The 57,671-nt window shown below is 57.3% G+C and carries 48 protein-coding genes (2 of these 48 cut by a window edge); 16 read left to right on the top strand and 32 right to left on the bottom strand.

What is annotated here, in order from left to right; genetic code table 11:
* Window positions 1-2,274, bottom strand: partial view of a bifunctional aconitate hydratase 2/2-methylisocitrate dehydratase gene (gene acnB / locus ACOI6Z_RS21575; protein ID WP_004204372.1) — the 5' portion only. The gene continues 324 nt to the left of window position 1, outside the view; 2,274 of the gene's 2,598 nt are visible here — the first part of the coding sequence; it begins with the start codon at window positions 2,272-2,274; its stop codon lies beyond the left edge, outside the window.
* 431 nt (window positions 2,275-2,705) lie between these two features.
* On the opposite strand from acnB, the gene ACOI6Z_RS21570 reads away from it, so the two are divergent.
* Entirely contained in the window at window positions 2,706-4,346 is a 1,641-nt protein-coding gene (locus ACOI6Z_RS21570; RefSeq protein ID WP_065813031.1) for a DUF3300 domain-containing protein, read from the top strand.
* A gap of 11 nt (window positions 4,347-4,357) precedes the next feature.
* A complete protein-coding gene (locus ACOI6Z_RS21565; protein ID WP_032453849.1) occupies window positions 4,358-5,164 on the top strand; it encodes a DUF2950 family protein in 807 nt (268 codons plus the stop codon).
* A gap of 44 nt (window positions 5,165-5,208) precedes the next feature.
* Here ACOI6Z_RS21565 and ACOI6Z_RS21560 read toward each other — a convergent pair whose 3' ends face one another.
* From ACOI6Z_RS21560 to pdhR, 5 genes are all read right to left on the bottom strand, one after another.
* On the bottom strand, window positions 5,209-5,493 hold the full coding sequence (locus ACOI6Z_RS21560; RefSeq protein WP_023291998.1) for a hypothetical protein: 285 nt from the start codon (window positions 5,491-5,493) through the stop codon (window positions 5,209-5,211).
* A 164-nt stretch (window positions 5,494-5,657) separates the two neighbouring features.
* Window positions 5,658-7,082, bottom strand: coding sequence for a dihydrolipoyl dehydrogenase (lpdA, locus tag ACOI6Z_RS21555; RefSeq protein WP_002888731.1), 1,425 nt, complete (start codon window positions 7,080-7,082; stop codon window positions 5,658-5,660).
* A gap of 206 nt (window positions 7,083-7,288) precedes the next feature.
* The gene (gene aceF, locus ACOI6Z_RS21550) at window positions 7,289-9,187 is read right to left on the bottom strand and encodes a pyruvate dehydrogenase complex dihydrolipoyllysine-residue acetyltransferase (RefSeq protein WP_023291997.1); all 1,899 of its coding nucleotides are present in this window, start codon (window positions 9,185-9,187) and stop codon (window positions 7,289-7,291) included.
* 14 nt (window positions 9,188-9,201) lie between these two features.
* Complete coding sequence (gene aceE / locus ACOI6Z_RS21545; RefSeq protein WP_023291996.1) at window positions 9,202-11,865, bottom strand: pyruvate dehydrogenase (acetyl-transferring), homodimeric type; 2,664 nt, start codon at window positions 11,863-11,865, stop codon at window positions 9,202-9,204.
* Between the two features lie 137 nt (window positions 11,866-12,002).
* The gene (pdhR, locus tag ACOI6Z_RS21540; protein WP_002888699.1) at window positions 12,003-12,782 is read right to left on the bottom strand and encodes a pyruvate dehydrogenase complex transcriptional repressor PdhR; all 780 of its coding nucleotides are present in this window, start codon (window positions 12,780-12,782) and stop codon (window positions 12,003-12,005) included.
* Between the two features lie 644 nt (window positions 12,783-13,426).
* Between pdhR and aroP the strand changes: the two genes are divergently transcribed.
* From aroP to ACOI6Z_RS21525, 3 genes are all read left to right on the top strand, one after another.
* Window positions 13,427-14,797: an aromatic amino acid transporter AroP gene (gene aroP, locus ACOI6Z_RS21535; protein WP_023291995.1), complete on the top strand. Its 1,371-nt coding sequence runs from the start codon at window positions 13,427-13,429 to the stop codon at window positions 14,795-14,797.
* Between the two features lie 183 nt (window positions 14,798-14,980).
* Complete coding sequence (locus ACOI6Z_RS21530; protein WP_017901173.1) at window positions 14,981-16,387, top strand: glycoside-pentoside-hexuronide (GPH):cation symporter; 1,407 nt, start codon at window positions 14,981-14,983, stop codon at window positions 16,385-16,387.
* Window positions 16,387-17,337 carry a family 43 glycosylhydrolase gene (locus ACOI6Z_RS21525; protein WP_048296696.1) on the top strand — a complete coding sequence of 317 codons (951 nt, stop codon included), beginning with the start codon at window positions 16,387-16,389 and terminating at the stop codon, window positions 17,335-17,337. Before ACOI6Z_RS21530 ends, ACOI6Z_RS21525 begins: the two co-directional genes overlap by 1 nt.
* Before the next feature lie 221 nt (window positions 17,338-17,558).
* Here ACOI6Z_RS21525 and ampE read toward each other — a convergent pair whose 3' ends face one another.
* Both ampE and ampD read right to left on the bottom strand, forming a co-directional pair.
* Window positions 17,559-18,413, bottom strand: a complete 855-nt coding sequence (gene ampE / locus ACOI6Z_RS21520; RefSeq protein ID WP_032453846.1) for a beta-lactamase regulator AmpE — start codon at window positions 18,411-18,413, stop codon at window positions 17,559-17,561.
* A complete protein-coding gene (ampD, locus tag ACOI6Z_RS21515; RefSeq protein WP_023291992.1) occupies window positions 18,410-18,973 on the bottom strand; it encodes a 1,6-anhydro-N-acetylmuramyl-L-alanine amidase AmpD in 564 nt (187 codons plus the stop codon). Before ampD ends, ampE begins: the two co-directional genes overlap by 4 nt.
* A gap of 133 nt (window positions 18,974-19,106) precedes the next feature.
* Between ampD and nadC the strand changes: the two genes are divergently transcribed.
* From nadC to hofC, 4 genes are all read left to right on the top strand, one after another.
* Window positions 19,107-20,000, top strand: a complete 894-nt coding sequence (nadC, locus tag ACOI6Z_RS21510; protein WP_023291991.1) for a carboxylating nicotinate-nucleotide diphosphorylase — start codon at window positions 19,107-19,109, stop codon at window positions 19,998-20,000.
* Window positions 20,001-20,181: 181 nt separating this feature from the next.
* Window positions 20,182-20,613, top strand: a complete 432-nt coding sequence (gene ppdD / locus ACOI6Z_RS21505; protein ID WP_044521029.1) for a prepilin peptidase-dependent pilin — start codon at window positions 20,182-20,184, stop codon at window positions 20,611-20,613.
* 10 nt (window positions 20,614-20,623) lie between these two features.
* Complete coding sequence (gspE, locus tag ACOI6Z_RS21500; RefSeq protein ID WP_044521028.1) at window positions 20,624-22,009, top strand: type II secretion system protein GspE; 1,386 nt, start codon at window positions 20,624-20,626, stop codon at window positions 22,007-22,009.
* Window positions 21,999-23,204, top strand: coding sequence for a protein transport protein HofC (hofC, locus tag ACOI6Z_RS21495; RefSeq protein WP_044521027.1), 1,206 nt, complete (start codon window positions 21,999-22,001; stop codon window positions 23,202-23,204). Before gspE ends, hofC begins: the two co-directional genes overlap by 11 nt.
* Window positions 23,205-23,240: 36 nt before the next feature.
* Here hofC and ACOI6Z_RS21490 read toward each other — a convergent pair whose 3' ends face one another.
* Window positions 23,241-24,284, bottom strand: coding sequence for a GMP reductase (locus ACOI6Z_RS21490; protein ID WP_023291988.1), 1,044 nt, complete (start codon window positions 24,282-24,284; stop codon window positions 23,241-23,243).
* Window positions 24,285-24,628: 344 nt separating this feature from the next.
* Between ACOI6Z_RS21490 and coaE the strand changes: the two genes are divergently transcribed.
* From coaE to yacG, 3 genes are read left to right on the top strand one after another with little or no spacing between them, the layout of a single operon-like run.
* Window positions 24,629-25,249, top strand: coding sequence for a dephospho-CoA kinase (coaE, locus tag ACOI6Z_RS21485; protein WP_032453842.1), 621 nt, complete (start codon window positions 24,629-24,631; stop codon window positions 25,247-25,249).
* Window positions 25,249-25,992 carry a cell division protein ZapD gene (gene zapD / locus ACOI6Z_RS21480; RefSeq protein WP_017901182.1) on the top strand — a complete coding sequence of 248 codons (744 nt, stop codon included), beginning with the start codon at window positions 25,249-25,251 and terminating at the stop codon, window positions 25,990-25,992. Before coaE ends, zapD begins: the two co-directional genes overlap by 1 nt.
* A 9-nt stretch (window positions 25,993-26,001) precedes the next feature.
* A complete protein-coding gene (gene yacG, locus ACOI6Z_RS21475) occupies window positions 26,002-26,196 on the top strand; it encodes a DNA gyrase inhibitor YacG (protein WP_004204348.1) in 195 nt (64 codons plus the stop codon).
* Between the two features lie 52 nt (window positions 26,197-26,248).
* Here yacG and mutT read toward each other — a convergent pair whose 3' ends face one another.
* From mutT to leuO, 23 genes are all read right to left on the bottom strand, one after another.
* Entirely contained in the window at window positions 26,249-26,641 is a 393-nt protein-coding gene (mutT, locus tag ACOI6Z_RS21470; RefSeq protein WP_004204347.1) for an 8-oxo-dGTP diphosphatase MutT, read from the bottom strand.
* A gap of 57 nt (window positions 26,642-26,698) precedes the next feature.
* Window positions 26,699-29,404: a preprotein translocase subunit SecA gene (gene secA, locus ACOI6Z_RS21465; RefSeq protein ID WP_023291985.1), complete on the bottom strand. Its 2,706-nt coding sequence runs from the start codon at window positions 29,402-29,404 to the stop codon at window positions 26,699-26,701.
* Window positions 29,405-29,466: 62 nt separating this feature from the next.
* Window positions 29,467-29,964, bottom strand: a complete 498-nt coding sequence (gene secM / locus ACOI6Z_RS21460; RefSeq protein ID WP_197970852.1) for a secA translation cis-regulator SecM — start codon at window positions 29,962-29,964, stop codon at window positions 29,467-29,469.
* 323 nt (window positions 29,965-30,287) lie between these two features.
* Entirely contained in the window at window positions 30,288-31,205 is a 918-nt protein-coding gene (gene lpxC / locus ACOI6Z_RS21455) for a UDP-3-O-acyl-N-acetylglucosamine deacetylase (RefSeq protein ID WP_002888632.1), read from the bottom strand.
* 100 nt (window positions 31,206-31,305) lie between these two features.
* Entirely contained in the window at window positions 31,306-32,457 is a 1,152-nt protein-coding gene (gene ftsZ / locus ACOI6Z_RS21450) for a cell division protein FtsZ (protein WP_002888628.1), read from the bottom strand.
* 62 nt (window positions 32,458-32,519) lie between these two features.
* On the bottom strand, window positions 32,520-33,782 hold the full coding sequence (gene ftsA, locus ACOI6Z_RS21445; protein ID WP_004204343.1) for a cell division protein FtsA: 1,263 nt from the start codon (window positions 33,780-33,782) through the stop codon (window positions 32,520-32,522).
* Window positions 33,779-34,609 (bottom strand): cell division protein FtsQ, encoded by an 831-nt coding sequence (ftsQ, locus tag ACOI6Z_RS21440; protein WP_004204342.1) that lies wholly within the window; start codon window positions 34,607-34,609, stop codon window positions 33,779-33,781. The genes ftsA and ftsQ overlap by 4 nt, the downstream gene beginning before the upstream one ends.
* 1 nt (window position 34,610) lies before the next feature.
* Window positions 34,611-35,531 carry a D-alanine--D-alanine ligase gene (locus ACOI6Z_RS21435; protein WP_023291983.1) on the bottom strand — a complete coding sequence of 307 codons (921 nt, stop codon included), beginning with the start codon at window positions 35,529-35,531 and terminating at the stop codon, window positions 34,611-34,613.
* Complete coding sequence (gene murC, locus ACOI6Z_RS21430) at window positions 35,524-36,999, bottom strand: UDP-N-acetylmuramate--L-alanine ligase (protein WP_023291982.1); 1,476 nt, start codon at window positions 36,997-36,999, stop codon at window positions 35,524-35,526. The genes ACOI6Z_RS21435 and murC overlap by 8 nt, the downstream gene beginning before the upstream one ends.
* A gap of 47 nt (window positions 37,000-37,046) precedes the next feature.
* Window positions 37,047-38,117: an undecaprenyldiphospho-muramoylpentapeptide beta-N-acetylglucosaminyltransferase gene (murG, locus tag ACOI6Z_RS21425; RefSeq protein WP_032429099.1), complete on the bottom strand. Its 1,071-nt coding sequence runs from the start codon at window positions 38,115-38,117 to the stop codon at window positions 37,047-37,049.
* Window positions 38,114-39,388, bottom strand: coding sequence for a cell division protein FtsW (ftsW, locus tag ACOI6Z_RS21420; protein WP_004204337.1), 1,275 nt, complete (start codon window positions 39,386-39,388; stop codon window positions 38,114-38,116). The genes murG and ftsW overlap by 4 nt, the downstream gene beginning before the upstream one ends.
* Entirely contained in the window at window positions 39,388-40,704 is a 1,317-nt protein-coding gene (gene murD / locus ACOI6Z_RS21415) for a UDP-N-acetylmuramoyl-L-alanine--D-glutamate ligase (protein WP_023291980.1), read from the bottom strand. The genes ftsW and murD overlap by 1 nt, the downstream gene beginning before the upstream one ends.
* A gap of 2 nt (window positions 40,705-40,706) precedes the next feature.
* On the bottom strand, window positions 40,707-41,789 hold the full coding sequence (gene mraY, locus ACOI6Z_RS21410) for a phospho-N-acetylmuramoyl-pentapeptide-transferase (protein WP_004204335.1): 1,083 nt from the start codon (window positions 41,787-41,789) through the stop codon (window positions 40,707-40,709).
* Entirely contained in the window at window positions 41,783-43,141 is a 1,359-nt protein-coding gene (murF, locus tag ACOI6Z_RS21405) for a UDP-N-acetylmuramoyl-tripeptide--D-alanyl-D-alanine ligase (protein WP_065813027.1), read from the bottom strand. The genes mraY and murF overlap by 7 nt, the downstream gene beginning before the upstream one ends.
* Window positions 43,138-44,625, bottom strand: coding sequence for a UDP-N-acetylmuramoyl-L-alanyl-D-glutamate--2,6-diaminopimelate ligase (gene murE, locus ACOI6Z_RS21400; protein WP_023291978.1), 1,488 nt, complete (start codon window positions 44,623-44,625; stop codon window positions 43,138-43,140). Before murE ends, murF begins: the two co-directional genes overlap by 4 nt.
* A complete protein-coding gene (locus ACOI6Z_RS21395; RefSeq protein WP_023291977.1) occupies window positions 44,612-46,378 on the bottom strand; it encodes a peptidoglycan glycosyltransferase FtsI in 1,767 nt (588 codons plus the stop codon). The genes murE and ACOI6Z_RS21395 overlap by 14 nt, the downstream gene beginning before the upstream one ends.
* 15 nt (window positions 46,379-46,393) lie before the next feature.
* Window positions 46,394-46,759 carry a cell division protein FtsL gene (ftsL, locus tag ACOI6Z_RS21390; RefSeq protein ID WP_002888550.1) on the bottom strand — a complete coding sequence of 122 codons (366 nt, stop codon included), beginning with the start codon at window positions 46,757-46,759 and terminating at the stop codon, window positions 46,394-46,396.
* The gene (gene rsmH / locus ACOI6Z_RS21385; protein ID WP_004204328.1) at window positions 46,756-47,697 is read right to left on the bottom strand and encodes a 16S rRNA (cytosine(1402)-N(4))-methyltransferase RsmH; all 942 of its coding nucleotides are present in this window, start codon (window positions 47,695-47,697) and stop codon (window positions 46,756-46,758) included. The genes ftsL and rsmH overlap by 4 nt, the downstream gene beginning before the upstream one ends.
* Window positions 47,698-47,699: 2 nt before the next feature.
* Window positions 47,700-48,158, bottom strand: coding sequence for a division/cell wall cluster transcriptional repressor MraZ (gene mraZ / locus ACOI6Z_RS21380; protein ID WP_004204327.1), 459 nt, complete (start codon window positions 48,156-48,158; stop codon window positions 47,700-47,702).
* Window positions 48,159-48,798: 640 nt separating this feature from the next.
* Window positions 48,799-49,803, bottom strand: coding sequence for a catabolite repressor/activator (gene cra / locus ACOI6Z_RS21375; protein ID WP_004145952.1), 1,005 nt, complete (start codon window positions 49,801-49,803; stop codon window positions 48,799-48,801).
* Window positions 49,804-49,983: 180 nt separating this feature from the next.
* Window positions 49,984-50,475 carry an acetolactate synthase small subunit gene (gene ilvN / locus ACOI6Z_RS21370; protein ID WP_002888536.1) on the bottom strand — a complete coding sequence of 164 codons (492 nt, stop codon included), beginning with the start codon at window positions 50,473-50,475 and terminating at the stop codon, window positions 49,984-49,986.
* Window positions 50,476-50,477: 2 nt separating this feature from the next.
* On the bottom strand, window positions 50,478-52,202 hold the full coding sequence (ilvI, locus tag ACOI6Z_RS21365) for an acetolactate synthase 3 large subunit (RefSeq protein WP_002888534.1): 1,725 nt from the start codon (window positions 52,200-52,202) through the stop codon (window positions 50,478-50,480).
* Between the two features lie 394 nt (window positions 52,203-52,596).
* Window positions 52,597-53,565 (bottom strand): transcriptional regulator LeuO, encoded by a 969-nt coding sequence (gene leuO, locus ACOI6Z_RS21360; RefSeq protein WP_074423664.1) that lies wholly within the window; start codon window positions 53,563-53,565, stop codon window positions 52,597-52,599.
* A 614-nt stretch (window positions 53,566-54,179) separates the two neighbouring features.
* Here leuO and leuL point away from each other — a divergent pair.
* The 4 genes from leuL to leuC all read left to right on the top strand — a co-directional run.
* Window positions 54,180-54,266, top strand: coding sequence for a leu operon leader peptide (gene leuL, locus ACOI6Z_RS21355; RefSeq protein WP_017901192.1), 87 nt, complete (start codon window positions 54,180-54,182; stop codon window positions 54,264-54,266).
* Between the two features lie 95 nt (window positions 54,267-54,361).
* Window positions 54,362-55,933, top strand: a complete 1,572-nt coding sequence (leuA, locus tag ACOI6Z_RS21350) for a 2-isopropylmalate synthase (RefSeq protein ID WP_023291975.1) — start codon at window positions 54,362-54,364, stop codon at window positions 55,931-55,933.
* Window positions 55,933-57,024: a 3-isopropylmalate dehydrogenase gene (leuB, locus tag ACOI6Z_RS21345; protein ID WP_023291974.1), complete on the top strand. Its 1,092-nt coding sequence runs from the start codon at window positions 55,933-55,935 to the stop codon at window positions 57,022-57,024. The genes leuA and leuB overlap by 1 nt, the downstream gene beginning before the upstream one ends.
* Window positions 57,025-57,026: 2 nt before the next feature.
* Window positions 57,027-57,671, top strand: the 5' end (the start) of a protein-coding gene (leuC, locus tag ACOI6Z_RS21340) for a 3-isopropylmalate dehydratase large subunit (protein WP_065813025.1). 756 nt of this gene lie beyond the right edge of the window; 645 of the gene's 1,401 nt are visible here — the first part of the coding sequence; it begins with the start codon at window positions 57,027-57,029; its stop codon lies off the right edge, out of view.

Here is a 57,671-nt window from a genome sequence, read left to right as displayed (position 1 = left end):
ACCAAATACGCTGTAGTAACCTTCTTCGGTCAGTTGCGCGGCGTCCATACGGGTTGGCGGCGCCACCCACAGGCGAGTCGGCAACTGGCCTTTGTGGCTGTCCAGCAGCTTACCGGCGGCACGGAAGTGGCCGATGTTGGTCATGCAGGAGCCGATGAACACTTCGTCGATTTTCTCGCCCTGCACGTCAGACAGCAGGCGGGCATCATCCGGATCGTTCGGCGCGCACAGAATCGGCTCTTTGATATCCGCCAGATCGATGTCGATCACTGCCGCGTATTCCGCGTCAGCATCGGCTTCCAGCAGCTGCGGATCCGCCAGCCATTTCTCCATGCCCTGGATACGACGCTCCAGGGTACGGCGGTCGCCGTAGCCTTCGGCGATCATCCACTTCAGCAGGACGATGTTGGAGTTCAGATACTCAACGATCGGCTCTTTGTTCAGCTTGATGGTGCAACCTGCAGCAGAACGTTCAGCGGAGGCATCGGTCAGCTCGAACGCCTGCTCCACTTTCAGATCCGGCAGACCTTCAATCTCAAGGATGCGGCCAGAGAAGATGTTTTTCTTACCTTTCTTCTCAACGGTCAGCAGGCCCTGCTTGATGGCGTACAGCGGGATCGCGTGGACCAGGTCACGCAGCGTAATGCCCGGCTGCATTTTACCTTTGAAACGCACCAGCACCGATTCCGGCATATCCAGCGGCATCACGCCGGTCGCGGCGGCGAAGGCCACCAGACCAGAGCCCGCCGGGAAGGAGATACCGATGGGGAAACGGGTGTGGGAGTCGCCGCCGGTGCCCACGGTATCCGGCAGCAGCATGCGGTTTAGCCAGGAGTGGATCACGCCATCGCCCGGACGCAGCGAGACGCCGCCGCGGTTCATAATGAAGTCCGGCAGAGTATGATGCGTGGTGACGTCAACCGGCTTCGGATAGGCCGCTGTGTGGCAGAAGGACTGCATCACCAGGTCAGCGGAGAAGCCCAGGCACGCCAGGTCTTTCAGTTCATCACGGGTCATTGGACCGGTGGTGTCCTGAGAACCGACGGAGGTCATTTTCGGCTCGCAGTAGGCGCCCGGGCGGATACCGGCAACGCCGCAGGCGCGGCCAACCATTTTCTGCGCCAGAGAGAAGCCGCGGGTGCTTTCCGCCACGTCTTTCGCCTGACGGAAGACATCGCTGTGCGGCAGACCCAGCGCTTCACGTGCTTTGGTGGTCAGGCCGCGACCGATGATCAGCGGGATACGGCCGCCGGCACGGACTTCGTCGATCAGCACATCGGTTTTCAGCTCGAAGCTGGCCAGCAGTTCGTTGGTCTCGTGATTACGCACTTCGCCTTTGAACGGGTAAACGTCGATGACGTCGCCCATGTTCAGGTTTGACACATCCACTTCGATAGGCAGCGCGCCCGCATCTTCCATGGTGTTGAAGAAGATTGGCGCGATTTTGCCGCCCAGGCACAGGCCGCCGCCGCGCTTGTTCGGCACGTTCGGGATATCGTCGCCCATAAACCACAGCACCGAGTTGGTGGCCGATTTACGTGAAGAGCCGGTCCCGACCACATCGCCGACGTAGGCCAGCGGGTAGCCTTTCTGCTGCAGGGCTTCGATCTGTTTGATCGGGCCAACCACGCCCGGTTGATCCGGTTCAATGCCTTCGCGGGCGTTTTTCAGCATCGCCAGGGCGTGCAGCGGGATATCCGGACGCGACCAGGCATCCGGCGCCGGAGACAGGTCATCGGTGTTCGTTTCGCCAGTGACCTTGAAAACGGTAACGGTGATTTTCTCTGCCAGCTGCGGGCGGTTCAGGAACCACTCAGCGTCGGCCCAGGATTGCATAACCTGTTTAGCGTGCTCGTTACCCGCTTTCGCTTTCTCTTCCACGTCGTAGAAGTTATCGAACATCAGCAGAGTATGGGACAGCGCTTTCGCGGCAATCGGCGCTAGTTTCGCGTCGTCCAGGGCATCGATCAGCGGGTGGATGTTGTAACCGCCCTGCATGGTGCCCAGCAGTTCAACGGCTTTTTCAGGGGTAACCAGGGGGGAGGTCGTTTCGCCTTTGGCGATCGCGGCAAGGAATCCAGCTTTAACATAGGCGGCTTCGTCGACGCCCGGCGGTACACGGTTAATCAGCAGGTCTAACAGGAATTCTTCTTCGCCCGCAGGCGGGTTTTTCAGCAGTTCTACCAGCGCGGCCATTTGGGTTGCATCTAAGGGTTTGGCAACAATCCCCATGGCGGCACGCTCAGCTACGTGCTTACGGTATTCTTCTAGCACGACGGTTCTCCTCGCTTCTCATTGTCATAATGCGGCCTACACCTCTTCAATCAATCTGCTTCGGTATTGGCAGTTTGCCGCCTTGACGCATCTTGAAGGATTTAGTGGCTGGGCGATTTTCTTCACGCTCCTGTGAGACAGCAGTTTGTAGGGTAAATGCCCGATACCGCGTCGGCAGCATAGCAGGATTTTTGAAAGGTGTTAATCTGTTTACAAAAAAGCAACATTAAAATTTAGCTGAATCGTTAAGGGCAGGATATTGCAGGCTTTCTGTTCAAATCCCGCGACAAAAATTCCTTTCCGCGTACAACACCATGGGCCGATCCCAACAATCATCAATAAAAAGCCATACCGCTTACTTATACTCAGCAAACGCGCCGTTTTCGCCGATACTTTAGCGAGATGGGTTACTTTTTGGGTCAGGAGCTTCTATGTCACTGCCGTTCAAACCCCATATTATCGCCCTGCTCTGTAGCGCTGGCTTACTCGCGGCGGCGGGAACACTCTATGTGCAAAGCCGTACTCCAGAGATGGTCACTCAGCCGACGGCGCAGCCTGCGCCAGCGCCAGCGCCAACGCCAGCCGCACCCGCCGCCGCGCAGCCGGTGGCCGCCACCTACACCCAGGCGCAGATTGACCAGTGGGTTGCCCCCATCGCGCTCTACCCGGACAGTCTGCTGTCGCAGGTGCTGATGGCTTCCACCTACCCGGACAACGTCATGCAGGCGGTGCAGTGGTCCCAGGATAACCCCACCATGAAAGGGGATCCCGCCGTTCAGGCTGTTGCCAGCCAGCCGTGGGATCCCAGCGTCAAATCGCTTGTCGCTTTCCCTGCCCTGCTGGCGATGATGGGCGAGAATCCGCCCTGGGTGGAAAATCTGGGTAATGCGTTTTTGGCCCAGCCGCATGATGTGATGGACTCGGTGCAGCGCCTGCGTGCCATCGCCCAAGAGACAGGGACGCTGAAATCCACGCCGCAGCAAAAAGTGATTGTCGCCGCAGCGGCGCCTGTGCCGGCCACCACTTCGAAAAGCAGCACCGTATCAACGTCAAGCACTACCGCGGCGGCGCCTGCGCCGACCCAGGTCATAAAAATAGAACCGACCGACCCGCAGGTGGTCTATGTTCCCAACTACAACCCCTCCACCGTCTATGGTACCTGGCCGAACAGCGCCTATCCTCCGGTCTATCTGCCGCCCCCTCCCGGGGAGCAGTTTACCGATAGCTTCGTGAAAGGATTCGGTTACAGCCTGGGCGTGGCGACCACCTGGGCGCTGTTCAGCAGCATCGACTGGGATGATGATGATGACTACCACCATCACGATGACGACTACCACCGCGGGGATTACTCGCATAATGGCGATAACATCAATATCAATGTGAATAATTTTAACCGCATTACCGGACAAAACCTGCCGGGCGATCATGTAAACTGGCAGCACAATCCCGCCTATCGCGGTCACGTGCCATACCCCGATAATACCGTCGCCCAGCGCTTTCATCAGACCAACGTATCCGGCGGACTGAGCGCGACCCAGCATGCGCCGGTCGATCGTGAGGCGCAGCGCCAGGCGGCAATGACCCAGCTTCAGCAGCGCAGCGCGTCGACCGCCACGGCAGGCAACCTGGCGGCAAACACCCCCTCGCGCGATGCCCAGCGTCAGGCGGCCTCGGCGCAGTTGAAACAAGCCACCCAGCGCAGCAACTACCGCGGTTACGACAGCGCGCCGACATCAACCCAGCAGCGTCGAGATGCGGCGAAAGCGCAGTTGAAAAACCCGACGCCGCAGCAACAGCAGCGTAGGGAAACCATTAAGAACCACGAGCAGAATGCTACACCGCAGCAGCAACAGCCCCGGCAGCATCTCCATTCCGCCACGCCCGCCCAGCGCCAGCAGACGGTCAATCATCTGCGCGCCAGCGCCCTTAGCGGCAACGAAAGCCGCGCCCCCTCCTGGCAAGCGCAGCAGGAACGGGGACGACAGAGTCGTCAGTTTTCCAGCGTAAACCGCGAGCAGCGCGACGGCGCCAGAGAGCGTCTTTCTGAACACCATGAACTACGCCGCCGCTGAGGATGAGCAGAATGAGAAACCCATTACCTATTGCCCTGTTCACGTTAATGCTGTCACCGCTTGCCGCCTTCGCCCAGCAGCAATATGCCACCCCCGAGCAGGCCGCAAGCGCGCTGGCCGAGGCGATCGGCCAGCAAAATGACGCGGCGCTGAGCGAGGTGCTTGGCGATAACTGGCAGCATTTTTTACCCCCCGACGGGATCGACCCCACTGCCGTCGACCGCTTCCAGCGCGACTGGCAGGTGAAACATGTGATTGTGCAGCAGGGTGATAACGCCTGGCTCGACGTTGGTAGCGAAGCATGGCGTCTGCCCGTCCCCATCGTCAAATCATCCCAGGGCTGGCGCTTTGATATGGCCGCTGGCGAAGAGGAGATCCTCACCCGCGCTATTGGCCGTAATGAACTGTCGGCGATAGCCGCCATGCACGCCTACGTTGACGCCCAGCAGGATTACTATCAACTGAACCACCGCTGGGCGCAGAAAATCATCAGTAGCGAAGGCAAAAAAGATGGTCTGTACTGGCCCACCTCGCCGGGCGAAGCGCCAAGTCCGCTTGGGCCCGCCTTTAGCCCGACGGTACCCGGCAGCGGCTACCATGGCTACCGCTTCCGCATTATCACCGGTAGAGATGAGCAGAGCGTCGCCTTGCTGGCGTGGCCGGTGGCGTGGGGGGAAACCGGCGTGATGAGCTTTATGATCGATCAGCACGATACGGTTTATCAGGCCAATCTCGGTGAAGAGAGCGCGGCAAAGGCCCAGGCGATAACGCGCTTTGCCCCCGACGCTGACGCCGGCTGGCAGGTGGTCAATCCATAAAAAAACGCCCGGTTACGAATACGCAATCGGGCGTTTTCATTCACTTAGCCCTGGTGGGGCATCAGAGACGGATCGCCGGCAAAGGCTGGTTTCGTACTGGACAATGCCGCTTCGTCAGCGCTGATGCTGCCGGAATTCGCCGCCCATACCCCTTCACTGGTCTTCGTCACCTGCTGATGCTGGGCATTCAGATCCTGGCCCATCGCCGCGATATGGGTCGTTTCCGTGCCGCCGCTGTTATCCGCCCACGGAATCGTGGCGTCAGCCGCGCAGGCTACACCGGATAAGCACGTTGCTGCGACCAGCGCAGTGGTTAAAAAGCGTTTCATCACACACCTCATCGATATCGTTAACTGACTATAAGTTTACTGAGTGACTATTTACAAAGTATGTATGAGGTGTAGCGGTTTATGAATAGCGACATAGTTCTAAACATCAGGCATAAAAAAAGCGGCTCCGGGAGCCGCTTATGCTTTTTGCCTGAAAGAAAAAGTTACTTTTTCTTCGCTTTGGCGTTCGGCAGGTCGGTGATGCTGCCTTCGAAGACTTCTGCCGCCAGGCCAACAGACTCGTGCAGAGTCGGGTGAGCGTGGATAGTCAGCGCGATGTCTTCAGCGTCGCAGCCCATTTCGATAGCCAGTCCGATCTCACCCAGCAGCTCGCCGCCGTTGGTGCCGACAATCGCGCCGCCGATAACACGGTGGGTCTCTTTGTCGAAGATCAGTTTGGTCATACCGTCTGCGCAGTCGGAAGCGATAGCGCGGCCGGAAGCCGCCCACGGGAAGGTGGCGGTTTCGTAGCTGATGCCTTTCTCTTTCGCTTCTTTCTCAGTCAGGCCGACCCATGCCACTTCTGGCTCGGTGTAGGCGATGGACGGGATCACTTTCGGATCGAAGTAGTGTTTCAGGCCGGAGATAACTTCTGCGGCAACGTGACCTTCATGTACGCCTTTGTGCGCCAGCATCGGCTGACCGACGATATCGCCGATAGCAAAGATGTGCGGCACGTTGGTGCGCATTTGTTTGTCAACGCGGATGAAGCCACGATCGTCCACTTCCACGCCCGCTTTGCCTGCGTCGAGGTTTTTGCCGTTCGGTACGCGACCGATAGCCACCAGTACGGCGTCGTAACGCTGTGCTTCCGCCGGCGCTTTTTTGCCTTCCATGGAAACGTAAATACCGTCTTCTTTCGCTTCAACGGCAGTCACTTTGGTTTCCAGCATCAGGTTGAATTTCTTGCTGATGCGTTTAGTGAAGACTTTCACCACGTCTTTATCGGCCGCCGGGATAACCTGGTCGAACATTTCAACCACGTCAATCTCTGAACCCAGCGCATGGTATACGGTACCCATTTCCAGACCGATGATACCGCCGCCCATGACCAGCATGCGTTTCGGTACGGATTTCAGCTCCAGGGCGTCGGTGGAGTCCCATACGCGCGGATCTTCATGCGGGATAAATGGCAGTTGAATCGGACGGGAACCCGCCGCGATGATGGCGTTGTCGAAGTTGATCACGGTTTTGCCGTTTTCACCTTCCACTTCCAGGGTGTTAGCGCCGGTGAATTTACCCAGACCGTTAACCACCTTCACTTTACGCCCTTTGGCCATGCCAGCCAGACCACCGGTCAGCTGAGTGATGACTTTTTCTTTCCAGGTGCGGATCTTGTCAATATCAGTTTTCGGTTCGCCGAAAACGATGCCGTGTTCGGCCAGCGCTTTCGCTTCTTCGATAACTTTTGCCACGTGCAGCAGCGCTTTAGAAGGGATACAACCCACGTTCAGGCACACCCCACCGAGGGTGCTGTAACGTTCTACGATGACGGTTTCCAGACCTAAATCAGCGCAACGGAAAGCTGCAGAGTAGCCTGCAGGACCTGCCCCAAGTACCACGACCTGAGTTTTGATTTCAGTACTCATCATGACCTCTGTAATTTATATCCGGCGGGTCTGACGCTATTATTCTTACGCCCAAGTCCACCGGGACGTTCTATCCGCGTGTATTTTACAAAATTGTTAACAATTTTTAAACAACAAACGGCAAACGATTTTGTCCTTTGTTGCTGATAATCCCAAACAGCCTGAGGTTATCAGAAAAAAGCCGGCCGTCAGGCCGGCTTTTTCGATTACATCACCAGGCGGCGAATGTCGCTCAGGGTGTTGTTGATGATGGTAATGAAGCGGGCACCATCAGCACCGTCGATCACGCGGTGGTCGAAGGACAGAGAGATCGGCAGCATCAGACGCGGCACGAACTCTTTACCATTCCATACCGGCTCCATCGCGGACTTAGACACGCCGAGGATGGCCACTTCCGGCGCGTTAACAATCGGCGCGAAGTGGGTCGTACCCAGGCCGCCGATGCTGGAGATGGTGAAGCAACCGCCCTGCATTTCGCCCGCCGTCAGTTTGCCATCGCGCGCTTTCTTCGAGATGGTGGTCAGTTCGCGAGACAGCTCGGTGATGCTCTTCTTGTTCACGTCTTTAAAGACCGGAACCACCAGACCGTTCGGGGTATCAACCGCCACACCGATGTTGATGTATTTCTTCAGCGTCAGGCGCTGACCATCTTCGGAGAGCGAGCTGTTGAAGCGCGGCATCTGCTCAAGCGCAGCGGCCACGGCTTTCATGATGAAGACAACCGGGGTGAATTTCACGTCCAGTTTACGCTTCTCAGCTTCGGCGTTCTGCTGCTTACGGAACGCTTCCAGATCGGTGATATCGGTTTTATCGAAGTGGGTAACGTGCGGGATCATGACCCAGTTACGGCTCAGGTTAGCACCAGAGATTTTCTGGATACGGCCCAGCTCCACTTCTTCGATTTCGCCGAACTTGCTGAAGTCAACCTTCGGCCATGGCAGCATGCCCGGGATACCGCCGCCAGCGGCAGCCGCCGGTGCGGATTCAGCGCGTTTAACGGCTTCTTTCACGTAGGCCTGAACGTCTTCGCGCAGGATACGACCTTTACGGCCGGTGCCTTTCACTTTCGCCAGGTTAACGCCGAACTCGCGCGCCAGGCGGCGAATCAGCGGAGTCGCGTGAACGTAAGCATCGTTTTCAGCGAATTCGGTTTTGCCTTCTGCTTTCGCAGCCGGCGCCGCGGCAGGCTTAGCAGCCTGAGCCGGTGCAGCAGCCGGTGCCGGTGCAGCAGCCTGAGCCGGAGCGGCGGCAGGCGCAGCGCCTTCCACTTCGAAGACCATGATCAGGGAGCCGGTTTTGACTTTATCGCCGGTGCTGATTTTGATCTCTTTGACGGTGCCCGCGAACGGCGCCGGCACTTCCATAGACGCTTTGTCGCCTTCGACGGTGATCAGGGACTGCTCAGCAGCCACTTTATCGCCGACTTTCACCATCACTTCGGTGACTTCAACTTCGTCGCCGCCGATGTCCGGGACGTTAACGTCTTTCGCGCCGGCAGCAGCAGCCGGTGCCGCGGCAGCCGGAGCGGCAGCCTGTGCCGGAGCGGCCGCAGGCGCAGCGCCCGCGACTTCGAAGATCATGATCAGGGAGCCGGTGGACACTTTATCGCCGGTGTTGATTTTGATCTCTTTCACGGTACCCGCGAACGGCGCCGGTACTTCCATAGAGGCCTTATCGCCTTCTACGGTGATCAGGGATTGCTCAGCGGCGATGGTGTCGCCCACTTTAACCATGATCTCGGTAACTTCAACTTCATCGCCGCCGATATCCGGGACGTGCACTTCTTTCGCTGCCGCGGCGGCGGCTGGCGCAGCAGCGGCCGGAGCGGCTTCTTTCTTCTCTTCCTGCGCAGGTGCAGCGGCTGCTGCACCCTCGGCGGAATCGAAAATCATAATCAGTTTGCCAGTCTCGGTTTTGTCGCCGACGGAGACTTTAATCTCTTTCACGACGCCAGCCTGCGGAGACGGGACTTCCATAGAGGCTTTATCGCCTTCTACGGTGATCAGCGACTGTTCAGCTTCTACTTTGTCGCCAACTTTGACCAGGATCTCGGTGATTTCAACTTCATCAGCCCCGATGTCCGGTACTTTGATTTCGATAGCCATTATTCTTTTACCTCTTACGCCAGACGCGGGTTAACTTTTTCTGCATCGATGTCGAATTTCGCGATAGCGTCAGCGACCACTTTCTTATCGATTTCACCACGTTTAGCCAGTTCGCCCAGCGCTGCAACGACCACATAGGAAGCATCAACTTCGAAGTGGTGACGCAGGTTTTCACGGCTGTCGGAACGACCGAAGCCATCGGTACCCAGTACGCGGTAATCGTCAGCCGGTACGTAAGTACGAACCTGCTCGGCGAACAGTTTCATATAGTCAGTGGATGCCACAGCCGGAGCGTCGTTCATCACCTGAGCGATGTACGGCACGCGCGGGGTTTCCAGCGGGTGCAGCATGTTCCAGCGTTCGCAATCCTGGCCATCACGCGCCAGTTCGGTGAAGGAGGTGACGCTGTACACGTCAGAGCCCACGCCGTAGTCTTTCGCCAGGATCTGCGCTGCTTCACGGACGTGACGCAGGATAGAACCGGAGCCCAGCAGCTGAACTTTACCTTTGCTACCTTCGATGGTTTCGAGTTTGTAGATACCTTTACGGATACCTTCCTCGGCGCCTTCCGGCATCGCCGGCATGTGGTAGTTTTCGTTCAGGGTCGTGATGTAGTAGTAAACGTTCTCTTGTTTCTCACCGTACATACGCTCCAGGCCGTCATGCATGATGACCGCCACTTCGTATGCGTAGGACGGATCGTAAGAGATACAGTTCGGGATAGTCAGAGACTGAATATGGCTGTGGCCATCTTCGTGCTGCAGACCTTCGCCGTTCAGCGTCGTACGACCGGAAGTACCACCGATCAGGAAGCCGCGAGCCTGCTGGTCGCCTGCCTGCCAGCACAGGTCGCCGATACGCTGGAACCCGAACATCGAGTAGTAGATGTAGAACGGGATCATCGGCAGGTTGTTGGTGCTGTAAGAGGTCGCCGCAGCCAGCCAGGATGCGCCTGCGCCCAGCTCGTTGATCCCTTCCTGCAGGATCTGGCCTTTTTCGTCTTCTTTGTAGTAAGCAACCTGCTCACGGTCCTGCGGGGTGTACTGCTGACCGTTCGGGCTGTAGATACCGATCTGACGGAACAGACCTTCCATACCGAAAGTACGCGCTTCGTCGGCGATGATCGGCACGAGGCGGTCTTTGATGGATTTGTTCTTCAGCATCACGTTCAGGGCACGAACGAACGCGATAGTGGTAGAGATCTCTTTATTCTGCTCTTCCAGCAGCGGGCGGAAATCTTCCAGCGTCGGCAGCTCCAGCTTCTCAGTGAAGTTCGGCTGACGGCTCGGCAGATAGCCGTGCAGTTTCTGACGCTGAGCGTGCAGATAGGTGTGCTCTTCGGAACCTTCCGGGAAGGTTACGTACGGCAGTTTTTCCAGATCGGCATCGGCAACCGGCACGTTGAAACGATCGCGGACGTAGCGAACGCCGTCCATGTTCATTTTCTTAACCTGGTGAGCGATGTTCTTACCTTCAGCAGTATCACCCATGCCGTAACCTTTGATGGTATGGGCGAGGATGACGGTCGCTTTGCCTTTGGTTTCCTGCGCTTTTTTCAGTGCAGCGTAAACTTTCTTCGGATCGTGGCCGCCGCGGTTCAGAGCCCAAATCTGCTCGTCAGTCCAGTCGGCAACCAGCGCGGCGGTCTCCGGATATTTACCGAAGAAGTGCTCGCGCACATAAGCGCCGTCTTTGGATTTGAAGGTCTGGTAGTCACCGTCAACGGTTTCTTCCATCAGCTGAATCAGCTTACCGCTGGTGTCTTTACGCAGCAGCTCATCCCAACGACCGCCCCAGATAACCTTGATAACGTTCCAGCCAGCGCCCGCGAAGATGCCTTCCAGTTCGTTAATGATTTTGCCGTTACCGGTGACCGGACCATCAAGACGCTGCAGGTTACAGTTGATAACGAAGACCAGGTTGTCCAGCTTCTCACGGGTCGCGATGGTGATCGCGCCTTTAGATTCCGGCTCGTCCATCTCACCGTCGCCCAGGAACGCGTAAACGGTTTGTTTGGAGGTGTCTTTCAGACCACGGTGTTCCAGATATTTCAGGAATTTAGCCTGATAAATCGCCCCGATTGGGCCCAGGCCCATAGAAACGGTCGGGAACTGCCAGAATTCCGGCATCAGTTTCGGGTGCGGATAAGAGGACAGACCTTTACCGTGAACTTCCTGACGGAAGTTGTTCATCTGCTCTTCAGTCAGACGACCTTCCAGGAAAGCACGCGCATAAACGCCCGGAGAGATGTGACCCTGGAAGTACACCAGGTCGCCGCCATCCTGCTCATTGCGTGCGCGGAAGAAGTGGTTGAAGCACACTTCGTAGAAGGTTGCGGAAGACTGGAAAGAAGCCATATGGCCGCCCAGTTCGAGATCTTTTTTCGATGCGCGCAGAACGGTCATGATGGCGTTCCAGCGGATCGCAGAACGGATACGACGTTCCAGATCCAGATTACCCGGATATTCCGGTTCATCTTCAACGGCAATAGTGTTTACGTAACCGCCGGTCGATGCGCCAGCAGCCACTTTCACCCCGCCTTTGCGGGCTTCAGAAAGGAGTTGGTCAATAAGATACTGAGCGCGCTCAACACCTTCTTCACGGATGACCGATTCGATCGCCTGTAGCCAGTCGCGAGTTTCGATCGGATCCACGTCATTTGGTAAACGTTCTGACATGGGGGGTATTCCTTATCTATCTAATCGTTGATTAATCTGGAACCTGTCCCATTGAACTCTTCGTTCTTCACCTTTGAACAACCAAAAATTCAATAAGACAGGTTCTGCGTTTAGTTGCCGCGCTCTAAAAATGGCGCTTAAGAACCGGAGTTCTCGTCCTTTCGTTGCTGTAAACGACGCAGCGAGCGTTCTCTACGACTCTGCTCACGGCTACGGTCCAGCAAAATTTCCTCAATGAACGCCAGGTGACGGTGCGACGCCTCACGCGCCTGCTCCGGCTCCCCGGCCATTATCGCCTCGAAAATGCGAGTGCGATGGTTGCTGACCAACGGGAGCATTTCCCGGCGGGCATACAGCAATTCAAAGTTCTGACGCACGTTTTGCGCCAGCATCGGCTCCATACACCTTAGCAGATGGAGCAAAACCACATTGTGTGCCGCCTCGGTGACGGCGATTTGGTACTGGACGACGGCGCCGGACTCGGCGTCCAGATCGCCCGACTGCTGAGCCCGCTCAATAGCCTGATGCAGCTCGCGGATACGGTCGCGATCTTCATCATTGCTGCGCAGCGCCGCGTAATAAGCCGCAATGCCTTCCAGCGCGTGACGGGTCTCAAGCAGATCGAATTGGGATTCAGGGTGATCGGACAGCAGCTCGACCAGCGGATCGCTGAAGCTCTGCCACAGGCGGCTCTGTACAAACGTTCCACCTCCCTGACGACGAAGCAACAGGCCCTTGGCTTCGAGGCGTTGAATCGCCTCACGCAGCGAGGGGCGGGAAACGTCGAACTGTTTAGCCAGTTCGCGTTCAGGCGGGAGTTTTTCACCGGGGCGCAAGGTCCCCTCAAGGATCAGAAACTCCAGCTGCTGCTCTATCACATCGGATAATTTTGGTTGGCGGATTTTGCTGTAGGCCATATTCCCTGTCTCTGCCATTAGCCCGGAGTCAATTGGTCTTACCAATTTAAAGTTCGTAGCGCTAAAGTAACAAAGTATTCACCTTCTGTCCATACAGGTTTTGATTGAAATCAGTAAACCACGGACATTTTAACAACCTTACAGAAATAACATTTCAGAAATGTAACCTTGCACAAATGTTACGTTTACTCATAAAGAGGTAGCATTAACTTAATGGAAACGAAAAATTACGCTATCTGAACCGATTCAACGACCAGATAAGTGAATATAAAGGCAGTAAATACGAATAAATAACCAAATGAGAACAATGCGTCGGAATAATACTGAATGTGTCTATTGATGTCTTTTTAAACACATGGTCATCATCCCTTCATAAAGCAGGTGCATTCAAACGCGCTTACCACTATTCTCCCTGAGACGAAAGGCCTTTTTCTGAATTACTGCATCGCCTTCCGTAAACAAAACAATACAGAAACGGAAGTCGAAAAATACACAAACACAACAATATGTGCGCGCCATCACTCAGGTAAAAAGTGGGCCACTTCGCCCAAATTTTCGCTGGCTATGCTTTCTGGCAGGGACAGCAGTGAAGCAGCAACCTGACGGATGACGTACACAAAAAATAACCACACACGAGGTTTCATATGGAAGGTCAACAGCACGGCGATCGGCTGAAGCGCGGCCTCAAAAACCGCCATATCCAGCTCATCGCGCTGGGCGGGGCTATCGGCACCGGCCTGTTTCTGGGGAGCGCGTCCGTCATTCAGTCCGCCGGCCCGGGTATCATTCTTGGTTACGCGATTGCCGGTTTTATCGCCTTTCTGATCATGCGTCAGCTGGGCGAAATGGTGGTGGAAGAGCCGGTAGCCGGTTCGTTTAGCCACTTTGCTTATAAATACTGGGGCGGCTTTGCCGGCTTCGCCTCCGGCTGGAACTACTGGGTGCTGTATGTCCTGGTGGCCATGGCGGAACTGACCGCCGTCGGCAAATATATCCAGTTCTGGTGGCCGGAAATCCCGACCTGGGCCTCAGCGGCGGTTTTCTTCATCGCCATCAACGCCATTAACCTGACCAACGTGAAAGTGTTCGGTGAAATGGAGTTCTGGTTTGCCATTATCAAAGTGGTCGCCGTCGTGGCGATGATTTTGTTCGGCGGCTGGCTGCTGTTCAGCGGCAACGGCGGCCCGCAGGCGACGGTACGTAACCTGTGGGATCAAGGCGGGTTCCTGCCGCACGGCTTTACCGGGCTGGTGATGATGATGGCGATCATTATGTTCTCCTTCGGCGGTCTCGAGCTGGTGGGTATCACCGCGGCGGAAGCGGATAACCCGGAGCAAAGCATTCCGAAAGCCACCAACCAGGTTATCTACCGTATTCTGATCTTCTATGTTGGTTCGCTGGCGGTCCTGCTCTCGCTGCTGCCGTGGACGCGCGTGACCGCGGACACCAGCCCGTTCGTCCTGATTTTCCATGAGCTTGGCGATACGCTGGTGGCAAACGCCCTCAACGTGGTGGTGCTGACGGCGGCCCTGTCGGTGTATAACAGCTGCGTCTACTGCAACAGCCGTATGCTGTTCGGCCTTGCCCAGCAGGGGAACGCGCCGAAAGCGCTGCTCAGCGTCGACAAACGCGGCGTGCCGGTCAATACCATTCTCGTCTCCGCCGTGGTCACCGCCCTGTGTGTGCTGATCAACTACCTGGCGCCGGAATCCGCATTTGGCCTGCTGATGGCGCTGGTGGTCTCCGCCCTGGTGATCAACTGGGCGATGATCAGCCTCGCGCATATCAAATTCCGTCGCGCCAAACAGCAGCAGGGCGTCACCACCCGCTTCCCCGCCCTCTTCTACCCGCTGGGTAACTGGGTGTGCCTGCTGTTTATGGCCGCGGTGCTGATCATTATGCTGATGACCCCGGGGATGGCGATTTCCGTTTGGCTGATCCCGGTATGGATCGCAGTGCTGGGCGTGGGTTATCTGTTTAAACAGAAAGCCGCCGCCACCGTAAAAGCACAATAATACATCTCATCAATAATTCTCTTTGCTCTGCGCCCTCCCTTAATAACGGGCGCAGAGCATTGTTATCTGCTTCACACTTTCCCTTCCATAGCTTATTTATCCATATCGTCAACGCGTTCCTGCAACGTAATTCTCTCGATAGCAGCCAATAATTCTCTCCATACTGCAACGGAGAGACCGCACATGGCAGACAATAGACTTTCAATAAAAGAAAAGATTGGTTATGGGATGGGTGATGCCGGATGCAATATCATCTTTGGCGCCATCATGCTGTTTGTTAACTATTTTTATACCGATATCTTCGGCCTGGCGCCGGCGCTGGTGGGCGTACTGCTGCTGTCGGTGCGCGTCATCGATGCGGTGACCGACCCGATCATGGGCGCCCTCGCCGACCGCACCCGCAGTAAATATGGCCGCTTTCGTCCATGGCTGCTGTGGATTGCCTTCCCCTACGCCCTGTTCAGCGTGCTGATGTTCACCACTCCTGAGTGGACCTATAACAGCAAAGTCATCTATGCGTTTGTCACCTACTTTCTGCTGTCGATTACCTATACCGCGATTAATATACCCTACTGCTCGCTGGGAACGGTGATGACCGCCGACCCGAAAGAACGTGTTGCCTGCCAGTCCTATCGTTTCGTGATGGTGGGTATCGCCACGCTGCTGCTGTCATTGACGCTGTTGCCCATGGCCGACTGGTTCGGCGGCGCCGATAAAGCGAAAGGCTATCAAATGGCGATGACCGTGCTGGCCTTTATCGGCATGTGTATGTTCCTGTTCTGCTTCGCCACCGTGCGCGAACGCATCCACCCGGCGGTGCAGACCAATGATGAACTGAAAAAAGATCTCAAAGACGTATGGAAAAATGACCAGTGGGTACGCATCCTGCTGCTCACGCTATGCAACGTCTGTCCGGGCTTTATCCGCATGGCCGCCACCATGTACTACGTCACCTGGGTGATGGGGCAAAGCACCCATTTTGCCACGCTGTTTATCAGCCTCGGCGTGGTCGGGATGATGATTGGCAGCATGCTGGCAAAAGTCCTCACCGACCGCTGGTGCAAACTGCAGGTCTTCTTCTGGACCAACATCGTGCTGGCGATCTTCTCCTGCGCCTTCTATTTCTTTAATCCGCACGCCACCACGCTGATTATGGTGCTCTACTTCCTGCTCAATATCCTGCATCAGATCCCCTCCCCGCTGCACTGGTCGCTGATGTCCGATGTTGACGACTACGGCGAGTGGAAAACCGGCAAGCGCATCACCGGTATTAGCTTCTCCGGCAATCTGTTTTTCCTTAAAGTCGGCCTGGCGGTCGCCGGGGCGATGGTCGGATTCCTGCTGTCATGGTACGGCTACGACGCCGGCGCCAAAGCGCAGAGCGCCTCGGCCCTCAACGGCATCGTGCTGCTGTTCTCGGTCATCCCCGGCGTCGGCTACCTGATCACCGCCGGCGTGGTGCGCCTGCTTAAAGTTGACCGCACCCTGATGCGCCAGATTCAGAGCGATTTAGAGAAGCGCCGCAGCAACTACAGCGAGCTGAATGAATACCAGGAACTGAAAACCAGTGAACACGTAAGGAAAGCCTGATGAACAACTGGCCAAACCCCTTTATTGAGCAGCGCGCAGATCCCTTTATTCTGCGCCACCTGAATCATTACTACTTTATTGCCTCAGTGCCGGAATACGACCGGCTGGAGATCCGGCGCGCGGCAACCCTTGAGGGGTTGCGCGATGCTGAGCCGGTAGTGGTGTGGCGCGCACCGCAAAGCGGGCCGATGAGCCAGCTGATTTGGGCGCCGGAGCTACATGAGATAGACGGTAAGTGGTATATCTATTTTGCCGCCACCCATACCCACGATCTGGATGCGCTGGGCATGTTCCAGCATCGCATGTTCGTTATCGAGTGCGCCGACAGCGATCCGCTGACCGGCCGCTGGCAGGAAAAAGGCCAGGTGGTGACGCCTTTCGATACCTTCGCCCTCGATGCCACCACCTTTATCCATCAGGGCAAACGCTGGTACCTGTGGGCGCAAAAATCTCCGCATATCGAGGGCAACTCAAACCTGTATCTCGCTGAAATGGCCAACCCGTGGACGCTAAAAGGCGAGCCGGTCATGCTGAGCAAGCCGGAGTTCGACTGGGAGTGCCGGGGATTTAAGGTCAATGAAGGACCCGCGGTGCTGGTGCATGGCGATAAGCTTTTCATCAGCTATTCCGCCAGCGCCACCGATGAAAACTACTGCATGGGATTGCTCTGGATCGACCGGGAGGCCGATCCGCTGCAGCCGGAAAACTGGCATAAAGCCCCGCAGCCAGTGTTCCGGACCAGCTATGAAAACCGCCAGTATGGCCCGGGCCATAACAGTTTTACCCAAACGCCGGCGGGGGAAGATGTGCTGGTATATCACGCGCGGAATTACACCGAGATTGAAGGCGACCCGCTGTATGATCCCAATCGTCATACGCGGCTAAAACTCGTCGCCTGGAGAGAGGACGGCATGCCCGACTTCGGCATCCCGCCGGCGGATACGCTGTAGCGGTTCGGTATGCTGCCCGCGGGCGCGGGTTTTCCTGGCCGGGTCAGGCGAAGCCGCCCCCCCGGCAACATGACAAGCGCGGCGTCAGATATAGCGCCCGGCGGCGCTGTTGCTTGCCGGCCTGCGTGGTGTGAGCCCCAGGCCGGATAAGCGCAGCGCCATCCGGCAATCAAAGCCCCGCAGGTGGGATATCCTGACAGATAGAGTACGGGTGCAGGCCGTTACACCAGGGTGCCGTAAATCGTCAGCAGCGCCATGATCACCACCACCACCAGCGAGGTTTTCTTGGCCATCGACACCGCGGCCTTTGGGGTCGCCACTTTATCCACGTGCGGTTCACGGGCCAGGGAATACTGCGCCAGGCGGGTCAATACCTGATACTGCGACGAATGGCGGTCGCCTAACGATGCAAACCACGCCGGAAGCGCTTTCTCTCCATGCCCCACCAGGGCATAGACAACCCCCACCAGACGCACCGGCAGCCAGTCGACAATATGCAGGATACCATCGATTCCAGACTGCAAACGGTGATGCGGCGTCTGGTAGCGCGCCAGCCACGTCTGCCAGGCGCGCAGAACGCAATAAGCGATAAGCGTCAGCGGCCCCCACGCCCCCCCCACCACAAACCAAAAGAGTGGCGCCAGGTAGTAACGATAGTTAATCCATAACAGCGCATTTTGCAGTTCGCTAAGGTACTCGCGCTCATCACAGCCCGGCGGGACGCCATGGATCAACGTCAGCTCGCTGGCCATCGCATCGCAGGCGCGGCTGTCATTGCGCGACGCCGCTTTCAGATAGGCATGATAGTGCAGCCGAACCTTGCCGGCGCCGATGCACAGCAGACCCAGCAAGATCCAGAACACCAGCAGCGGTACGTTGAACAGCTGCCCCTGCAGCAAGCGCTGAATGAGGTAGACCACCGCGACGGCGACCAGGGTCATCAGCAGCGTTCCCGGCAACGAGAAATGTTTTATCCGGCGGAACACCACCTCCAGCCGATGATCAAGCTGCCAGTGTTCGCCCAGTTTAAACAGGCGTTCAGCGATAAGCACCAGCAGCGTAGTAAACAGCGTCATGAGGTCTCCTTTTCTGACGGCGCGCTGAGCAGCGCACGAAATTTTTTCCAGTCAAAGGCCGGTCCCGGGTCTGTCTTGCGCACGGGCGCGATATCGCTATGGCCCGTGATGTTTGTGGCGATGGCAGGATAAATCGTGATAAGCAGATCCGTCACCGCCGCCAGCTGCTGGTACTGCGCATCGGTATACGCCAGGGTATCCGTGCCTTCCAGCTCTATGCCGATGGAAAAGTCATTGCAGCGTTCGCGCCCCTGATAGCAGGAGACCCCCGCATGCCACGCACGCTTATCGAAAGGCACATACTGCACGATTTCACCATCACGCCGAATCAGACAATGCGCCGAAACGCGCAGATGAGCGATCTCGGCAAAGAAAGGATGCGCGTGCGGATCCAGGGTGCCGGTGAACAGCGCGTCAATCCATGGACCACCAAATTCACCTGGTGGCAGGCTAATGTTATGCACCACCAGTAAGGAAGGGGCTTCTTCATCCGGACGGCAGTCATGGTGCGGCGAGGGAACCCGACGCGCGCCGACCAGCCATCCCTCGTTCAACTGCATGCGGGATCTCCTTTCGCGAACTCATGCTTCCGGGCCACACGCCGGCCCAAAGGATGAAGTGTGTATGGTACTGAAACGTCGTTCAGGTTAGCATGTTTCCCACTTCTGAATCTTATCTATCTGGAGCTTTATCATGTCGCCTCGTCGTTACAACCCCGACCGCCGCCGTGACGTGCTGCTGGAACGAATTAATCTCGATATTACCGATGCTGTCGCACACTCCCTGCGGGAAGATTTGGGCGGCGAAGTCGACGCCAGCAACGATATTAGCGCACAATTATTGCCGCAGGATGCACGCTCCCATGCGGTGGTCATTACCCGCGAAGATGGCGTCTTCTGTGGTAAACGCTGGGTGGAAGAGGTCTTCATTCAGCTCGCCGGTGACGACGTGACGATCACCTGGCACGTCGCCGATGGCGACGCGGTCAAAGCCGATCAACCCCTGTTCGAGCTGGAAGGCCCATCGCGCATTCTGCTCACTGGCGAACGTACGGCGCTGAACTTTGTGCAAACCCTCTCCGGCGTCGCCAGCGTCGTCCGCCGCTATGTCGACCTGCTGGCCGGCACCAAAACCCAACTCCTGGATACGCGTAAAACGCTGCCAGGGCTGCGTACCGCGCTGAAATACGCGGTTCTCTGCGGCGGCGGCGCCAACCACCGTCTGGGGCTGTTCGACGCTTTCCTGATTAAAGAAAACCACATCATCGCCTCCGGCTCGATCCGTCAGGCGGTGGAAAAGGCGTTCTGGCTGCATCCTGATGTGCCGGTGGAAGTGGAAGTGGAAACGCTGGATGAGCTGGAGCAGGCGTTAAAAGCCGGGGCCGATATCATTATGCTCGATAACTTCACCACCGACCTGATGCGCGAGGCGGTGAAAATCACCGCTGGCCAGGCGGCGCTGGAGGTCTCCGGCAACGTCACCTTTGACACCATCCGCGAATTTGCCGAGACCGGGGTCGACTATATCTCCGTCGGGGCCCTGACCAAACATGTGCAGGCGCTCGACCTGTCGATGCGTTTCCGCTGAGGATTTGGCCTTCACGCTTCCGGGCGTGAAGGCCTGAATTTGCGACCCGACTCGCAGTCGCTCTTGCGCGCCATGCAATACCGGTAAAAACCCTGGAACCCGGTTTCCCGGATCGTTTTCGTCTCCTCGCCTGCCCCCCAGAATCCCGTCACAGTGCTCCTGTCACAACAAGGAGCGACTTATGGATAAACAACAAGGTTTTACCCTGATTGAACTGATGGTGGTCATCGGCATCATCGCCATTCTCAGCGCCATCGGCATCCCGGCCTACCAGAACTACCTGCGTAAAGCCGCCCTCACCGACCTGCTGCAGACCTTTGTCCCCTACCGGACGGCAATCGAACTTTGCGCGCTCGATCATGGCGGCCTGACGACATGCGACGGCGGCAGCAATGGCATCCCCTCGCCAACAACCACGCGCTACCTCTCCGCCATGAGCGTGGCCAAAGGCGTCGTTACCCTCACCGGCCAGGAAAGTCTCAACGGACTGGGCGTCACCCTGACCCCGACCTGGGATAACGCCGAAGGCGTCACCGGTTGGCAGCGGGTCTGCACTATCACTGACAACAGCGCACTTCAGCAGGCCTGCGAAGACGTCTTCCGGGTGAAGTGAGGGCGACAACATGAAAACAGAACAGCTGATCCCTCTCTGTCGTCGCCATCACGCCCTGCTGCTGCACAGCGATGAGCAGACGATATCCATTGCGGTGGTCGATACCCCACCGACGGAGCTAATGGAGGCGCTGCGTTTCGCGACGCAAAAACGGATCGATATTGAATGCTGGAGCCAGGAGCAGATGGATAAGCGCCTGCAAGTCCAGGAAAAGCAGGCGCTGCTGGCGCAAAATGCAGGGCCGGAAAACATCGCCGAGCGGGTCAACCAGATCCTCGAGCAGGCCCTGCGTCAGCGGGCGTCCGATATTCATATCGAGCCCACGGAAGCGCACTTAAGGATCCGCCTGCGTGTCGATGGCGTGCTACACGCGCTGCCGCTGCTGGCGCCCGAGCTGGCCGCGCCGGTTATCGCACGACTCAAGGTGATGGCCAATCTCGATATCGCCGAGCATCGTTTGCCGCAGGATGGTCAGTTCGCGCTGAACCTCGCCGGACGGCCGCTCTCCTTTCGCATCGCCACCCTGCCCTGCCGCTATGGCGAGAAAATTGTCCTGCGCCTTCTGCATCAGGTTGACCAGGCGCTGGATCTGGAGGCTCTCGGCCTCTCATCCTCTCAGCTGGCGGCCTTTCGCCAGGCGCTGAATCAGCCGCAGGGGCTGCTGCTGGTCACTGGCCCAACCGGAAGCGGGAAAACGGTGACCCTCTACAGCGCCCTGCAGGCCCGAAACCGGGAGCAAGTGAACATCTGTAGCGTCGAGGATCCTCTGGAGATCCCTATCGCCGGGATGAACCAGACGCAAATCAATCCGCGCGCCGGGCTGACCTTTCACAGCGTGCTGCGCGCCCTGTTACGCCAGGACCCGGATATTGTGATGGTGGGTGAAATCCGCGATGCCGAAACCGCTGAAATCGCGCTGAAAGCCGCTCAAACGGGCCATCTGGTGCTCTCTACCCTGCACACCAATTCCACCAGCGAAACCCTCACTCGCCTGCAGCAAATGGGCATCGCCCGCTGGATGATCTCTTCTGCGCTCTCGCTGGTTATCGCCCAGCGTCTGGTCCGCAAGCTGTGCCCCCACTGCCGGCGCAATGCCGGCAGCGCCGCCGACCTGCCGCACAGTCTGTGGCCCCGCCCGCTGCCGCGCTGGCAGGCAGCAGGCTGCGAACACTGTTATCACGGGTATCATGGCCGTCTGGCGCTGTTTGAGGTCTTGCCTGTCACCCCGGGGCTACGTCAGGGGATAGTCCAGGGACTTAACGCCCTTGAGATCGAATCTCTGGCGCGAGCCGCGGGCATGATGACGCTTTTTGAAAGCGGATGTCAGGCTATCGAACAGGGGTTGACGAGCCTCGAAGAGGTGGTGCGGGTGCTGGGGATCCCCCATGGCGACTAAGCGTCTCTGGCGCTGGCGAGGCGTCGATGCACAAGGCGCTCCTTGTCAGGGGATGCTATGGCAAGCCAGTCGTCCGGAGGTGCTGCATCACCTCCAGCAGCAGCGCATCATGCCGCTGGCTATACACCGCTGTTCGGTGAAGCAAAGCCTGTGGCACCCGCGCTACAGCAGCGAAACCATCCGCCAGTTGGCAACCCTGCTGCAGGCCGGGCTACCGCTGGCGGAAGGGTTATCGCTGTTGGCGCAGCAGCAACCGCATGCGCAGTGGCAGGCACTGCTTGAGGCGCTGGGCCGCGAACTGGCCCAGGGCGTAGCCTTCTCTGCCGCACTGGCGCAGTGGCCGCAGGCTTTTCCGCCACTGTATCTGGCGATGATTAGCACCGGCGAACTGACGGGCAAGCTCGATATTTGCTGCCAGCAGCTGGCCAACCAGCAGCAGGAGCAGCAGCGGCTTGCCGGCAAGGTCAAAAAGGCGCTGCGCTACCCGCTAATCGTGCTCACTCTGGCGCTGCTGGTGGTGCTTGGAATGCTCTATTTTGTCCTTCCCGAATTCACCGCCATCTACCAGACGTTCAATACGCCGCTGCCGTTGTTGACGCGAATGGTTATTGCGGCAGGCGACATGCTGAGCCGCGGCTGGCCGTTGCTGTTGGCCTTTCTGCTGAGCCCGCTGCTGCTCAACCAGCTGGTCCGGCAGCGCGCCGACTGGCTGCTGCGTCGCCAGCAGTTGCTTAACGCGCTCCCTCTCGTCGGCCCCCTGATCGGCGGCCAACAGCTGAGCCTGATATTCACCGTTCTGGCGTTAACCCAAAGCGCCGGTATCAGCTTTCTGCAGGGGCTGCAAAGCGTTGAAGAGACCCTGTCGTGCCCGCTGTGGCGCCAGCGCCTGGCGCAGGCCCGCGCGCTGATCGTTCAGGGGGATCCGATCTGGCAGGCGTTAAGCCGCTGCGGCGGATTTACACCGCTGTGTCTGCAGCTCATCCGTACGGGGGAAAGCGCGGGGGCGCTGGATCAGATGCTGGAAAACCTGGCGCATCATCATCGTGAGCAGACCCATCAGCGAGCCGACAGTCTGGCTGCGCATCTGGAACCCCTGATGCTGGTAATAACCGGCTCGCTGGTTGGGATCCTGGTGGTGGCGATGTATTTGCCCGTTTTTCACCTGGGCGATGCCATTGGCGGGGCGGGAGGATGAGAAACGCTGGCACCGCGCAGGCGCCAGCGCAGCCGGTTACAGGCTGTTGAATACCCGGTTCTCTTGTTCCTGAACGCGGATAAAGGTGGTGCGTTTGGTCAGCTCTTTCAGTCGCGAGGCGCCAACGTAGGTGCAGGCTGAACGCAGGCCGCCGAGAATGTCGCGCGCGGTATTGTCCACCGGGCCACGCAGCGGCAGCTTCACGGTTTTCCCTTCCGCCGCGCGGTATTTCGCGACACCGCCCACATGGCGGGTCATCGCCGACTCGGAGCTCATACCGTAAAACAGCATGAATTTTTCACCGTTCTCTTCAACCACAGTACCGCCGCTCTCTTCGTGGCCCGCCAGCATACCGCCGAGCATCACGAAATCAGCGCCGCCGCCGAAGGCTTTCGCCACATCGCCCGGCATGGTGCAACCGCCATCGCTGATGATCTGGCCGCCAAGGCCGTGTGCGGCATCAGCACACTCGATCACGGCGGAGAGCTGCGGGTAGCCGACCCCGGTTTTGACACGGGTGGTGCAAACGGACCCCGGGCCAATGCCAACTTTGACGATATCGGCGCCGGAGAGGATCAGCTCTTCGCACATTTCACCGGTGACCACGTTCCCGGCGATAATGGTTTTTTGCGGCCAGGCTTCGCGCGCCTTCGCCACAAACTGAACGAAGTGTTCAGAGTAGCCATTGGCGACGTCAATGCACACAAAATTCAACTGTGGGTTCTCAGAGAGGATCTGTTGCGTTTTATCGAAATCCGCGTCGGAAGTACCGGTGGAAACCATCACATGCTTGAGAACGTCTGCGGATACGCTCTGGACAAACGCCTGCCATTCTTCTGCGGTGTAGTGCTTGTGTACTGCGGTAAGAATGCCAAAAGTGGCCAGCGCTTTCGCCATGCTGAAGGTGCCGACGGTATCCATGTTTGCCGCAATAATCGGCACGCCGGACCAGGTCAGGCCTGAATGTTTAAAGGTGAATTCACGTTCCAGCTCAACATCAGAACGGCTTTTGAGGGTAGAGCGTTTCGGGCGGATAAGAACGTCTTTGAAACCAAGCTTCAGATCTTCTTCAATACGCATGTGCGAATTCCTGGGGTTAATGGCATTAATGTAAGAGCACAACTCCAGTGACGTTATCATACGCACGAATCAGACCCGCGCAAGACTGCGATTTTCACTTTTTTTACGCTACAATCGTATAAATTTACCTGGTGAATGGAGAAAAAAACGCTTATGTCTCCACCCGCCAGCGTATTATTTTTAACCATTTGATTTGCTTGATTAAAATAAACAGAATAGCGGACGGCGCTCCCGGTTGGCACGGGGCCATCACGACAAGATCGCTGTCGCCTCTCCGGCATACTGCCCGTCCTCGCTGTCTGAATACCAAAAAATACGAGCAATCCGTTTCAGGGTCAGAAGATATGGGGTACACAGTCGCGTTAACAGGCGGGATTGGCAGCGGTAAAAGTACGGTTGCCGACGCCTTCGCGCAGCTCGGGATTAACGTTATCGATGCCGATGTTATCGCCCGCCAGGTGGTCGAACCCGGCACCCCGGCGCTCCAGGCCATTGCCGGCCACTTCGGGCCACAGATGATCGCGCCCGACGGCACGCTAAACCGCCGTCTGCTGCGGGAAAAAATTTTTGCTCAGGTGGAGGAAAAAGCCTGGCTCAACGCGCTGTTGCATCCGCTAATTCAGCAGGAAACGCGCCGCCAGATGCAGGCCGCCACCTCCCCTTATCTCCTCTGGGTCGTACCTTTGCTGGTCGAAAACCGCCTGTCCAGCCAGGCCGATCGCGTCCTGGTCGTCGATGTGCCAAAAGAGACGCAAATCGAACGCACCATGCTGCGCGATAAGGTCAGCCGCGAACATGCTGAACATATTCTTGCCGCCCAGGCCACGCGCGAGCAGCGCCTGGCCGTCGCGGACGATGTTATTGAAAACACTGGCACGCCGGATGCAGTGGCATCGGATGTTGCCCGCCTGCACGAAAAGTACTTAACGCTGGCATCGCAGGCCGCCTCACAGGAAAACTCGTAATGCATACCCCCGTTCTGTTTGAACATCCTCTTAATGAGAAAATGCGCACCTGGCTGCGCATCGAATTTCTGATCCAGCAGATGGCTTTCCATCCGATGATTGCCAGCCATGCCGATGCGCTCCATTTTTTCCGTAACGCCGGCGATCTGCTGGATGTCCTGGAGCGCGGCGAGGTGCGTACCGATCTGGTCAAAGAGCTGGAGCGCCAGCAGCGTAAGCTCCAGTCCTGGGCAGAAGTGCCGGGAGTCGATCAGGAGCGCATTAACGCGCTGCGCCAGCAGCTCAAGCAGTCTTCCAGCACCCTGATGGCCGCGCCGCGCATTGGTCAGTTTCTGCGTGAAGATCGCCTGATTGCGCTAGTGCGTCAGCGTCTGAGTATCCCAGGCGGCTGCTGCAGCTTCGATTTACCGACCCTGCATATCTGGCTCCATATGCCGCAGGCGCATCGTGACGAGCAGGTGGCCAGCTGGCTTGCCAGCCTCGATCCTTTGGTCCAGTCCCTGAGCCTGATCCTCGATCTGATCCGTAACTCCGGGCAGTTTCGCAAACAGACCAGCCTCAATGGCTTTTATCAGGATAATGGCGAAGATGCCGATCTGCTGCGCCTGCGTCTCGATCTGGCCCACCAGCTTTATCCACAGATCTCCGGCCATAAGAGCCGTTTCGCCATCCGCTTCCTGCCGCTGGACAGTGAGTATGGGATCGTGCCGGAGCGCTTTGATTTTGAACTGGCCTGCTGTTAAGGAGATAACATGTCAGAAGAGACTATCGTCAATTGTCCGACCTGCGGCAAAAATGTGGTATGGGGCGAACAAAGCCCCTATCGTCCGTTCTGCAGCAAGCGCTGCCAGCTGATCGATTTGGGAGAATGGGCAGCAGAGGAGAAGCGCATCCCCAGCGCGGGCGATCTCTCCGATAGCGATGACTGGAGCGAACAGCAGCCCTGATTTGACGGCACGCTAACCCAACGCCTGTTGGGTTAGTCTCCCGACCCGGGGCTCAGCCCTGGGCGATAAGTTTGCGGATAACCGGTTCATTCGCCGGGGGAAACGCCGCCGGATCCAGCGCCTGCCGCGCCATCCACTGTCCCGGCTGCCCCTCTTTGCCCCAGGGCTCGCCTTCCCAGCTTTCCACGAGGAAAAACCACAGCGTAATGTGGCGATCGGGGAACTGATACTCCAGCTTATCAAATAGTGAAAACGTGGTGACCGTAATCCCCACCTCTTCCTGTAGCTCGCGGATCAACGCCTGCTCTGGCGTTTCAGCAGATTCAATCTTCCCGCCCGGGAACTCCAGTTTATTCGCCATATGGGCATCGGCGGCGCGCTGGGTAATAAAGATGTCGCCTTCTGGATTGCGAATTATCCCTACGGCGATTTGCAGTTTTTTCATTGAATCAGCTCCATAAAAAAGGCGCAGAACTCTGCGCCTTTGTTTTTTTATCAGCCCTTAGCTCAGACGGCCATGGCACTGTTTGTATTTTTTACCGGAACCGCACGGGCAGGGATCGTTACGCCCCACTTTACGTTCGCCGGTTTGCGCCGCCAGATCCTGTGCAGCGGCTTCATCATCGCTCTGATGGCTGAGCTGCTGCATCTGCGCCAGGCGCTCGGCCTCTTCACGACGCTGCTGCTCCATCGCCTCGACTTCTTCCGGCATCCGCACCTGCACTTTGCTCAGGGTGCTGATCACTTCATACTTCAGTGACTCCAGCATCGCGGCAAACATAGAGAACGATTCGCGCTTGTACTCCTGCTTCGGATCTTTCTGCGCATAGCCGCGCAGGTGGATACCCTGGCGCAGGTAGTCCATCGCCGCCAGGTGTTCTTTCCACAGCGAATCCAGGGTCTGCAGCATCACGCCTTTCTCGAAGTGGCGCATCATTTCGGCACCGACCACTTCTTCTTTACGCTGGTAGGTTTCTACCGCGCTCTGCAGAATACGTTCGCGCAGGGTCTCTTCATGCAGCTCCGGCTCTTTATCCAGCCACTCTTTGATTGGCAGGTCGAGGTCGAAGTCGTTTTTCAGACGCTCCTGCAGGCCTTCGATATCCCACATTTCCTCCAGCGACTGCGGCGGAATATGGGCATCGATAGTCGCCTTAAACACGTCTTCGCGGATGCTGTTGATGGTTTCGCTGACGTCAGACACGTCCAGCAGTTCGTTACGCTGGGTGTAAATTGCCCGGCGCTGGTCGTTGGCCACATCATCATATTCCAGCAGCTGCTTACGAATATCGAAGTTACGGCTCTCGACTTTACGCTGTGCGTTGGCGATAGCCTTGGTGACCCACGGGTGCTCAATGGCTTCGCCGGGTTTCATCCCCAGTTTACGCATCATGCCGGATACGCGATCGGAGGCGAAGATACGCATCAGGGCATCTTCCATCGACAGGTAGAAGCGGGAAGAACCGGCATCCCCCTGACGACCGGCACGGCCGCGCAGCTGGTTATCGATACGGCGCGATTCATGACGCTCGGTACCGATGATGTGCAGGCCGCCTGCGGCCAGTACCGCATCGTGGCGCACCTGCCAGTCGGCTTTGATTTGTTCAATCTGCTCAGGCGTTGGGTTTTCCAGCGCCGCGACTTCCGCCTGCCAGCTACCGCCGAGCATAATATCGGTACCACGGCCCGCCATGTTGGTAGCGATGGTCACCGCGGAAGGATAGCCTGCCTGGGCGACGATGTCCGCTTCGCTGGCGTGGAACTTGGCGTTCAGAACGTTGTGCTTAATGCCTGCTTTGGTCAGCTCACGGGAAACCACTTCCGATTTCTCGATCGAGATTGTCCCCACCAACACCGGCTGACCGGCTGCGGTACGGGTTTTAATATCTTCGATAATCGCCTGAATTTTTTCCGCTTCGGTCATATAGACCAGATCCGCCATGTCTTTACGGATCATCGGACGGTTGGTCGGGACGACCACGGTATCCAGCTTGTAGATGGAGCTGAATTCAAAGGCTTCAGTATCGGCGGTACCGGTCATCCCCGCCAGTTTCTCATACAGACGGAAATAGTTCTGGAAGGTGATAGAGGCCAGGGTCTGGTTCTCGTTCTGGATCTCCACGCCCTCTTTGGCCTCAACGGCCTGGTGCAGGCCATCGGACCAGCGGCGGCCCTGCATCGTACGGCCAGTGTGCTCATCAACGATGATAACTTCGCCATCTTTAACGATGTAGTCAACGTCGCGGGTGAACAGCGCATGGGCGCGCAGCGCGGCGGTGACGTGGTGCATCAGCATAATGTTGGTCGGGGAGTACAGGGACTCACCTTCATCCATAATGCCTTCCTGTACCAGCAGCTCTTCAATCAGCACCAGACCGCGTTCGGTCAGGTTAACCTGACGCGCTTTTTCATCCACCGAGAAGTGGCCTTCGCCGGTGAAGGTGTCCGAATCCTCTTTTTCCTGACGGATCAGGTGTGGAATGATCTTGTTGACCTTGCGGTACATTTCAGAGCTGTCTTCTGCCGGGCCGGAAATGATCAGCGGGGTACGCGCCTCATCGATCAGGATGGAGTCCACCTCATCCACCAGCGCATAGTGCAGTTTACGCTGAACGCGCTCTTCCGGGCTGAAGGCCATGTTGTCGCGCAGGTAATCGAAGCCGTATTCGTTGTTGGTGCCATAGGTGATATCGGCAGCGTAGGCTTCACGCTTCGCCGGCGCCGGCAGGCCGGACATGTTGATGCCAACGGTCATGCCGAGGAATTCGAACAGCGGGCGGTTATTTTCGGCGTCACGCTGGGCCAGATAATCGTTGACGGTCACCACGTGAACGCCTTTGCCGGTCAGCGCGTTGAGGTAGGCCGGCAGGGTCGCGGTCAGGGTTTTACCTTCACCGGTACGCATCTCGGCGATGCAGCGATCGTTAAGCACCATACCGCCCAGCAGCTGGACGTCGAAGTGACGCATGCCGAACACGCGCTTACTGGCTTCGCGAACGACGGCGAAAGCTTCAGGGATCAGGTTTTCCAGCACTTCGCCTTTTTCCAGGCGCGCGCGGAATTCAGCGGTTTTCGCTTTCAGCTCGTCATCAGAGAGTTTTTCCATCGCCGGTTCCATACCGTTGATGATATTGACGACTTTGCGCATACGACGCAGCGTACGGTCGTTACGGCTGCCGAAAACCTTGGTTAACATTTTAATAAGCATAATAAAATCTCAAACGCCCCGCGGTGCGGAGTCACAAAAAATAGGATAGTCCGTGGTTATTTTCAGCTGAGACGTTGAGGCCCTGCGCGGATCCCCGCTACCTGGCTTATCCAGGCGCCGACGCGGAAGGCAGAATATGAGGAAGGGATATACGCCGCCTGGCGGAACACCACCGGCGGCGTGCTGTCCTGCGTCAGCAGCGCGCTGAGCGTGTCGAGCAGCGCCAGATGCTGCGCCTGCAGCGGGGACGCTTCTTCCGCCACCGGCAAGGCCTGCGGCGCCATGGCGAAAGAGAGATGACGAATAACGGTGCGAATGGCGTGCTGATGCCAGTAGTCGACGGTAAAGTTTGGCCGGCGATTCGTCTCCAGCAGCGCCAGCTGGGAGAAATTAACTTTGCTCGGATTATGGTTGCTGGCGGTCGCCTTCGCTGGCGTCGCGGTCTCATGGCCGTTGCTTAGCGCAGGCAGGCCGAGGCTGGCCGCGACCATCCCCAACAGGAGATGCGGCCAAAAATACCGTCTGCCAAACTGTCGCCAGCGCGTCAGCAATCCACTCACGTTCATTACCTTTCTTTGGTATACCCGTTGTCGTTCAGGCTGTCTCTTTATTAACGTTTTTCGCAGGACAACCTGATGTCCACGGGGTAAAGCAACCCGGAGAAATAATTTTGCGCTCAAATACTAACATTAATAGCGCGCTGAGGCAGCATGAATGAAGGCTGTTGCCCGGGGAAAACGCTTAATAAAGCAGCGAACGCGCGCTAATTATTACCCAGAAATCGCAGCGAAAAATAACGGGAAGAGGCTATAAAAGAAAAACGACTGGTTCCCTGGTCGGAGAGAGTACCAGGTTACCAGTCGAATTTACTGAATGGTCAGGCTTACGCCAAAACCATCGACGGTGCGCGGAACGCCATTGGCAGTTTTGCGTCGTCTTCGAAGGTCACATACTCCCAGGCTTCCTGTTTTGCCAGAACAGCCTGCAGCAGTTTGTTATTCAACGCGTGACCCGATTTGTACGCCGTGAATGCGCCGATAATGTTGTGACCACACATAAACAGGTCACCGATCGCATCCAGCATTTTGTGGCGAACAAATTCGTCTTCAAAGCGCAGACCGTCTTCGTTCAGTACGCGATAATCGTCAACAACGATGGCACAATCGAAGCTGCCGCCCAGGCACAGGCCGCGGGACTGCAGATATTCGATATCGCGCATGAAACCGAAGGTACGCGCACGACTAATCTGACGCATGAACGCATCGGCCGAGAAGTTCAGCGTATAGCGCTGGGTGCTGGCATCAATCGCCGGATGGTTAAAATCGATGGTGAAGTCCAGCGAAAAACCATTGTACGGTTTGAATTCAGCCCATTTGTCGCCATCTTCGACGCGAACCGTCTCTTTGATACGTACAAATTTCTTGGCGCAGTTCAGTTCATCGATGCCGGCGTCCAGCAACAAATAAACGAACGGAGCCGCACTGCCGTCCATAATCGGGATTTCCGGTGCATCGACTTCAACAATAATGTTGTCGATACCCAGGCCAGCCAATGCGGCGTTCAGGTGTTCAACCGTAGAAATCCGCACGTCATGCTCATTAACCAGGCAAGTACAGAGCATGGTATCACGCACAGATTTGGCATCAGCCGGAAAATCTACCGGTGGATTCAAGTCGGTGCGACGATAGATGACCCCGGTATTTGCCGGCGCAGGGCGTAACGTCAGTGTGACTTTCTTGCCGGTATGCAAACCGACACCAGTCGCCTGAACGATACGTTTAAGAGTCCTTTGTTTGATCATCGTATAATCTCGCCAATTTACCTATCCAACCGAAGTGTACACCACTATCGGGAGGCCAGTTTAGCACAAAGAGCGCAGATGCCCAACTTCCAGTCGATTCTTAATCGGCTTGCTTACGCAGGAAGGCTGGGATATCCAGATAATCCGGCTCTTTCGCGGTTTGCGGCGTATTATCGTTCACCACTTTTGCCGCCGGCTTCTGCTCTTGCGTCAGCGGGGACATACCGTGCTGCTGGTAGCGATCCATCACCGGCTGCTGAACCTGTTTGTTGGTCACCAGGGTAATTTCCGGACGCTTATCCATGCCGATACCGGTCGCCACTACGGTGACGCGCAGTTCGTCGTTCATATCCGGGTCCAGAGAGGTACCGATAACCACGGTGGCGTTGTCCGAAGCAAATGCGCGGATGGTGTTACCCACGGTTTCGAACTCATCCAGACGCAGGTCGAAGCCCGCGGTGATGTTAACCAGCACGCCGCGCGCGCCGGACAGGTCGATATCTTCCAGCAGCGGAGAAGAGATAGCCATTTCAGCCGCTTCTTCCGCACGGTCTTCACCGCTCGCCACGCCGGAGCCCATCATCGCGTAGCCCATTTCTGACATCACGGTACGGACGTCCGCGAAGTCGACGTTCATCAGGCCCGGACGGGTGATCAGTTCGGCGATACCCTGCACCGCGCCTTTGAGGACGTCGTTTGCCGCGCCGAACGCGTCAAGCAGAGAAATGCCGCGGCCAAGTACTTTCAGCAGCTTGTCGTTCGGGATGGTGATCAGTGAGTCAACGTGCTTGGACAGCTCGGTGATCCCCTGCTCAGCAAACGCCATGCGCTTCTTGCCTTCAAAATTAAACGGCTTAGTGACCACCGCCACGGTGAGGATCCCCAGATCCTTAGCCACTTCGGCAACAACAGGCGCCGCGCCGGTACCGGTACCGCCGCCCATGCCTGCCGCGATGAACACCATGTCTGCGCCATCAAGGGCCGCGCGCAGCGCTTCACGGTCTTCGTCCGCCGCATTACGGCCGACTTCCGGGTTCGCGCCAGCGCCCAGACCTTTAGTAATACCGCTACCGATCTGGATAGTCTGGCCAACAGCCGTTTTACGCAGCGCCTGCGCATCGGTGTTCACCGCGAAGAATTCAACACCCTCAATGCGCTCGCGCACCATGTGTTCAACGGCATTACCGCCGCCGCCACCGACGCCGATGACTTTAATCACCGCGTCGTTGGTCAGTTCCATAGGTTCAAACATAGTTTCTCTCCGTTTTGTGCCTGTCGCCTGAGAACGCTAATTGTCTGCGTTCTCTTAAAAAATTAAAACTCTTTTCGCAGCCAGCTGTTGAGTCGCTTAATCCACGAGCCCACCGACGCCGTCACGCGTTTTTCGACTTCCGCTTCACCACTCAGATGTGACTCTTTTCCGTAGTGCAGCAGCCCCACCGCCGTCGAATAATACGGCTCCTGGGCATAGTCCGTTAAACCGGTGATGTTCAGCGGCGCGCCAATGCGCACCTGAGTATGGAACACGCGCTGCGCACAGGCCGCCAGACCTTCAATTTGCGCCGCGCCGCCGGTTAACACAATCCCCGCCGCCAGATGGTGTTTAACCCCCTGCTGGCGGAGCTGTTCCTGCAGCTGCAGGATCTCTTCATTGACCAGATTAAGCAGTTCGGTATAGCGCGGTTCAATCACCTCAGCCAGCGTCTGACGCTGCAGGCTACGCGGCGGCCGTCCGCCTACGCTCGGTACTTCGACGTTTTCGTCTTTACCGACGATGGAACCCAACGCGCAACCGTGACGAACCTTAATGGCTTCGGCGTCGCTCGGCGGCGTACCGAATGCATAGGCGATATCGCTGGTCACCACGTTGCCCGCGTACGGGATCACTTTGGTGTGACGCAGCGCGCCGCCGGTATAGACGGCGATATCCATTGTACCACCGCCAATATCCACCACGCAGACGCCCAGCTCACGTTCGTCTTCTGTTAATACGGAATAACTGGCCGCTAAACCGGCGAAAATAAGTTGGTCAACTTTCAGACCACAACGTTCCACCGCTTTAACAATGTTTTTCGCCATATCGTTATGGCAGGTAATCAGATGTACCTTCGCCTGCATACGCACGCCGGACAGCCCTACCGGGTTTTTTATCCCTTCCTGGTAGTCAATGGCATATTCCTGCGGAATCACGTGCAGGACGCGATGCTCATCGCGTACGCGAACCGACTTCGCGGTATGGACCACGTTCTCGACGTCGTCCAGCGTCACTTCTTCTTCAGAAATCGGTACCATCCCGATTTCATTCTGACAGCTTATATGTTTACCCGAAAGAGCCAAATAAACTGATGAAATCTGGCAATCCGCCATCAGTTCGGCCTGGTCGATGGCGCGCTGTACGCATTTCACCACCGACTCGAGGTCGTTCACACCGCCTTTATCCATACCACGCGATGGGCAACTGCCCACGCCGATGATATTAATCATGCCGTCGGGCAGAACTTCCCCTACTAAAGCGGCCACCTTGGCGGTGCCAATCTCCAGTCCAACTACCAGTTTTCTGTCCGTCGCCTTGATCATTGTTGTTCTGCCTGTGCCTGATTCTGTTGTTGATTAGTTTCCTCTGCGGGAGCAGGTACCCAGCCCACTGCCGCACCCGAGTCATAACGCAAATCAACGTAGCTAATCCGTTTGCCGTCGGTCTGCGCCTGCTGCTGAAGAACCGGGTAGAGTTCCATAAAGCGCTGAAGCCGTTTCATGGTGTCGCCACGGCCAAGGTTGAGCTTAATGTCATTATTAAGCGTCAACTGCCAGGAACGACGGGCGGTCATTGCCGCCACTTTCAACGTGAATTTATCCTTTGCCAGCACCTGCCCCATGTCACGGTACCCTTGCAGCACTTCGTTCTCGCTGCCTTCCGGGCCATATAACATCGGTAAATTCTGTTTGCTGGTGCGATCCGCCGGCACGCTGAAGGCATTTCCTTCTGCATCCACCATATGTTGATCATTCCAGCGTGCAATCGGCACATATTCAACCAGATGAATCTTCAATTCATCAGGCCACTGCTTTCGGACGCTCGCCTGCTTAATCCATGGCAGACGTTCAATCTGACTCTGAATGATGTTCACATCCTGAGTCATAAAGGTGCCCGGCGAACCCAGCGCCAGGATCGCCTGGCGGATGTCATCATTGCGCGTATAGTGACGCTCGCCGGTCACCACCATCTTCGACAGCGGTAAACGCTGCGCGTCTTCCATCCAGCCAAGAACCATCCACCCGCTGACCAGCACGGTAAACAGCACCGCCAGCAGGAAAACGATCCCTGCCAGCCGCGTTCCATTACTCCGACGCGAAGAAGAAACGTCCTCTTCATGGTTCCGCGTATTCAGCGCAGCCTGCGACATATCACCCCGCCAGGTCCAGAATTCGTACAACAAGCTGGGAGAAGCTCATTCCTGCCTGACGCGCCGCCATCGGTACAAGGCTATGGCTGGTCATGCCCGGGGAAGTATTCGCTTCCAGCAGATAAAACTGGCCATCGCTGTCCAGCATGACGTCAATACGGCCCCAGCCTTTGCAACCCAGAACATTCCAGGCTTTAAGCACCAGGCTCTGAATGACTGACTCACGCGCTGGATCTTCCAATCCTGGGCAGAAATATTGCGTCTCATCAGAGAGATACTTCGCCTCATAATCATAGAAGGTTCCAGCCGCCTGGATACGTATTGACGGTAAAATTTCTTCACCGACGATGGCGACGGTAAATTCCGGCCCACTGAGCCATTTTTCGACCAAAACTTCATCATCATGCTGAAAAGCCAGCGCGAGTGCACTCGCTAAATCACAGCTTTCGCTGACTTTCGACATCCCAACGCTGGAGCCTTCGCGGCTGGGCTTGATGATGAGCGGCAGACCCAGCGCCGCAATCTGCTGTTCGACATCAGCAGATAATCCGGCGCTAAACTGGGCGCGGGTCAGCGCCACCCACGGCGCGACCGGTAATCCGGCCCCCTGCCACAGCCATTTGCTGCGCAGTTTATCCATTGAAATCGCCGAAGCCATCACGCCGCTGCCGGTATAAGGCAGCTGGATCAGATCCAACAGCCCCTGCAGCGTGCCATCTTCCCCGCCGCGGCCGTGGAGTGCAATAAACGCTTTCTTAAAGCCCAGCTTTTTCAACTGGGTAATATCGACATCGCGCGGGTCAACCGGATGGGCATCCACCCCGGCTTCACGCAGCCCGGCCAGCACCGCGGCGCCTGAATTCAGCGACACTTCACGTTCAGCGGAGGTTCCACCGAAAAGCACCGCGATTTTATCAGCCATGGCGCTCCTCCTCCGTTTTTTGCGGGATCAGTTTGATTTCAGCCAGGTGACGGGCGATTTTTCCAATGTTTCCGGCACCTTGCACCAGCACTAAATCGTTGCCGGTCAGCACCGACGCCAGCATCGCCGCGGCCTGCGCCGGGTCGGATACCAGAATCGGGTCGACTTTACCGCGACCGCGGATCGTACGGCACAGCGAGCGGCTGTCGGCGCCCGGGATCGGCGCTTCGCCTGCCGGGTAGACATCGAGCATCAGCAGCGCATCGACCTGAGTCAGCACGTTGGCGAAATCATCGTACAGATCGCGAGTACGGGTATAACGGTGCGGCTGGAATACCATCACCAGATTTTTATCCGGCCAGCCGGCACGCGCCGCTTTGATAGTGGCGTCGACTTCCGTCGGGTGGTGACCGTAGTCATCGATCAGCATCGCACTGCCCGCTTTGCCGTTGACTTCCGTCAGCGGATATTCGCCAAGAAAGTCGAAGCGACGACCGGTACCCTGGAAGCTTTCCAGCGCGCGCAGGATCGCCTGATCGTCAATCCCCTCTTCCGTCGCCACGGCGACAGCCGCCGCCGCGTTCAGCGCGTTATGGCGTCCCGGGGCATTGAGTGTCACCTGCAGCAGTTCTTTATCCTGACGCACCAGGCGGAAATGCCCCTGCGCCCCAACCTGACGGTAGTCTTCTACGCGAACGTCGGCGTCGTCGCTGAAACCGTAGGTGGTGATCTGCCGGCCAACGCGCGGCAGCAGTTCACGAATAACCGGATCGTCCACGCACATTACCGCGCGTCCGTAGAACGGCAGGTTGTGCAGGAAATTAATAAAGGTCTGCTTCAGATTTTCGAAGTCGCCATGGTAGGTATCCATATGGTCGGCTTCGATGTTGGTCACAATCGCGACCATCGGCTGCAGATGCAGGAACGATGCATCGCTCTCATCCGCTTCCGCAATCAGGTAACGGCTATGGCCGAGACGGGCATGCACGCCCGCCGCTTTCACCAACCCGCCGTTGACGAAGGTCGGGTCCAGCCCGGCTTCGGCGTAAATACTGGACACCATCGCGGTGGTGGTGGTTTTGCCGTGAGTTCCGGCAATCGCGATCCCGTGACGGAAGCGCATCAGCTCCGCCAGCATTTCCGCACGACGGATCACCGGGATACGCGCTTCGTGCGCGGCGACGATTTCCGGGTTATCGGCGGAAATCGCGCTGGAAACTACGACCACGCTGGCATCGCGCACGTTTTCCGGGCGATGGTTGAAATAAATGGTGGCGCCAAGCTGCGACAGCTGCTGGGTCACCGGATTCGGCGCCAGGTCGGAGCCGCTGATCTGGTAACCTTCATTAGCCAACACTTCGGCAATACCGCCCATACCGGCACCGCCGATGCCGACAAAGTGAATGTGCCGGACGCGACGCATCTCGGGCACTATGGAACGCAGTTTTGCCAAATCTTGTGTATTCATTCTTTACGCCATCAACTTCTGTATTCGGGCGGTGAAAATCACCGCAATTAGCGCGCCAAAGCTACGGCGCTGACCTCTTCTGCTACCCGCTCGGTAGCGTCCGGAATCGAAGCGCCACGCGCTCGTTCCGCCATATCCAGCAAGGTTTCCCGATCCCAGCTCGCCAGAGTAGAGGCTACCGCCTCTACCGTGAACGCCGGCTGTTCGAGAATTTTCGCCGCGCCGGCTTTCTCCAGCGGCAGCGCATTCCAGTACTGCTGACGATCTTTGTGCTGGAACGGTACAAACAGCGCCGGTAAGCCCGCGGCCGCGATTTCGCTAACCGTCAGCGCGCCGGAACGGCAAACCACGACATCTGCCCAGGCATACGCCGCGGCCATATCATCAATAAATTCCGTCACTTTATGCTGCGGCTGCCCCGCGGCGGCATAGGCCTGCTGCACGGTTTGCTGGCCGCCTTTACCGCTCTGATGCCAGATGGTCACCGTATCGCCGAGCTTCGCCGCCACCTGCGGCATGGTCTGGTTCAGGACGCGCGCGCCCTGAGAGCCACCGACCACCAGTACGCGAATCGGCCCCTGACGGCCCACCAGACGCTGCCCCGGCAGCGGCAGCGCCAGCACATCGGTGCGCACCGGATTCCCGACCACGTCCGCATGCGGAAAGGCGCCGGGAAACGCCTGCATCACTTTCTTCGCAATCTTCGCCAGCCACTTGTTGGTCAGGCCGGCAATGCCGTTTTGCTCGTGGAGGACCACCGGGATCCCCAGCGACCACGCCGCCAGACCGCCAGGCCCGGACACATAGCCGCCCATGCCCAGCACCACGTCCGGCTGGAAACGCTTCATGATCGCCCGCGCCTGACGCCAGGCGTTGAAGATCCGCACCGGCGCCAGCAGCTGTGCTTTAATCCCTTTGCCACGCAGGCCGGAGATACGGATAAAATCAATCTCGATGCCGTTTTTCGGCACTAAATCCGCTTCCATACGATCGGCGGTACCCAGCCAGCGAACCTGCCAGCCCTGGTCCATTAGATGGTGCGCGACCGCCAGTCCCGGGAACACATGCCCGCCGGTACCGCCCGCCATCACCATCAACCGCTTTTCCTGACCGCTCATCGAACACCCCGTGTAAACGCCTGGGCTTTTTCCAGACGCGTTTCATAATCAATTCGCAACAACAACATGATGGCCGTCGACATAATCAGCAGACTGGAACCACCATAACTGATCAGCGGCAGCGTCAGACCTTTCGTCGGCAGCATCCCCGCCGCCGCCCCGACGTTAACTAACGCCTGGAAGCTAAACCAGATACCAATCGCACAGGCGAGGAAGCCAGAGAAGCGATGATCGATCTCCAGCGCTTTTCGGCCAATCGACATGGCGCGGAAAGCGACGAAGAATACCATTAAAAGCGCCAGTACCACACCGATATAACCGAGTTCTTCGCCGATGATGGCGAAGATAAAGTCAGTGTGCGCTTCCGGCAAATACTCCAGTTTTTGCACCGAGTTTCCGAGTCCCTGCCCCCACATCTCGCCGCGGCCAAAGGCCATCAGCGACTGGGTCAGCTGGTAGCCGCTGCCGAACGGGTCTTCCCACGGGTTCCAGAAGGAGGTCACGCGGCGAATACGGTACGGTTCGGCGAGGATCAACAGGACCACCGCCGAGATGCCCATGCCGATAATGGCGATGAACTGCCACAGCTTGGCGCCGGCGAGGAACAGCATCGCCAGCGTGGTGACGAACAGCACCACCACCGTACCGAGGTCAGGCTGCGCCAGCAGCAGGATCGCCAGCACGAAAATCACGCCCATCGGTTTTAAGAAGCCGCGCAGGTTGTTACGCACTTCATCAGCTTTACGCACCAGATAGTTGGCGATGTAGCAGAACAGCGACAGCTTGGTGAACTCCGCCGGCTGAATGCGCAGCGGACCGAGGGCGATCCAGCGCGATGCACCGTTTACCGAGCTACCCACCACCAGCACGATCAGCAGCATGACGATCGAGGCGATCAGCATCGCGGTACTGTGGCGCTGCCAGAAATCCATCGGCAGTCGCAGCGTCACCAGCGCGAGGACAAAGGCCAGCACAATGTACAGGCCGTCACGCTTGGCGAAGAGGAAAGGATCGTTCGCCAGACGCTGCCCCACCGGCATTGACGCCGAGGTCACCATAATAAATCCGATCGCCGCCAGGCCGAAGGTCAGCCACAGCAGCATCCGGTCATACATCACCAGACTGTCGTTATCTTTTGGGCGCGAGCCCATCACCCAGCCTTTCAGCGCGGCGAACAGCCAGGCGAAGATAAACATCCCCGGCAGTCGCGGCAGTCTCAACCGAGGCAAGCTCAGTTGCGGCATTCTCAGGCGTGGGAGAGAGAAACGCATCAACCTAACTCCTTCGCCAGGCGGGCAAACATCTCGCCCCGTTGTTCAAAGTTCTTAAACTGATCCAGGCTGGCGCAGGCCGGCGACAGGAGAACCATGTCGCCCGCTTTCACCAGGGGCGCTATCTGACGCATCGCCTGTTCCATGGTTTCAGTTTGTACCGCCACCTCAGGACGCAGCTCGGCGAGCTCGGCGCCATCGCGACCAAAGCAGTACAGGCGGATGCGATCGCCGCCAAGGTAGCGCTTCAGCGGGGTGAAATCAGCGGACTTGCCGTCGCCGCCCAGCAGCAGATACAGCGTGCCATCAAGCTGCAGGCCGTTCAGCGCCGCCTCGGTACTGCCGACGTTGGTTGCCTTCGAGTCGTTAATCCAGCGCACGCCGTTGTGATCCAGCACCAGCTGGAAGCGATGCGCCAGGCCGGTAAAGGTGGTCAGCGCCTTCAGGCTGCTGGCACGCGGCAGGCCCGCGGCATCGGCCAGCGCCAGCGCCGCCAGGGCGTTGCTGTAGTTATGCTGACCCGTGATAGACATCTCTTTTACATTGAGGACTTTCTCACCTTTAACGCGCAGCCAGGTCTCGCCCTGCTGACGGTTAAGGTGGTAGTCACCGACATCGACGCCAAAGCTGATGCAGCGATCGTCCGCGCCGCGTACCGGCATGGTGAGCGCATCGTCCGCGTTGACCACGCAGGTCTTCGCATTCTCGTAAATCCGCAGCTTCGCCGCGCGATACTGCTGCAGCCCCAGCGGGTAGCGGTCCATATGGTCCTCAGTCACGTTGAGGATGGTTGCCGCCACCGCCTGCAGGCTGGAGGTGGTTTCCAGCTGGAAGCTGGAGAGCTCCAGGACATACAGCTCACGATCGGTATCCAGCAGCATCAGCGCCGGCAGGCCGATATTGCCGCCCACGCCGACGTTAACCCCGGCCGCTTTCGCCATCTCGCCCACCAAGGTGGTGACGGTGCTTTTGCCGTTCGAGCCGGTAATGGCGATGATCGGCGCCTGCGCTTCGCGGCAGAACAGTTCGATATCGCCAACGATCTCTACGCCAGCGTCCGCCGCCGCGCTCAACGAAGGATGAGCCAGCGCGATGCCGGGACTGGCGACAATCAGATCCGCCGCCAGCAGCCAGGTATCATTGAGGCCGCCGACATGACATTCGACCGATTCAGGCAATTTATCCAGCCCGGGAGGCGCGACGCGGGTGTCCATCACGCGCGGGGTTACGCCGCGCGCCATGAAAAAGTCCACGCATGACAGGCCGGTCATGCCCAGCCCAATAATGACGACTTTTTTACCCTGATAATCTGCCATGATTAACGTACCTTCAGCGTCGCCAGGCCAATCAGCACCAGCATCAGCGAAATAATCCAGAAGCGCACGATAACGCGCGGCTCCGGCCAGCCTTTCAGTTCATAGTGGTGGTGGATCGGCGCCATGCGGAAGATACGCTGACCGCGCAGCTTAAAGGAGCCGACCTGCAGGATCACCGACAGGGTCTCCACCACGAAAACGCCGCCCATAATCACCAGCAGGAATTCCTGACGCAGCAGCACGGCGATAATGCCCAGCGCGCCGCCGAGCGCCAGCGAACCGACGTCGCCCATAAAGACCTGCGCCGGATAGGTGTTAAACCACAGAAAGCCCAGCCCCGCGCCGACGATCGCCGTACAGACGATCACCAGTTCGCCGGCGTGGCGCAGATAGGGGATGTGCAGGTAGTTGGCGAAATTCATGTTACCGGTCGCCCACGCCACCAGCGCAAAACCCGCCGCGACGAAGACGGTGGGCATGATCGCCAGGCCGTCGAGACCGTCGGTCAGGTTAACCGCATTGCCGGTGCCGACGATCACGAAGTAGGCCAGCAGGATATAGAACAGCCCCAGCTGCGGCATAACGTCTTTAAAGAACGGCACCACCAGCTCGGTCGCCGGGGTGTCTTTCCCGGCCAGATAGAGCGCGAACGCCACGCCCAGCGCGATCACCGACATCCAGAAATATTTCCAGCGGGCGATCAGGCCTTTGGTGTCTTTGCGCACCACTTTACGGTAGTCATCAACGAAGCCGATGATCCCGTAGCCGATTAATACCGTCAGCACGCACCAGACGTACGGGTTGGAGGGGTAAGCCCACAGCAGAACGGAGACGGTGATCGCAGTGAGGATCATGATCCCCCCCATGGTCGGCGTGCCGCGTTTGCTGAAGTGGGACTCCGGACCGTCGTTACGAACCACCTGGCCGAAGGAGAGTTTTTGCAGACGGGCGATCATGCGCGGGCCCATCCACAGAGAGATGAACAGCGCGGTCAGCAGGCTGACGATGGCGCGAAACGTCAAATACGAAAAGACGTTAAAGCCGGAATAATATTTGACCAAATGTTCGGCCAGCCATACTAACATGTCCCAGTCTCCTGTAATGCGCGTACTACCTCTTCCATGGCGGCACTACGTGAACCCTTCACTAAAATGGTCATTATCTTATGCTCCGCCAGCAGCTCGCGCAGGCGAGCCACCACGGCGGCTTTATCGTTAAAATGTTCGCCCACGCCGCTGGCGCGGCTGATATCCGCGCTCAAGGCGCCGACGCTGAGAACACAATCCAGCCCTGCCGCTTTCGCCGCTTCGCCGACTTCACGATGGCAAGCCGCGCTTTCCGCGCCAAGCTCCGCCATATCGCCGACCACCATCGCCCGAAAGCCGGGCATCTCTGACAGCACCTGCACCGCCGCGGTCATCGAACCGACGTTAGCGTTATAGGAGTCATCCAGCAGCAGCTGACTCTCGGTCAGGCGGATCGGGAACAGACGTCCCGGAACGGCCTGCAGCTGCGCCAGACCGGCTTTCACCGCCGCCAGATCGGCGCCTACCGCCATCGCCAGCGAGGTCGCCGCCAGCGCGTTAGCGATGTTGTGGCGTCCCGGCAGCGGCAGCAGTACGTCAACGTTGCCGGTTGGGGTCTGCAGCGTAAATTCGGTGCCGTGGCTGGTGATCTGCACGTTAGTCGCGGTGAAATCGCTGTTGGCCGCGTTCGGCGAGAAGCGCCACACTTTGCGATCGCCAATCACCGCCTGCCAGTTCAGCCAGTCGTTGTTGTCGGCATTGAGAATGGCGATGCCGTTTTCCGGCAGACCGGTATAGATTTCGCCCTTCGCCTTCGCCACGCCCGCCAGCGAGCCGAAACCTTCAAGGTGCGCGGCGGCAAGGTTGTTGACCAGCGCCGCTTCCGGACGCGTCAGGCTGACGGTCCACGCGATTTCGCCCTGGTGGTTGGCGCCAAGCTCAATCACCGCGTACTGATGTTCTTTGGTCAGACGCAGCAGGGTCATCGGCACGCCGATATCGTTGTTCAGGTTGCCGGCGGTATACAGCGTGTTGCCGCACTGGCTGAGGATCGCCGCGGTCATCTCTTTGACCGAGGTTTTACCAGACGAGCCGGTCAGGGCGACGACGCGGGTCGGCACCTGCTGACGTACCCAGGCGGCCAACTCGCCGAAAGCCTGCCGGGTATCTTTCACGATCACCTGCGGGAGATCGCAGGGTAGCGGACGGCTCACCAGCAGCGCGCCGGCGCCTGCCGCTTTCGCCTGTTCGGCAAAATCATGGGCGTCGAAACGCTCGCCTTTCAGCGCCACAAACAGGCAGCCCGCCGTGATTTTACGGGTGTCGGTGGTCACCTCGTCGATAGCGATATCGCTACCCTGCCGTTCGCCATGAGCGATCGCGGCGAGCTGGCTTAACGTAAAGCGAATCATGCTACCGCTCCCAGCAGACGCGCGACGGTGACGCGGTCGGAATAATCCAGACGACGGTTGCCGACGATCTGGTAATCTTCATGGCCTTTACCCGCCACCAGCACCACGTCGTTCTCCTGCGCCTGCATCACGGCGTTGGTCACCGCTTCCGCACGGCCTTCCATCACTTTTGCATGACCTGCATCGAGCATGCCGGCCAGAATATCGTTGATAATCGCCCGCGGCTCTTCGGTACGCGGGTTGTCGTCAGTGACGACCACGATATCGGCGAACTCTTCAGCAATCGCCCCCATCAGCGGACGCTTGCCTTTGTCGCGGTCTCCGCCGCAGCCGAAGACGCACCACAGCTTGCCGCTGCAGTGCAGGCGCGCGGCCTGCAGCGCTTTTTCCAGCGCGTCAGGCGTATGGGCATAATCCACCACCACGGCCGGTTTACCGGGCGCGCTGAACACTTCCATACGGCCGCATACCGGCTGTAAACGAGCCGCCGTTTTCAGCAGATCGGCCAGCGGATAGCCCAGCGCCAGCAGCGTGGCCAGCGCCAGCAGCAGGTTGCTGACGTTAAAGGCGCCCATCAGGCGACTTTCGATTTCACCGTTGCCCCAGCTGGAGTCAAACTGGATGGTGGCGCCGCTGTCGTGATAGTTGACCGCGGTGGCCTTCAGCCAGCGGCCGTGGCAGTTCGGATTGATATGATCTTCCATCGACACCGCCACCGCGTCCGGTAGCTTCGCCAGCCAGCGACGACCGACTTCATCGTCAGCGTTGACGATGGCCTGGCCGCAATGGTGGGTGGAGTACAGCAGCCATTTCGCCGCTTCGTAGTGCGCCATATCGCCATGGTAGTCGAGGTGGTCGCGGCTCAGGTTGGTAAATACCGAGGCGGCAAACTGCACGGCCGCCACGCGGTGCTGCACCAGCCCGTGGGAAGAGACTTCCATCGCGCCGAAGGTTGCCCCCTGCTCGACCAGGCCGGAAAGCACGTGCTGAACATCGACCGCAGAGCCGGTGGTGTTTTCGCTCGGCACCACTTTATCCAGCAGCCCGTTGCCGACGGTCCCCATCACCGCGCTGGTTTCGCCGAGCAGTTTCGCCCATTGCGCCAGAAGCTGGGTGGTGGTGGTTTTGCCGTTGGTACCGGTCACGCCCACCAGACGCAGCTGCTGCGACGGCTGATGATAAAAACGCCCGGCCAGCGCCGATAAACGTTCGTTAAGCTGGCTCAGGTAGATAACCGGCACGCCGTGCATTTCACGGATCTCACCGTCTTTCGCTTCGCCCTGCGCTTCAGCAATAATGGCAGCCACACCTTGCGCTATCGCCTGCGGGATATAACGACGCCCGTCCGCCTGATGACCCTGTACCGCGATAAAGAGATCGCCGGAAGCCGCCACCCGGCTGTCCAGCGTCATCTCTCGCAGAATGCGCTCCGGTGCGTTTGGCACCCATGGAGCGAGAAGGTCGCGCAAATTACGATCTGCCACCTGTTCCCTCGCCTTGATTAATTACAAATTCACTTTTTTCGCCCGTTGCCAGCGCATCCGGTTCGATGTTCATGGTGCGCAATACGCCGCCCATGATGGCACCGAACACCGGCGCGGAAACGGCGCCACCGTAGTATTTACCTGCCTGCGGGTCGTTGATCACAACCACCAGCGCAAAGCGCGGATGGCTGGCGGGCGCAACGCCTGCGGTGTAAGCAATATATTTGTTGATATAGCGGCCATCCGGCCCCACTTTTTTCGCCGTACCGGTTTTAATCGCGATGCGATAGCCTTTGATCGCCGCTTTCACGCCGCCGCCGCCGGGCAGCGCCACGCTTTCCATCATATGAACGACGGTACGAACGAGTGATTCCGGGAAGACACGCTCGCCCGGAACCGGTGGATCAACTTTGGTAATCGACAGCGGGCGATAGATGCCGTAGCTGCCAATCGTTGCGTAGACTCGCGCTAACTGTAACGGGGTTACCATTAGCCCGTAGCCGAAAGAAAAGGTGGCCCTCTCTATGTCAGACCACCGTTGTTTTTGAGGATATAAGCCACTGCGTTCTCCGACCAACCCCAAATTGGTCGCCTTTCCAAGCCCAAAACGTGAGTAAGTATCTACTAACGCTGAGGACGGCATCGCTAACGCCAGCTTAGAAACACCGACGTTACTCGACTTCTGTAGCACCCCGGTCAGGGTCAATTCGCTGTAGCGCGCCACGTCTTTAATTTCGTGGCCGTTAATTCGATAAGGCACGGTATTGAGCACGGTATTTTCGTTGACGATACCGCGCTGCAGCGCCGTCATCACCACCATCGGCTTCACCGTCGAACCCGGTTCGAAGACGTCGGTGATGGCGCGGTTACGCATGGTGTCTTTCGCCGTGCCGGCGAAGTTGTTTGGGTTGTAGGACGGGCTGTTGGCCATCGCCAGCACTTCGCCGGTGTTCACGTCCACTAACACCGCGCTGCCGGACTCGGCTTTGTTAAAGGCCACGGCGTTGTTCAGCTCACGATAGACCAGCGCCTGCAGACGCTCATCGATGCTCAGCGCCAGGTTGTGCGCCGCCTGGCTGTCGGTGGAAGAGATGTCTTCAATTACCCGGCCATAGCGGTCTTTACGCACGATACGCTCGCCCGGCTGGCCGGTGAGCCATTTATCAAAGCTTTTTTCGACCCCTTCAATCCCCTGGCTGTCGACGTTGGTAAAACCGATGAGGTGAGCGGTCACTTCCCCGGAAGGGTAGTAACGACGGGATTCTTCACGCAGATGAATGCCCGGCAGCTTCAGTTTTTTGATGTAGTCGGCCATGTCAGGGTTAACCTGACGCGCCAGATAGATGAAACGCATCCGCGGATTGGTATTGATGCGCGTCGCCAGCTGATCCAGCGGCATATTGAGGGCATCCGCCAGCGCCTTCCAGCGCGTATCCAGGGTTACCCCGCCGGCATCATGGAGTTCTTTCGGATCGGCCCAGATAGCTTTCACCGGCACGCTGACCGCCAGCGGACGTCCGGAGCGGTCGGTAATCATCCCGCGCGCGGTGGACACTTCCTGTACGCGCAGGGAACGCATATCGCCCTGACGCACCAGCATATCCGGGCTGACCACCTGTAGCCAGGCAACGCGCCCCAGCAGGAAAGTCAGCGCCAGCAGAATGCAGCCGCACAGCAACGCAAAACGCCAACTGATAAAGTTGGCCTGTTCTTCCTGACGTTTTGCTTTTGGCGTTTTTGGCGCTGCTTTCATCCGTCGCAATAATCCTTATTTCTGTACAACGATATTTTCTTGTGATGGATCGACGTGTTGCATCTGCAACTTCTCGGTCGCGATCCGTTCAACCCGACTGTGATCGCCGAGCGCGTTCTCTTCGAGGATCAGGTTGCGCCACTCAATGTCCAGGGCGTCGCGTTCCAGAACCAGTTGTTCACGCTGCGCGGTCAACAGGCGCGTGTGGTGCGCGGTGGTGACCACGGTAATCGCCGTAATAATGATGCAAATGAACAGGCAGAGTGGCAGTTTCCCAAACCGCAGAAGGTCGTCCCCGATCACGCCAGGCAAAGCATGGCGCTCGTTGCTTCCAATCGACCCTTTAACTTTGCTTAAGGCCTCTGTCACTCTGCCGATCATGCGTTCGTCCTCTCTGCGATACGCAGCACTGAACTACGGGCACGTGGATTCTCTGCCACCTCTTCTTCGCCCGGCATCAACTTGCCTAGTGCTCGTAACTCACGGCCGCCCAGTTTTTTGAGCTGCGATTCGGTCATCGGTATTCCCGCCGGAACCTGCGGACCGCGGCTTTGCTCACGCATAAAGCGCTTTACAATGCGATCTTCCAGCGAATGAAAACTAATGATCGATAGCCGCCCGCCCGGGGCCAGCACGCTGAGCGAGCTTTTTAGCGCCTGCTCTATCTCCTCCAGTTCACTGTTTACCCAAATGCGCACCGCCTGGAAGGTACGGGTCGCGGGATGTTTGTGCTTATCTTTTACCGGCATCGCCGCGGCGATGACCTCCGCCAGCTCTTTGGTGCGGGTCATCGGTGCAATGCGATTACGTTCGACGATCGCGCGGGCGATCCGTTTACCGAAACGCTCTTCGCCAAAGGTTTTAATCACCCAGGCGATATCCGCTTCTTCAGCGGTCTGCAGCCATTCGGCCGCGGACTGACCGCGCGTCGGATCCATGCGCATATCCAGCGGCCCGTCGCGCATAAAGGAAAAGCCGCGTTCCGCATCGTCAAGCTGCGGGGAAGAGACGCCAAGATCGAGCAGAATGCCGTCGATCTTACCGGTAAGATTGCGCTCGCCGACGTACTCAGCAAGCTGTGAAAATGGACCATGTACGATGGAAAAGCGGGGATCATCGATGGTTTGCGCGACGGCAATCGCCTGAGGATCGCGATCGATTGCCAGCAAGCGTCCTTCCGCTCCCAGTTGGGAGAGGATCAGGCGCGAGTGACCGCCGCGACCAAAGGTACCATCAATATAGATACCGTCTGGACGAATATTAAGGCCGTTGACGGCTTCATCCAGAAGTACCGTAGTGTGTTTAAAATTTTCCATCATTTTTATAAAGACAAATCCTGCAGGCGCTCCGACAGTTCACCGGTCGCGGACTGCTCAGCGTCGATATCTTCCTTGACCCGTTGATACCAGGTCGTTTCGTCCCACAGTTCAAATTTATTAAACTGCCCGACCAGCATCACTTCTTTTGTCAGCCCGGCATGCTGCCGTAACACCGGCGCTATCAGCAAGCGACCGGCATTATCCATCTGACATTCGCTGGCATGACCCAGAAGCAAACGCTGTACGCGCCGCTCAACGGGATTCATGCTCGATAAACGCGACAATTTCTGCTCGATGACTTCCCATTCAGGCAATGGATAAAGCAGCAGGCACGGGTGATGAATGTCAATGGTGCATACCAATTGACCGGCAGCGTCCTCGATCAGCCCATCGCGATAGCGCGTTGGCACGGCCAGGCGGCCTTTGCTGTCGAGATTGACTAACGTTGCTCCACGGAACATGCCAGCCTCACCCCTTTTCGCCACTTTATCCCACAAATTCCCACCACAAGGAGTTTACGGAGCGGAGGAAAAGCTTGTCAAGCCAGCACGAATGCCAACGGAGCTCAAAAACCCATTATTTACAGCCGACATTAGCCCTGATGAAAAAATCATCAACAGGCGAGGCAAATTAACGTTATGAATACGTGTAAGAAAATAACCAACAAACTCGTAACAGTTATAAACATCAAAATATCTTCGGCGGGAAAATATAAAGTGTCAGTTTGCGACGCGAGCGGCATTTTAGGCCATTATGCCGGCCGTTAACAGTACCTGTTGCTGGCTGAAGGGCTGACCAGGCGCGGGATAAGGCAGGAGAGAAAGGTTGGGGCTAACAAAATGGGTGTTAATTCAGCAATTAACCTGGTGAATGTAACAAAATAATACAATTAAAGCCGGCACAATCATTTTTTGTGTCCCGTTTTGAGTCGCAAAACGATTGCCAGCGAATAAAACAAAATAACGCGTAAAGAAGTTTAGGGATTTGTCTGAAATATATTCAGTTTTGCATTCTGGACGTCAGTTGCCTGATTTATCGCCAGCGGCCTGCTCTCTGGCAGGCCTGCCAGGATTAATCCTGGGTGCTGACGATATTGCGCCCTTAACGGCGATTCAGGCTGCCGCGGCGATAAAGATTACGACGAATACGGCTGAGGCCCGGCTTCGGCTTGCGCGGTTCATCGAGGCTGGCGAGGACGATCTCGAGCACCCGCTCAGCGACATCGCGATGGCGCTGGGCCACGGCCAGTACCGGACACTGCAGGAAATCGAGCAGCTCATTATCGCCGAAGGTGGCGATCGCCAGCTCGGAAGGCAGTTTACCCTCACGGCGCAGCGTCACATCCATGACGCCCTGCAGCAACGGGAAAGAGGTGGTGAACAGCGCCTGCGGCATCGGATGGGTTTCAAGCCATTTCTCAAACAGCTGGGCCGCCGCTTCTCGCTCGTAGCTGTTGGCATAGAGATAATGCACCTCACGCGGATCGTCCTGCCAGGCTTTACGGAAGCCTTGCTCGCGCAGGAAGCTCACCGACAGTTCCGGCAGCGCGCCCAGATAAAGCACCGTTTCGCCGGGAAAAGTCCGCAACTCGGCGGCGAGCATCTCGGCATCATCCTGGTCAGCGCCGACGACGCTGGTGAAGTGCTCGCGGTCAAGGGCGCGGTCGAGGGCGACAATCGGAAACGGATCGTTAGCCCAGCGCTGATAAAAAGGGTGCTCCGGCGGCAGCGAGGTGGAAACAATGATGGCGTCCACCTGGCGCTGTAGCAGATGCTCGATACAGCGCATTTCGTTATCGGGCTGATCCTCCGAGCAGGCAATCAGCAACTGATAGCCGCGCTGGCGCGCCTGCCGCTCCAGATAATTTGCAATGCGGGTATAGCTGGTGTTCTCCAGATCCGGGATCACCAGACCGATAGAGCGTGTGCGTCCTGCACGCAGGCCAGCAGCGACCGCATTCGGGTGATAGTTGTGCTCTCGCACGACAGCCATCACTTTTTCGACCGTTTTGTCGCTTACGCGGTACTGCTTCGCTTTGCCATTAATCACATAGCTCGCGGTGGTTCTTGAAACACCGGCCAGCCGGGCGATTTCATCCAGTTTCACAATTGCCCCTTGGGTAAGAAGTGCCAAACATAACCATTATTCAGGTATGGAACCCTTTTTATAACATCTAAGCGCAGAATAGTTAGCGCAGCAACCGCTTTCGCTTACAGTTCCTACTGATTTCGCAAAAAAAAAGCCCGACAGTCGCTGCCGGGCTATTTTTGCATCAGTTCCCGATCCTCAGCGCATGATTTTATCACCGCGAGACAGGCCGACCACGCCGGAGCGAGCCACTTCCACGATCCGAGCGACATCGCGCAGGGAGGCCAGGAAAGCGTCGAGCTTATCGCTGGTGCCGGCGAGTTGAACGGTATAGATAGAAGGCGTCACGTCGATAATCTGTCCACGAAAGATTTCGGTGTTGCGCTTCACTTCTTCACGGCCGTAACCGCTGGCCTGGACCTTCACCAGCATGATTTCGCGTTCGACATGAGCCCCCTGCCCCAGCTCGCTGACCCGCAGGACATCCACCAGCTTGTGCAGCTGCTTTTCAATCTGCTCGATCGCTTTTTCATCGCCCACGGTCTGGATGGTCATCCTGGAGAGGGTCGGATCGTCCGTCGGGGCGACAGTCAGGCTTTCTATATTATAGCCGCGCTGGGAAAAGAGGCCGATAACGCGGGACAATGCGCCCGATTCGTTTTCCAGTAATACCGATAATATCCGGCGCATAATCAGGTCCTCTCCGTTTTGCTCAACCACATTTCATCCATGCCGCCGCCGCGGATCTGCATGGGGTACACATGCTCACTGCCGTCGACGGTGACATCGACAAACACCAGCCGGCGCTGTCGCACCTGCTCCAGGGCTTCTGCAAGCTTCGTCTCCAGCTCCTGCGGCTCGCTGATGCGGATCCCAACGTGGCCGTAGGCTTCCGCCAGACGAACGAAGTCCGGTAGCGACTCCATATAGGACTGCGAGTGGCGCCCGGAATAAAGCATATCCTGCCACTGCTTCACCATCCCCAGATAGCGGTTGTTAAGGTTAAGCACCAGGACCGGCAGCTCATACTGCAGCGCAGTAGAGAGTTCCTGAATGTTCATCTGGATACTGCCGTCACCGGTCACGCAGACGACCATTTCGTCCGGCAGAGCCATTTTGACCCCCAGCGCAGCCGGTAGGCCAAAGCCCATGGTGCCGAGGCCACCGGAGTTAATCCAGCGCCGCGGCTTGTCGAAGGGGTAATAGAGGGCGGCGAACATCTGGTGCTGACCCACATCGGAAGTGACATAGGCATCGCCCTGAGTCAGGCGCCAGATCGTTTCTATCACCGCCTGCGGTTTGATCTTGTCGCTCTGGTCGTCGTAGCGCAGGCAATGGCGGGCGCGCCACTGCTCAATCTGCTGCCACCAGTCGCGAATGTCGTCCAGCGGCTGCTGCGCCTCTTCCTGCTCCAGCAGCTCCAGCATCTGCTCCAGCACCAGCCGGGCATCGCCGACGATCGGCACATCTGCTGGCACGGTTTTCGAGATTGAGGTCGGATCGATATCGATATGCAGCACAGTCGCGTTCGGACAGTATTTGGCCAGGTTATTGGTGGTCCGATCGTCAAAGCGAACGCCGACGGCAAAAATCACGTCTGAATGGTGCATGGTCATGTTGGCTTCATAAGTGCCGTGCATGCCCAGCATCCCCAGCGCCTGCGAGTGCGTCGCCGGGAAAGCGCCCAGCCCCATCAGGGAGGAGGCCACCGGCAGCTTCAGCTTTTCCACCAGCTCGCGCAGCTGAGGTTCGCAATGCGCATTGATCGCCCCGCCGCCGACGTAGACGACCGGCTTGCTCGCCGCCACCAGGGTCTGCAGGGCGCGTTTGATCTGGCCTTTATGACCGCTGGTCGTCGGGTTATACGAGCGCATGCTAACCGCGTCTGGCCAGACGTACGGCAGTTTCTTCGCCGGATTGAGTATATCCTTCGGCAGATCGACCACCACCGGCCCGGGGCGACCGCTGGCCGCCAGCCAAAAGGCTTTCTTCAGCACGCCGGGAATATCTTCGGTCTGCTTCACCAGGAAACTGTGCTTCACCACTGGGCGGGAAATCCCCACCATGTCGCACTCCTGGAAGGCATCGTAGCCGATAAGCGATGTCGCCACTTGCCCGGAGAGGATCACCAGCGGGATAGAGTCCATATAGGCCGTCGCGATACCGGTGATGGCGTTCGTCGCCCCAGGCCCTGAGGTCACCAGCACCACACCGACCTCCCCGGTCGCTCGCGCCAGGCCATCCGCCATATGCACCGCCGCCTGCTCGTGGCGAACCAGCACATGATCGATACCGCCAAGGGTATGTAACGCATCATAGATATCGAGGACTGCGCCTCCGGGATAGCCGAATACTTGCTTGACGCCCTGATCGACAAGCGATTGGACGACCATCTCGGCTCCTGACAACATCTCCATGGTTTGCCTCCAGGCTTATTGTTTTACGACAGCGGAACTCAATTTCCGCGCGCTCGCACGATGCGAAGGAGTACCCCTCCGCACTGAGGTGAATGAACTGCATGCCACTACCATAACTGCTCGCCAGCAGGCAGGCAATTCGCCACCTGAGATGCTTTCTAAGTAGAATAAGAAGAAAAACAAGCGGAGAGAGGAAAATATGGTGGAATGCTTCAGAGATAAGAAAAGAGAATAGTAAATACTCGGAGAAAAGGCGCGATAGCAGGAATTGATCCATTTTTTGTTAACGGGCGGAGAGCAACCGAAAGGGTAAACAGCATAAAATTCCGCATTATTGTAATTAAATCATATAAAAAAAGGAGCCGAAGCCCCTTTCATGCTTATTGCCATCGGCTCAGCGCTGACAAATATCCACCAGCAGCTCCTCCATCCACTGATGGCCCTTATCGCGACCCGCCGCTTCGTGCCAGGAGAGATAGCAGGTCCGGCTATTCACCTTCAGCGGCAGAGGTAATATCTGCAGCGCTAACTTATCGGCAAACTCATTTGCCAGCCAGCGCGGCGCAATGGCCACCATCTGCGTTTGCGACACCACGTTTAATACGCTGACCATCGCATTACCTTGATATGCGATGCGCGCTTGTTTATCGGCGGTGTCATACCACGGCAGACTGAATGAGGCATACCGATCGAGAGCCACCGTGGCATGCTCCTCGCGATAAATATCAGCCTCCATCACCGGTCCGGAGATACGCGGATGGTTGCGACTAGCCACCAGAACCATTTCATCTTTGAATAGCGGTACACAGGCAAACTCAGGACGACGAAACTCTTCATAACCGATCACAAATTCCGTTTCCTGATAACGTAACTGATGTTCCGTATTTTGATTAAGCGCTGATTTAAAGACTAAATGAATATTGGGCGCGATTTCGGCGACTTTATTAAAAATTACCGACGTCAGGATGTTATCCAGCGGGCTACAGACGCACAGATTGAAAACACGCTCACTGCTCAAGGGTTCAAAACCGGAGCCTGGCAATTCGTTTTGTACCAGCTGCAGCGCCTGACGCACTGAGCCAAACAGCTGATAGGCCCGCGCCGTCGGCTGAATACCGCGGCCATAGCGCACAAACAGCTCATCATTAAACATCACTTTCAGACGTGAAACCGCGTTGCTCACCGCCGGTTGAGACATGCCGAGCGTATGGGCGGCACGGGTAATATTCTGTTCCTGCATAACCGCATCAAAAACGGTAAGCAGATTGAGATCAACCATCCGTAGTTGAGGTTTTACGACTTCCTGTCCGGGGGCTGATTTATATTCTGGACTTTCAATTAACATATCTAGTTCCGCCGTCACGATGAATTCCCTTTACTAAACCGCTATAATTAGCGCCGAAAATATCATTTATCATGCCAATGACATTTGCAAAATAGCAAAGGTGTATTTTAGGAATATATCAAGGCTATGAGTGGCAGTGTCAAACCGGTACCACCGGAATAAATAAACTGCTCAAACAATATGAGTTACTTAATGAAGATGAGTCTAACCATAATCCAGGAAAATAAAAACAACACCAATGGTTAACTGTAACTTAAGCAATAATAAAGTATTTTATTTTCCACCCCATAAAATTAACAACTATTTATCATTGAAAAAAGATCCGCTAAGGGGTAGACATATTCACACGAAAAATAAATATAATTATTTCATTCAGATAGCGATTTTTGACCGCTTCGCTCGCGGCGCATCGTGAGCGAGGCCTTTAATGCAAAGTGCATTTTCAAATGAAACATATCCCTGTGCGCCCCCGCAGGTCCAAAATAGGATCTTCGGCAAAAAAGGGCTAACATCAGCACAATTAGCTAATTCACGCCGCGGACCAAAAACGCTTTTTCCACGCCAGGGGTTGACTTTGAAACGGCTATCCAGTAACTCTAAAAGCATAACGATTTCATCTGGAGTTTGACGCAATGATTCGCACCACTCGCATCACCAGCCTACTACTACTAAACGCATGCCATTTGCGCGGTAGGCTGTTGGGCGACGTTCAGCGTTAAGTCATCTTCCAGCAAGACTATAAAACCCGCGCCTTGGCGCGGGTTTTTTTATGCTCGTCAACAAGGCGCCAGGACACAGACTAAGGATCCAAACCATGAGCCAGCAAGTCATTATTTTCGATACGACCTTACGTGATGGCGAACAAGCGTTACAGGCAAGCCTGAGTGTCAAAGAGAAGCTGCAGATTGCTCTGGCCCTCGAGCGCATGGGTGTTGACGTGATGGAAGTCGGTTTCCCGGTTTCTTCTCCGGGCGATTTTGAATCCGTGCAGACCATCGCGCGCACCATCAAGAACAGCCGCGTATGCGCCCTGGCGCGCTGCGTCGAGAAAGATATCGACGTAGCGGCGGAATCCTTAAAAGTGGCCGAAGCGTTCCGTATCCACACCTTCATCGCCACCTCGCCGATGCATATTGCCACCAAACTGCGCAGCACCCTGGATGAGGTCATTGAACGCGCGGTTTATATGGTGAAGCGGGCGCGCAACTACACTAACGATGTCGAGTTCTCCTGTGAAGACGCCGGCCGTACGCCGATTGCTGACCTGGCTCGCGTCGTGGAAGCCGCGATTAACGCTGGCGCCACCACCATTAATATTCCGGATACCGTCGGCTACACCATGCCGTTCGAGTACGCCAACATTATCAGCGGCCTGTATGAGCGCGTACCGAATATCGACAAAGCCATTATCTCCGTCCATACCCATGATGACCTGGGTATTGCCGTCGGCAACGCCCTCGCCGCGGTCCACGCCGGAGCCCGCCAGGTAGAAGGCGCGATGAACGGTATCGGCGAGCGTGCCGGCAACTGCGCGCTGGAAGAGGTCATCATGGCGATTAAAGTGCGCAAAGACATCATGAACGTGCACACCAATATCAACCACCATGAAATCTGGCGCACCAGCCAGACCGTCAGCCAGATCTGCAACATGCCGATCCCGGCGAACAAAGCCATCGTCGGCACCGGCGCCTTCGCCCACTCCTCCGGTATCCACCAGGACGGCGTGCTGAAGAACCGCGAAAACTACGAAATCATGACCCCGGAATCCATCGGCCTGAACCAGGTGCAGCTGAACCTGACTTCCCGCTCAGGCCGCGCGGCGGTGAAACACCGGATGGAAGAGATGGGCTACCAGGAGAGCGATTACAACCTGGATCACCTGTACGACGCGTTCCTGAAGCTGGCGGACAAAAAAGGCCAGGTCTTCGATTACGATCTGGAAGCGCTGGCCTTCATCAACAAGCAGCAGGAAGAGCCGGAGCATTTCCGCCTGGATTACTTCAACGTTCAGTCCGGCTCCAGCGATATCGCGACCGCCTCGATCAAACTGGTCTGCGGGGATGAGATCAAAACGGAAGCCGCCAACGGCAACGGTCCGGTTGATGCTATCTACCAGGCGATTAACCGCGTCACCGATTACAACATTGAATTAGTGAAATATGGCTTAAGCGCGAAAGGCCACGGCAAAGACGCCCTGGGCCAGGTGGATATCGTCGTTGACTACAACGGCCGCCGTTTCCACGGCGTTGGTCTGGCAACAGATATCGTAGAGTCGTCAGCCAAAGCGATGGTTCACGTGCTGAACAACATCTGGCGCGCCGCCGAAGTCGAAAAAGAATTGCAACGCAAAGCTCAGAATAAAGAGAACAATAAGGAAACCGTGTAATGTCGAAGAATTACCATATTGCCGTTTTGCCGGGTGATGGCATTGGCCCGGAAGTGATGAACCAGGCGATGAAAGTACTGGAAGCCGTGCGCCAACGTTTTGCCATGCACATTACCACCAGCCAGTACGACGTCGGCGGCGCGGCCATCGACCGTCAGGGAACTCCCCTGCCGCAGGCGACCGTCGCCGGATGCGAGCAGGCGGACGCGATCCTGTTCGGCTCCGTCGGCGGCCCGAAGTGGGAACACCTGCCGCCCGCAGAACAGCCAGAGCGCGGCGCTCTGCTGCCGCTGCGTAAACACTTTAAACTGTTCAGCAACCTGCGCCCGGCCAAACTGTATCAGGGGCTGGAAGAGTTCTGCCCGCTGCGCGCCGACATCGCCGCCAACGGCTTCGACATTCTCTGCGTTCGCGAACTGACCGGCGGCATCTACTTCGGCCAGCCGAAAGGTCGCGAAGGCAGCGGTCAGCATGAGAAAGCTTTTGATACCGAGGTGTATCACCGCTTTGAAATCGAACGTATCGCGCGCATCGCGTTTGAATCCGCCCGTAAACGTCGTCACAAAGTGACCTCCATCGATAAGGCCAACGTCCTGCAGTCGTCCATTCTGTGGCGCGAAATCGTCACCGAGATCGGCAAGGAGTATCCGGACGTTGAGCTGGCGCATATGTATATCGATAACGCCACCATGCAGCTGATTAAAGATCCGTCCCAGTTCGACGTGCTGCTGTGCTCCAACCTGTTCGGCGACATCCTCTCCGACGAGTGCGCAATGATCACCGGCTCAATGGGTATGCTGCCGTCCGCCAGCCTCAACGAACAAGGTTTCGGCCTGTACGAGCCAGCAGGCGGCTCGGCGCCGGATATCGCCGGCAAAAATATCGCTAACCCGATCGCGCAGATCCTCTCCCTGGCGCTGCTGCTGCGCTATAGCCTCGACGCTGACGAGGCGGCGAGCGCGATTGAAAGCGCGATTAACCGCGCTCTGGAGGAAGGCGTTCGTACCGGCGATTTAGCGCGCGGCACGGCAGCGGTCAGCACTGATGAAATGGGCGATATCATTGCCCGCTATGTCGCAGAAGGGGTGTAATCATGGCGAAGACGTTATACGAAAAATTGTTTGATGCGCACGTGGTGTATGAGGCGCAAAACGAAACTCCGCTGTTGTATATCGACCGCCATCTGGTGCATGAAGTCACCTCCCCGCAGGCCTTTGACGGCCTGCGCGCCCACGGCCGCCAGGTGCGCCAGCCGGGTAAAACCTTCGCCACCATGGATCACAACGTCTCGACGCAGACCAAAGATATTAACGCGTCCGGCGAGATGGCCCGCATTCAGATGCAGGAGCTGATTAAGAACTGTAAAGAGTTCGGCGTTGAGCTGTACGATCTGAACCACCCGTACCAGGGCATCGTTCACGTGATGGGCCCGGAACAAGGGGTTACCCTGCCGGGGATGACCATTGTGTGCGGCGACTCCCATACCGCCACCCACGGCGCCTTCGGCGCGCTGGCCTTCGGCATCGGCACCTCCGAAGTAGAGCATGTGCTGGCGACCCAGACCCTGAAACAGGGTCGTGCGAAAACCATGAAAATCGAAGTGCAAGGCAAAGCGGCGCCGGGCATCACCGCCAAAGATATCGTGTTGGCGATCATTGGTAAAACCGGCAGCGCCGGCGGCACCGGCCACGTGGTGGAGTTCTGCGGCGAAGCGATCCGCGATCTGAGCATGGAAGGC

The sequence above is a fragment of the Klebsiella sp. C239 genome (assembly GCF_048822715.1).
Lineage (GTDB): Bacteria > Pseudomonadota > Gammaproteobacteria > Enterobacterales > Enterobacteriaceae > Klebsiella > Klebsiella quasipneumoniae.
Note: the sequence above shows the minus strand (reverse complement) of the source record. Positions and strands in the feature narration are given on the sequence as shown.

What these genes read in the sequence shown, in the direction of transcription:
- mraY (WP_004204335.1), bottom strand. Translation starts at nt 41,789, where the DNA reads ATGTTAGTATGGCTGGCCGAACATTTGGTCAAATATTATTCCGGCTTT.
- ACOI6Z_RS21525 (WP_048296696.1), top strand. Translation starts at nt 16,387, where the DNA reads ATGAACAACTGGCCAAACCCCTTTATTGAGCAGCGCGCAGATCCCTTT.
- ACOI6Z_RS21570 (WP_065813031.1), top strand. Translation starts at nt 2,706, where the DNA reads ATGTCACTGCCGTTCAAACCCCATATTATCGCCCTGCTCTGTAGCGCT.
- ftsL (WP_002888550.1), bottom strand. Translation starts at nt 46,759, where the DNA reads ATGATCGGCAGAGTGACAGAGGCCTTAAGCAAAGTTAAAGGGTCGATT.
- pdhR (WP_002888699.1), bottom strand. Translation starts at nt 12,782, where the DNA reads ATGGCCTACAGCAAAATCCGCCAACCAAAATTATCCGATGTGATAGAG.
- aceF (WP_023291997.1), bottom strand. Translation starts at nt 9,187, where the DNA reads ATGGCTATCGAAATCAAAGTACCGGACATCGGGGCTGATGAAGTTGAA.
- yacG (WP_004204348.1), top strand. Translation starts at nt 26,002, where the DNA reads ATGTCAGAAGAGACTATCGTCAATTGTCCGACCTGCGGCAAAAATGTG.
- coaE (WP_032453842.1), top strand. Translation starts at nt 24,629, where the DNA reads ATGGGGTACACAGTCGCGTTAACAGGCGGGATTGGCAGCGGTAAAAGT.
- aroP (WP_023291995.1), top strand. Translation starts at nt 13,427, where the DNA reads ATGGAAGGTCAACAGCACGGCGATCGGCTGAAGCGCGGCCTCAAAAAC.
- ACOI6Z_RS21435 (WP_023291983.1), bottom strand. Translation starts at nt 35,531, where the DNA reads ATGGCTGATAAAATCGCGGTGCTTTTCGGTGGAACCTCCGCTGAACGT.
- aceE (WP_023291996.1), bottom strand. Translation starts at nt 11,865, where the DNA reads ATGTCAGAACGTTTACCAAATGACGTGGATCCGATCGAAACTCGCGAC.
- ACOI6Z_RS21565 (WP_032453849.1), top strand. Translation starts at nt 4,358, where the DNA reads ATGAGAAACCCATTACCTATTGCCCTGTTCACGTTAATGCTGTCACCG.
- murD (WP_023291980.1), bottom strand. Translation starts at nt 40,704, where the DNA reads ATGGCAGATTATCAGGGTAAAAAAGTCGTCATTATTGGGCTGGGCATG.
- ilvI (WP_002888534.1), bottom strand. Translation starts at nt 52,202, where the DNA reads ATGGAGATGTTGTCAGGAGCCGAGATGGTCGTCCAATCGCTTGTCGAT.
- murF (WP_065813027.1), bottom strand. Translation starts at nt 43,141, where the DNA reads ATGATTCGCTTTACGTTAAGCCAGCTCGCCGCGATCGCTCATGGCGAA.
- murC (WP_023291982.1), bottom strand. Translation starts at nt 36,999, where the DNA reads ATGAATACACAAGATTTGGCAAAACTGCGTTCCATAGTGCCCGAGATG.
- leuB (WP_023291974.1), top strand. Translation starts at nt 55,933, where the DNA reads ATGTCGAAGAATTACCATATTGCCGTTTTGCCGGGTGATGGCATTGGC.
- zapD (WP_017901182.1), top strand. Translation starts at nt 25,249, where the DNA reads ATGCATACCCCCGTTCTGTTTGAACATCCTCTTAATGAGAAAATGCGC.
- lpxC (WP_002888632.1), bottom strand. Translation starts at nt 31,205, where the DNA reads ATGATCAAACAAAGGACTCTTAAACGTATCGTTCAGGCGACTGGTGTC.
- rsmH (WP_004204328.1), bottom strand. Translation starts at nt 47,697, where the DNA reads ATGATGGAAAATTTTAAACACACTACGGTACTTCTGGATGAAGCCGTC.
- ACOI6Z_RS21490 (WP_023291988.1), bottom strand. Translation starts at nt 24,284, where the DNA reads ATGCGTATTGAAGAAGATCTGAAGCTTGGTTTCAAAGACGTTCTTATC.
- ilvN (WP_002888536.1), bottom strand. Translation starts at nt 50,475, where the DNA reads ATGCGCCGGATATTATCGGTATTACTGGAAAACGAATCGGGCGCATTG.
- leuA (WP_023291975.1), top strand. Translation starts at nt 54,362, where the DNA reads ATGAGCCAGCAAGTCATTATTTTCGATACGACCTTACGTGATGGCGAA.
- ppdD (WP_044521029.1), top strand. Translation starts at nt 20,182, where the DNA reads ATGGATAAACAACAAGGTTTTACCCTGATTGAACTGATGGTGGTCATC.
- mutT (WP_004204347.1), bottom strand. Translation starts at nt 26,641, where the DNA reads ATGAAAAAACTGCAAATCGCCGTAGGGATAATTCGCAATCCAGAAGGC.
- ACOI6Z_RS21560 (WP_023291998.1), bottom strand. Translation starts at nt 5,493, where the DNA reads ATGAAACGCTTTTTAACCACTGCGCTGGTCGCAGCAACGTGCTTATCC.
- ftsQ (WP_004204342.1), bottom strand. Translation starts at nt 34,609, where the DNA reads ATGTCGCAGGCTGCGCTGAATACGCGGAACCATGAAGAGGACGTTTCT.
- ftsA (WP_004204343.1), bottom strand. Translation starts at nt 33,782, where the DNA reads ATGATCAAGGCGACGGACAGAAAACTGGTAGTTGGACTGGAGATTGGC.
- leuL (WP_017901192.1), top strand. Translation starts at nt 54,180, where the DNA reads ATGATTCGCACCACTCGCATCACCAGCCTACTACTACTAAACGCATGC.
- ampE (WP_032453846.1), bottom strand. Translation starts at nt 18,413, where the DNA reads ATGACGCTGTTTACTACGCTGCTGGTGCTTATCGCTGAACGCCTGTTT.
- ftsW (WP_004204337.1), bottom strand. Translation starts at nt 39,388, where the DNA reads ATGCGTTTCTCTCTCCCACGCCTGAGAATGCCGCAACTGAGCTTGCCT.
- gspE (WP_044521028.1), top strand. Translation starts at nt 20,624, where the DNA reads ATGAAAACAGAACAGCTGATCCCTCTCTGTCGTCGCCATCACGCCCTG.
- ACOI6Z_RS21530 (WP_017901173.1), top strand. Translation starts at nt 14,981, where the DNA reads ATGGCAGACAATAGACTTTCAATAAAAGAAAAGATTGGTTATGGGATG.
- nadC (WP_023291991.1), top strand. Translation starts at nt 19,107, where the DNA reads ATGTCGCCTCGTCGTTACAACCCCGACCGCCGCCGTGACGTGCTGCTG.
- ACOI6Z_RS21395 (WP_023291977.1), bottom strand. Translation starts at nt 46,378, where the DNA reads ATGAAAGCAGCGCCAAAAACGCCAAAAGCAAAACGTCAGGAAGAACAG.
- ampD (WP_023291992.1), bottom strand. Translation starts at nt 18,973, where the DNA reads ATGCAGTTGAACGAGGGATGGCTGGTCGGCGCGCGTCGGGTTCCCTCG.
- lpdA (WP_002888731.1), bottom strand. Translation starts at nt 7,082, where the DNA reads ATGAGTACTGAAATCAAAACTCAGGTCGTGGTACTTGGGGCAGGTCCT.
- secA (WP_023291985.1), bottom strand. Translation starts at nt 29,404, where the DNA reads ATGCTTATTAAAATGTTAACCAAGGTTTTCGGCAGCCGTAACGACCGT.
- murG (WP_032429099.1), bottom strand. Translation starts at nt 38,117, where the DNA reads ATGAGCGGTCAGGAAAAGCGGTTGATGGTGATGGCGGGCGGTACCGGC.
- hofC (WP_044521027.1), top strand. Translation starts at nt 21,999, where the DNA reads ATGGCGACTAAGCGTCTCTGGCGCTGGCGAGGCGTCGATGCACAAGGC.
- mraZ (WP_004204327.1), bottom strand. Translation starts at nt 48,158, where the DNA reads ATGTTCCGTGGAGCAACGTTAGTCAATCTCGACAGCAAAGGCCGCCTG.
- ftsZ (WP_002888628.1), bottom strand. Translation starts at nt 32,457, where the DNA reads ATGTTTGAACCTATGGAACTGACCAACGACGCGGTGATTAAAGTCATC.